Here is a 57,671-nt window from a genome sequence, read left to right on the forward strand (position 1 = left end):
CCGATGACAAATCTCGGAGGTCATGGATTATTTGTGACGATGATTGTTTCTATTTTATCCGTAGAGATTTTAAGGTTTTGTAAGAAGAAAAATGTGATGATTAAAATGCCAGAACAAGTACCGCCATCTGTATCGCGTTCATTTGAAGCACTTATACCTGCAGCATTCGTTATTATTATAATGAGTCTAGTAACTGTCGTTTTTAGCATTGATTTACACCATGTTGTTGATAAATTAGCAGCACCATTAGTAAAAGCTGGGGATAGTTACTTCGGTGTAATGATTCCAGTGTTTTTAATTACGTTTTTTTGGTCATTCGGAATCCATGGTGTGTCGGTTGTTGGAACTGTTGCTCGGCCATTATGGGAAGTATACCTAGGGAAAAATGGTGAAGCAGTTGCTAGTGGAGCAGATCAGTTGCCATTTATTTCACCAGAGCCGTTATATCAATGGTTTATATGGATTGGCGGTTCTGGTGCGACGTTAGGGCTTGTATTAGCTATGATTGTATTTGGTCGATCGAAATATTCGAAAGCATTATCAAGAACTTGTATTGTTCCGGGTATTTTTAATATTAATGAACCAGTCATATTCGGATTACCGATTGTACTAAATCCAATTTTAATTATCCCATTTATCATTACACCACTTGTAACAGCAACTGTTGCATATTCAGCAACTGCGATGGGATTTGTAACACCAACGCATATTATGCCGCCATGGACACTACCTGCTCCAATTGGTGCATATTTAGCAACAGGTGGAGATTGGCGTGCGATTGTATTAGTTTTTATAAATATAGCAATATCGTTCCTTATTTATTTACCATTCTTTAAAATGTACGACAAAAATATGCTTGAAATTGAAAAAAATGGTGACGGGGAATCTGTTAATCCTTAATCTGCACGCTGTTATTTTGAGTGATAGACTTTTTGTCTATCACTTCTTTCACATTAAAACTAGAAAGGGGGAAATAGAATGAATATAAAATTTAGTTATAAAGGCGTATTTTTATTATTATTTGGAGTGATTTGTGCAAATTTACTTTTTGTCCCTTTATTAGGCATGCTAAATCTATCACAAATGCATAGTATCTGGCTTGTTACAAGTATTGCGGCAAGCGTTTTGCTTACGGTAGTTGTTTCTTTCATTGATGGATCGTTTGCATCGAAAGCTCAGTTGTTTTTTAGATTTATATTGTTTTCGATTGGTTGTACGTTCGTTACTTACATGATTGTTTTTTAGTAAATAGGAGGTCATGCACGTTATGTATATTGCAGGGATAATGTCTGGTACTTCATTAGATGGAATAGATGTAGCGCTCGTTCATATAGAAGGAAGTGGTGTAGATTCTAAAATCGAACTCATCCATTTTACTACTGTTCTATTTTGTAATGATATGAAAAATGAGATCCAACAAGCGTTATCAATTGAAACTTCGAATGTCCAACTTATATGTAGTTTAAATTTTAAACTTGGTTTATGCTTCGCCAATGCTGTAAAGGAAGTTTGTAAAGAGGCCAATTTTCCTTTGAGACAATTAGATTTAATAGGCTCTCACGGACAAACGATTTATCATCATCCAAAGCAAGAAGGGAATATTATTTCTTCAACATTGCAAATTGGGGAACCAGCAGTAATAGCATATGAAACGAACACGACGGTTATCTCGAATTTCCGAACGATGGACATGGCGGCAGGGGGACAAGGTGCACCACTTGTACCATATTCAGAGATTATTTTATATCGGCATCAAACTAAAAATAGACTACTACAAAATATTGGTGGGATTGGTAATGTTACAGTGGTTCCAAGTAAACGAAGTAAAGAGAGTGTTATTGCTTTCGATACTGGACCAGGCAACATGGTAATCGATGAAGTATGTCAAAGATTATTTCATGTACCATATGATCAAAATGGTTGGATTGCAAAGCAGGGGGTAGTTGTAGATGAAATTTTAACATACTGTATGAACCATCCATTTTTGAACATGAAACCACCAAAAACAACAGGTAGAGAACAGTTTGGAGAAGCGTTTGTGACTGAATTATTGAATCGATTTAAAAAGCATAGTAAAGAAAATATATTGGCAACTGTCACGATGTTTACAGCATGTTCAATTGTTCATCATTATAAGGCGTTTATTTTGCCGTATTATGAAATTGATGAGGTGATTTTAGGTGGTGGTGGAAGTTATAATAATACACTTGTTGAAATGTTACGGAATGGATTAAGAGAAGAGAAATGTAGCATATGTATACAAGAAGATATTGGTCATTCTTCAGCAGCGAAAGAAGCAATTGCATTTGCTATTTTAGCAAACGAAACGTATCATCGTAATCCGAGTAATGTGCCGAGCGCAACAGGTGCTAAGAATTCCGTAATTTTAGGGAATATAACATTCCCTCCATACGCAGATGAAAATGAGGCGAACATATGAAGTATATGATTGGAGTAGATGGCGGGGGAACGAAGACCGAGGCAATTGCATTTGATAAAGACGGAAATGAACTTGTAAGAGCTACCAGTGGTTTTGGAAACATATTAATAGATTTTGAAGAAGCTCTTGTGCATATTATGGAAGCAATTAATCAATGCCAGAAGAGTTTAATAAATGGGCATTGCGTTTGTGTTTGTTTAGGATTAGCTGGTATAAGCGGAGCGAATACAAATGAATTAACATTACATTTAAAAAAGAAATACGGAACAAAAATTGAAATTTTTAATGATGCAATGATCGCACATGCAGCTGCTTTAAAAGGTAAGGATGGAATATTAACTATAGGTGGTACAGGTGCAATTTGTATAGGAATGAAAGGAGAAGTATATCAGTATAGCGGTGGATGGGGACATATTTTAGGAGATGAGGGGAGCGGATATTGGATTGCATTACAAGCTTTAAAGAAAATGGCAATTCAGTTCGATCAAGGAATCAGTCTTTGTCCATTGAGTTTGAATATTCAAAGGCAGTTTCAACTTTTGACACCGTCTCATATAAAAAGCTTAGTATATACTTCTTCTAAAGATAAAATTGCAGCAATCGCCCCATTAGTTATTCAGGAAGCGAGAGATGGCAATGATGATGCGCATGAAATTATGATGCAAGCTGGAAAGGAATTAGCAAGGATTACAGTAAATGTTTATAACAAGTTGAACTTTAAGCACTCAACGCCAATTGCAGCAAGTGGCAGTATATTGCGTTTAGTTCCTGAAATATTTGCTGTATTTAAGAAATGCTGTGAAGAAAGTATGAAAGAAATTACATTCGTATCACAAGCAGAAATGGCAGTGAAAGGAACATATTATTTAATGAGGGATATATATTTTTAAAAATAGGTATGAGAATTTTTGTATGATTTGTAAAAATATGATGTTAAAATGTATAAAGGGATGTATGTTAAAAACGTACAATATACGTAGTAATTGAATATTGTATATGTATTCCCATGTAGAAAGTGAATGATTACATGATTAATAGTATGCAGTTTTTATATTTGGTGGCTTCTTATTTAATTGGAAACATATTGACCGCTTATATAGTAACAAAATTGAGACATAACGTTGATATTAGGGATGAAGGAAGCGGAAATCCTGGCGCAAGAAATATGGGGCGCGTATATGGAAAAGGGTATTTCATCGCTACATTTTTAGGTGATGCAATTAAAGGGGCAATCGTTGTTGCTGTAGCAAAATATCTTTTTGAAGATCCTACATTCGTAATGTTAACATTATTGGCCGTTATTATTGGACATATTTATCCAGTTTTATTTAAAGGCAAGGGCGGTAAAGGTATTTCAACATTTATAGGAGGACTAATCGCATTTGATTATTTGATAGCGCTTACCCTCTTAGGCATTTTTATTGTATTTTATTTAATATTTAAAGGGTTTACGAAGCCAGGACTAATTACGATTGCTTGTTTACCAATTTGTATGATTCTTTATTCTTATTCTATTGTTACCACTATATTAAGTGGAATAATTATTGTACTTATTCTATATGTAAATCGAGAATAAAATGAGTGTTTAATAAGTGGGGATAATCTCCACTTATCATTTTTTATTAAATAGATAAAGGAGATAAGGCATGGGGTTAATTTATAAAGTTGCTGATCAAGATTGGGAATTTGAAAGTATACATAAATTGAATTATAAAACTTTTGTAGAAGAGATACCACAACATGAAGAAACGAAAGAACGGTTTCGTATAGATCGGTTTCATAAAGAAAATACATATTTAATTTGTTTAGATGAGGATAGATTAGTAGGTATGGTCGCAGTGCGGGGAAAACGACCATTTTCGTTAGATTATAAAATTTCAAATTTAGATATTTATTTGCAAGAGCATGGAGAAAAAGTGTATGAAATTCGTTTACTTTCAGTAGAACGTGAATATAGAAATGGAAGAGCGTTGTTAGGATTAATTCGTTTTCTACATCGTTATTTGCTTCTAAATGGATATGAATTAGCACTCATTTCTGCAACAACACGTGAACTAGCTTTATATGAGCAAATGGGATTCAAATTTTTCCATACGTTAGTTGGTACAGAAGAAGCAGCCTTCCAGCCAATGTATGTTACCCCTGCTATGTTTGAAGAGTCGAGTGTTGGGGGGATTATGACGAAAGAATATACGTTTTTACCTGGTCCAGTAGATATTGAAGAGAACGTTCGAAAGGCATTTTCTACGCGACCTATTTCCCATCGCTCTAAGTCATTTCAAGTGATGATGGACAATGTGAAAAAACGGTTACTTCACATGACAAAAGCAAAACATGTACAGCTTATGTTAGGAACAGGGACGTTAGCAAATGATGCGATTGCTTTACAGTTACGTTCTTTAAAAGGGAAAGGACTAGTATTAACAAATGGGGAATTTGGTAATAGATTAGTTGGACATGCAAAACGAGCACGGTTACATTTTGATACTTATAAAAAGGAAATGGGAGATCCATTTATTTATACCGAATTAGAAGAAATTATGACAACTGGAAATTATGAATGGATTTGGTTTGTTCATCATGAAACATCTACTGGAATGTTAAACGATTTAAACGAGCTAAATACTCTTTGTAACGAGAATCAAATGAAACTGTGTGTAGATTGCATAAGCTCAATTGGAGCAATACCATTAGACTTGAAGGATGTGTATTTTGCAAGTGGTGTTAGCGGTAAAGCGATTAAATCATATACAGGAATTTCTTTCGTTTTTCATAACCACATTGTAAAAATAAACGAGGCTGTGCCGGCCTATATGGACATTGGCATGTATGAAGAAAATGAAAGTATTCCATACTCACAATCATGGAATTTAATTTATGCATTGCAAGAAGCGTTGAAGAGATTTGAAGATGAAAAGGTATTTGTAAAAATTAAAGAGACATACGAGTATATTGAAGAAGTTATTACTGATATGGGGTTAAAGCTTGTTTCACCTAAAGAACATGCCGCGAAAATTATATTTACAATTCAAATAAGCGAAGGTCAGTCTTCTAAAACGGTAGGTGATGCGTTAGCTTTACAAGGATATATTGTCCATTATGAATCAGCGTATTTACAAAAGAATAACTGGATCCAAATTGCATGCCTGAATCATTATAAAGAACGTGATATGAAGAGGATGTTAAATTGTTTGCAAATGTGTTTATTTCAGAGTGGGGTACATATATAAAGACTTTTTCTTTTCGTATAAAGGAGCTACGACTTACGAAAACTTAGGAATAGAACATTGGAAGAGGTGTAAGTATGATAACTAGAAAACTCCCATTACATATAGACGATATTAAAAAAGCTCACAAGATTCTAGATAGAAATGCTCGTAAAACGCCATTAGTAAAATCTTTTTACTTGACTAGTAAAACGGGCGGAGAAATTCATTTGAAATTAGAAAATATGCAGTTAACGGGTTCTTTTAAATTCCGTGGCGCATTTAATAAAATGTCGCGGCTCACGGATCAAGAAAAAGAAAAAGGTGTAATTGCATGTTCAGCAGGTAATCATGCGCAAGGAGTTGCATTATCAGCGCATTTACTTGGTATTAAGAGTAAAATTGTTATGCCAATTTCTGCACCTCAGGCGAAAGTGGAAGCAACTAAAGGATATGGATCTGAAGTGATTTTACATGGTGAAACCTTTGATGATGCAAAGGCAAAATGTGAAGAAATTATAAGGGAAACAGGTGAGACATACTTACATCCATATGATGATGTAGAGGTAATGGCTGGGCAAGGTACAATTGGATTAGACATTCTGGATGATATGTGGGATGTTGATACTGTCATTGTACCAATCGGTGGAGGCGGAATTATTTCTGGTATTTCTGTAGCATTGAAATCTTTTAATCCATCCATTAATATAATTGGTGTCCAAGCAGATAATGTTCATGGAATGAAGGCATCTTACGATAAAGGAGCAATCGTAGAACACTATGAGGCGCCTACTATTGCAGATGGTTGCGCAGTTAAAATACCAGGTGAATTAACATTTGAAATTGTAAAAGAATTAGTAGATGATATTGTAACTGTATCAGAAAAAGAGCTGGAAGTAGCGATGAAAGATTTATTACAACGTGGGAAAGCTGTTGTAGAAGGTGCAGGTGCATTAGCAACTGCTGCACTTCTTGCAGGAAAAGTTGATAGTTATATAAAAGGGAAAAAAGTAGTGGCTGTTATATCTGGTGGGAACGTGGACTTACAGCGCATATCAAGTGTATGTGAGCACTTTTTTGTCGCTAATGAAGTGAAATAGTTTTATGAAAGAAGAGCTAAGAGAAATGATCTTAGCTCTTACTTTTTGTCTACCGTTTACTGTAAGTAGAAATAAACTTGCAAAATTTGCTGTTTAAAAATTATTTTATTTAAGCGCCTATTTTTACACATATCTTTAATGTTATAATAATTATTTCAATATTGTCGAAACGTAAGCAGAAATTTAATATAATAGTTTTAATGTGCTAATGAGCGGTGAGGAGGGTAGGGCATGAATAAAGAAGAACAGGTCATGAACGGTTTCAGGGAATTATATAATAAGCTGGTTTGGCTTAATAAAGATAAGATGGAAGAGGGTCTTAAAGGTTTTAAGTCTTCTGAAGTCCACTGCATTGAATATATTGAAAACAATGCAGATTCTAACGTGACACAACTCGCAGAGGCTTTTTATGTGACTCGCGGTGCTATAAGTAGAATGACTAAGAAGCTCATACAAAAAGGCCTTGTTGAAAGCTACCAAAAGTCAGAAAATAAGAAAGAAATTTATTTTAGGCTTACCGAACAAGGGAAAGAAATTTATAAAATCCATGAAAATCTGCACAAAGAGTTTCAAGAGCGAGATAAAGCTGTATTTGAACAAGTAACTGAAGAAGAATTCAACAGTATAATTAGCTTTGTGGAAAAGTATAGTAGACATTTGGATGCGGAAATAAAGAAACAAGGTATACATATTAAATCGTAATATATTTTAATAATAAAGTGAAACTTTAATCAGTGGGGGGGCTTCATCTCCACTGATTATCAGCCCTCACCAATCGGGCTTTTACGGGCAGCCTTACTCTAATGAGAATAGGCTGCTTTTTTATTATTTTATTTTTGTTGACTAATCAACAAAATAGAGTTATTATTTTGTTGACAAAGCAACAATTTTTTTAGGAGAGAAGTTAAATGTCTATATTTAGATTGAAAAATGAAAGGGGAACTGAAAAAAGCATAGATAAACATGCTTTACTATTCGGACTTATTTCTGTATTTCTTTGTGGTATAGGTTTCAGTATCATCATGCCTGTAGTCCCATTCTTAGTACAGCCATATACAAGTAATCCGGAAGAACAAGCATTGGTTGTTACACTACTAACTTCCGTATATGCGGCCTGCGTGTTTTTAACTGCACCAGTACTCGGAGCTTTAAGCGATAAGTATGGCCGTCGTCCATTACTTTTAATATGCTTATTTGGTTCTGCAATTGGGTACTTAGTTTTGGGAATAGGAGGAGCTTTATGGGTACTATTTGCTGGACGCATAATAGAAGGTATAACAGGTGGGAGCATAAGTACTATCTTCGCATATTTTGCAGACATTATTCCAAAAGAGCAGAGAACGAAATACTTTGGATGGGTGAGTGCAGTTGTAGGTGCGGGAACTATCATTGGCCCAACCATTGGGGGGGTACTTGCCAAGTTTGGTGATACTGTACCTATGTATTTTGGTGCAATCATAACGTTAATAAATGTTGTATATGGGATCAAATATATGCCAGAGAGCCTTGACAAAAATAATAGATTGAAAGAGATTACTTTTGTAAGGTTGAATCCTTTTGCACAGCTAGCAAACATACTTTCCATGAAAAATTTAAAATGGTTACTTGTCTCGGCGTTTTTACTTTGGATACCTAACGGATCTTTACAAGCAATTTTTACACAATTTACAATGGATACTTTCAGTTGGAAACCTGCATCAATCGGACTTATGTTTTCAATTTTGGGCTTTCAAGACATTGTTTCACAAAGTTTTATCATGCCAAAGCTTTTAATCAAGCTTAGTGATAAACAAATAGCAATTCTTGGGATGGTTTCGGAGATTATAGGCTACAGTTTTATTGCAGCATCAGCTTTGTTTTCGGTGTATCCACTACTTATCGTCGGAATGTTAATGTTCGGCTTTGGTGATTCAATTTTCGGGCCTTCATTCAACGGGATGCTTTCAAAGTCTGTTAGTTCTAGTGAACAAGGAAGGATTCAAGGTGGAAGCCAATCTATTCAAGCTTTAGCAAGAATGATTGGTCCTATTATTGGAGGGCAAATCTATGTATCGCTTGGTCATGCTGCACCTGCTTTTATGGGTGTGATCCTTATAGTCGCGGCAATAGCAGTTTTGTATAGGGGGACACGTGCAACTGTATAACAGATAGATATAAGAACAAATAATAGGGTGACAGAACTTAGGAATAAGTGCTGACACCCTATTTGTTTACAGTTTGAGGACTAAGAGAAATTCTTTTACTGTTTAGGAATTTATTCTGCAATGCTCTCATGGTAAATGACTAGATAGTTTAATTATGCTTGTGCTGAAGTAAATAATGACTCCATTTTCAATTTGCTCTTCTCTCGAATTTCAGCATCTGCGTGTCTCATAACGTATTTATGCGCTACAGCGATTGCTAAAACATCATCTAATAAGCCAATCCCAATAATAGCAGCTATATCTGGAATGAAATCAATTGCTAATACGTAATAAGATAAAGCGGCTAATATTATGAATTTCGCTTTAGTAGGTAATTCTTTCTTTTTCATTGTGTAGAATAAAATAATACTTTCATATACGCTGGATTTACCGAGGTTTACAGAGCTTTTTTTGAACTTTTTCCAAAGTGTCTGTTTCTCCATATAAACACTCCTTTTACAAAAACATAGATTTTTTAAAAGGATGGACAAAGAAGTGAGAGATTAATCAATTTTATTGTTTTTCTTAATTATATATTTCCATAAAAATAGGGGAATACCTGTTCAAAATAATATAATGTGGATTATGCAACGATTCACAGTGTTCCGTTACATAGTATATATATTGTAAGATGTATGTGGGTGATTTAGTTATTATTATGCATTTTATAAGCGGTATGGGGGAAGGAAAATGAAAATAATAGAACTACCAATTGAATTCGAATTTAATGGGCAAAAACAATGTATTTATCCAAGTTTAATTATAGTACATAATGAATTAACGTTAGTCGATACAGGATATCCAAGCTTTTTACCTTTAATTGAAAATGCAATGTTAAAACATGGATATGAGATGAAAAACTTAAAGAATATAATTATTACCCATTATGATGATGATCATCTAGGGGCTTTATATGATTTCAAATTGAAATATCCTCAAATTAATATTATTGCTAGTGAAATTGAATCTAACTATATTAGTGGTGATATAAAATCAGAGAGGTTGGCTCAAGCTGAAAAAATGCTAGAACGTATGCCAAATGAAGAAAAAGAATTTGGTAAATGGTTTATACAACAGTTAAAAAATATAAAACATATTTCCGTCGATGAAAAAGTACATGATGGTCAAATGATTTTGAATAATGAATGTCAAATAGTAGCGACGCCAGGACATACTTCGGGGCATATTTCATTATATTTTCCGAATTTAGACTGTGTAATTACAGGAGACGCAGCGGTTCAAGAGAATCGAGAGTTAGTTATAGCTAATCCGAATTTTTGTTTGGATATAGAAAAAGCAAAAGAGTCATTAAATAAGATTAAAAGTCTTAAAGCAGCGCAGTATTATTGCTATCATGGAGGAAAGCTTACTGTATAAACTAATGAAAACCGGTCTTTCCTAAATCGAAAAGATCGGGTTTTTAGTTCATATATTTTGCGATTTCAACCAAATCAGTAACATTATATTTCGGTAAAATTGAAATATATATGCAAAGAAGAATATATATAATTTGAGCAAGGGTATAGGGGGAAAAGATGGGTTCGTGATTTGATGTAATAGCAAATGTTATTTTATTTTATCCTCGAAATGACATGAAATTGAAACACCATATCGCAAAATTAAGTGAATTTGAGTGGTTTCGAAGGCTACACGAAGATACAAAGTATACAAGATTAATTTGGAGTAATAGAAAAATTAAAAAGTTCATTCTATCTTCTACTAATATGCAAGCATTAATAAAATCTGAGAAAAAACAAAAAGAATTTGTCCATCTAGTACAGGATGAATATAAAAAAAGAAGATAAGAATTTTTTTATTTTTCATATTTAGCGAAACAAATGGTACAATGAAAGCTAATGTGAAAAATAAGGAAAAGAAGTGGTCTATTTGAAAAACTTTTTAGAATTAGGAATTAGTGAAACTTTTAATCATACATTACGTGAAAATGGAATTACAGAAGCAACACCAATTCAAGAGAAGGCAATTCCAGTTATTATGTCAGGTAAAGATATTATTGGGCAGGCGAAAACAGGAACGGGTAAAACGTTAGCATTCGTGTTACCGATTTTAGAAAAAATCGATCCAGAGTGTAGTGATGTTCAGGCTTTAATCGTTGCGCCAACAAGGGAACTAGCCCTGCAAATTACAACTGAAATTAAAAAAATGCTTGTTCAAAGAGAAGATATTAATGTACTAGCGATATATGGCGGGCAAGATGTCGCACAACAGTTGAGAAAATTAAAAGGTAATACACATATTGTTGTAGCGACACCGGGACGATTATTAGATCATATACGCCGTGAAACAATTGATTTAAGTAATCTTTCAACGATTGTATTAGATGAAGCGGATCAAATGCTTTATTTTGGTTTCTTATATGATATTGAAGATATTTTAGATGAGACACCTGGTAGTAAACAAACGATGTTATTCTCAGCAACGATGCCAAAAGATATTAAAAAATTAGCGAAGCGTTATATGGATGAGCCGCAAATGATTCAAGTACAAAGTGAAGAAGTAACGGTAGATACAATTGAACAGTGTGTCATTGAGACGACAGATCGTGCAAAGCCAGATGCACTTCGTTTTGTTATGGATCGTGATCAGCCGTTTTTAGCAGTTATTTTCTGTCGTACAAAGGTTAGAGCAAGTAAGCTTTATGATAATTTAAAAGGACTAGGTTATAATTGTGCTGAACTTCATGGTGATATACCTCAAGCGAAACGTGAAAGAGTTATGAAGAGTTTCCGCGAAGCTAAAATTCAGTACTTAATTGCAACGGATGTAGCAGCTCGTGGACTTGATGTAGATGGTGTAACGCACGTATTTAATTTTGATATCCCTGAAGATGTAGAAAGTTACATTCACCGCATTGGCCGAACAGGACGTGCAGGTGGATCAGGCCTTGCAATTACGTTCGTTGCAGCGAAAGATGAAAAACATTTAGAAGAAATTGAAAAAACGCTTGGTGCACCAATACAAAGAGAAATAATCGAACAACCGAAGATAAAACGTGTAGATGAAAATGGAAAACCGGTACCAAAGCCGGTTCCAAAGAAATCAGGTCAAAATCGTCAAAGAGATAGCCGCGAAGGTTCAAGAAGTGAATCAACACGTGATTCGAGAAATAGCTCGAGAAGTGATTCAAGAAATAGTTCGAGAAATAGTTCTAGAAATGAAAATAACCGATCATTTAATAAGCCAAGTAATAAAAAAGGTAGTACAAAGCAAGGTCAGCAAAGACGTGGCCGTTAAATAGTTATAATTGTAAAAGAGTCGCAAAATATTGTGGCTCTTTTTTTGTTTGTATACAACAAGGATGATGGCAAGAAAAAACAAAAATTTCATTCACCGTATTTGAAATTTATAAAGGAAATTTTATAGTCCAAAACCAGTAGAGCAAGGGTATTACTACCATGTCGCAATTCAAGAACAAGTGCAACTTATGCATGAAAAATATTTAAGCGGAAAAATCGAGAGAAAGCAATTTGTAACATATTCAAACGGTACGGGAATGTTATGCAGTAGCAAAAGAGAACGGAACTTATTATGTCTATTATTTCGGCAGAACACTTTGGTTGAAAGAAAAGGTATTAAAGTGAGCGAGTATTTTCATTACACGCTCCGCAATTATCGAAAGGGGACAAGAGAAGTTTATGAAGAATTTAACTCGTATTGGGGTACGATCGTTGGAAACTGGAAAAATAATTTGTTCTTTTTGTTCGATGGGGAACTCAAGAGGCACAACTGCCATCCTTATTAGTAAATTGCTTACTATGATGATGAAGGTAATGAAGAATGAAGTTACCAGAAGGGACAGCATGCGAAATAAGAAAAAAGGACTAGCAGTCGTACCTGCCGTCCTTTAATAGGAGAAAAAGTAATCTTGTTTAGAACTACGCATAAACAGAAAATCTGCTTGTAATTAGTTTTACCCTAAATATACGTGTCTATACAAAAAAGGGATAAGTAAAAAATACTTATCCCCGGAAGGGAAATCCCAAGCACCAAAATGGCTCGTATTGGTCTGCAGGTTCAAAAGTAGTATATGTAAAACGAAAAATCTCATACAAAAAGCAGACAACGATTTTGGTTGTCTGCCAGTGAGTTCAATGAGTTAGCTAATTGTGATAATTTGCATCCCCATTGCGAGAAGAGTGAAGCTGCTAGTTCAAACAGCTTGTTGGTATTATTTTCGATTTCTTAAAAAATATACAGAGAAAGCAGATAAGTGAAGAACCTACCTGCTTTTGCTGTAACAAAAGAAAGAGGTATTAGCCGTGGAAACGGCGGCTTGAAAATAGTATGTATTTTTGTTTGAAAAATATTCAAGAGGTGAAGAAACATGGAATGTTTAAAAGGTGTTTGTGAAATTAATCAGCTAATTAGTAAAACAAAATAGTTATTTGGGAGAAAGGGAAAATGAATATGAGATGAATTGAAGCTGTTGAAGAATTATTTGAAGTGATGAAAGAATACTTTTGGAAGGGAACATCTTTAAAGGGTGAAGCTAATGATTTTAATATTGTATCTTGGCTAATTGAAGAAGCGATCCGTAAAACAAAATAAAGATTTCATTTTGTAGCAATGGGGAATAGATATGTGTACTTATTGGGGGAAAGTAGATAGGGCAAGAACCGGAACAAAATAAAAGAGCGGCTAGCAAAAGCTAACTGCTCAATACAAGGAGATACAGAGAAGACTACTTTAAATGAATGTTGGCATACAGCCTACATACAGTATTGACCGAATATTTATTTTAAATTCAATTTATTTAAAGTAAACATCCCAACAGATAAAATGGTTGCGCCTGCTACAGAACCTAGCCAGTCTCTCCAGCCTAATGTATTTAAAGATGCATCTGTTAAATCCGTAATTAAGAAGATAGCAAACATTAATACACCAAATGCTAAGCATCCCCAAAATGTTTGCAAATATTTAATCATCTTCTTTCGGAACTTGCTCATATAAATCACCCTTATTAATAATTTATATTTTTATAAATAAATTATCGCATGTGCGAAAATTAAAAGTGCGAAATATGCAATATTACATATTGGAACTCAACAAAATACTCCATTGATAAATACATAGATTGAACGGAGGGGGAACCGTATCGTATGAATCAAATGTCATTTTTTGAAGTCATCGATGTAAAGGAGATGCGCTGACTTGTGGTGAAGGAGCTGAAAAACTACAAAGTATTGTGCGTCTGGATGAAGAATCGAGAAAAATAGGATCAAGCGGAGGGCATCGTTCTTTTAAGTGAAATTGCAATTCAAGAATTAGGTGAGTTTTGCGATAGATTCGGTAATGAATTAGTTATTCACGCTGTTAATAAAGCAATTGATGAAAATGTACCAAAGTGGAGATATATTCGCAGTATTTTAAGTAGTTGGGAAAAGGAAAAAGTAAAAACATTAAATGATGTCGCTGCTTTAGATACTCGATTTGAAATGAGTAAGAAAAATAACAAACGTACTGGTAAAGGTTATTCCAAACGAACGGAAGTTGTACCGGATTGGTTACGCAAACAAGAAGAACAAGAGCCAATACAGCAGCCACAGCAAACTCAAAGCGATGATCTTGAAGATAATAAGAAACGTTTGGATGAGATTCTAAATAAATATAAAAATACTAAAGGAGAGTAAGGTATGAAAAACACAGGCGTTGCAAGAAAAGTGGACGAGCTAGGTGTGTAGTAATTCCAGTAGAGTTACGCAGAACTTTAGGGATTGTCGAAGGAACGACAATAGATTTTCATGTCGAGGGTGAAAACATTGTTCTAAGAAAATATGAAAACTCATGCTTTGTGACGGGTGAAGTTTCTGAAACCAACATAGAGTTGCTAGGTGGCCGAATGTTTTTAAGCAAGGAAGGGGCAATTGAATTACTGGATCTTATTCAGAAGAGTGGGATGGCACATGCCTAAGCAACTAAATATTTTCGATGTAGAGCCAGCAATTTGTGAATTCGATGTAATGAAAGCCAATATTAAGAAAGGAACTGGGCGCAATACATACGCTGATGTACGAGTCCAAGTCCCAAAGAATGCAAAGAGTACGGATGAGTTACCACGCACAACTAAGCAAGATGATCGTTATGACATCTTTGAACAATATGTAATGGCAATTTGGAGATTTCAACGGGCTGTAGATAAGTTTTTTAATTGGGATACAGCTGAAGAATTGTGTAAGGAAGCAAGGGATAAAAAAGAAATAATTCCGATAAGGGTTTATTTAGGAAGTGGCTTTAAACCTGATGTTGTTGAGTACATGAGGTAGTAAAAGGGAGATGGACATATGAAAAAAGTAGAAATTGATGTTAGTAATAACAAGCTTTTAATAGTAAAGGATGGAAATGTTACAGCATTCAATCCACCGGAGAGTGGTTTTGGTGAGCAAGTTGCTGTTTGGATAAACGGTAAAGTTGATCGTGTAGATACTAAGTTTACTGAAAAGATAAAATAATCATTTTAAGAAAGTAGGTTCGCTTATGAGTGTAGCGAGAAATCATGAAGCGATGAAGGAATCACGGTTGAAGGTATACATCGCTTTAGAAGAAGCTAACTTCATTTGGGATGAAAGAGATGTAATTCGTTTTCGTGAAATGTGGAGTCAAGGCATGAGTTTACCAAAGATGGCAAAAGCGTTAAGGAGACATCAAGCTGAGGTTGCTATCCTTGTAATAGATCAGGCTGATAAGTATTTAATTAAAAATCGTCCGATAGGATTAGGGATTTGCTAAATAGGAAGGGGAAAGCAAAATGAATTTAACTAAAATATTCAGAATGCAAAAGGTGTTAGATACAAGAATCATTGAGGAGCATGGATTAGAAGGGCAAAATTTATTTTACAATATGATTCTTGCATTACAGGTTGAAATTGGAGAACTTGCAAATGAAACAAGATGCTTTAAGCATTGGAACAATAAAGGACCTAGTGAAAAAGAAGTTATTTTAATGGAGTATGTAGATGGATTTCATTTTATATCTTCATTAGGGAATGGCATCGGATTTAATCCTAATGAATATAGCCTGAAGTTATTAGAACATAATGCAAACGTCTATACCGCAAGTACGCTAGTAAATCAATTTAACAATGTATATGAAGCTTGTATCGGAATTTCGTGCAACTCAAGACATTGAGCTTTATGAGGAATTATTGTACTCGTTCTTAGGTTTAGGTAAGAAATTAGGAATCACATTTGAAGAGATTGAGCAAGGTTATTACAAAAAGAATGAAGTGAACCACCAGCGCCAAGATAACGGATATTAAGACCAAATTTGAATTTTATAAAAATAAATATTGAGGATAATCCTTATAAATAAAGGCTCCACTCTCAAAAGGGTGAGAGTGGAGCCTGTGGATGATATTACTGAGTTCTTGGGATGGTGAACATCAGCACATAAATAATAGTATGAGTATTCAGAAAAATCATTGAGTAAATGTTTCCGATTTTTCAAATTATAGTTAATTGATTTTCATTAAACAAATGCGTTATTTGAATAGAAAATGGCAGGTAATTGACTAAGTTACCTGCCGTGTGCCTAAAAAGTCCGGAGGGGTAAAGCTCCATTTTTAAAGAGTGTAGTCATGGGAAGTTGACTTGAGGATAGTTTGTGTAATGTAAAAAAGATTATTCGTATAGGAGAATGAAAAAAGAGCACATATCAAATATGTACTCTTGAAAAAAGGAGGCTCCTATAAGCGATGAAACATAATACTACAACATATGATTGCCTCATTTAAAGGTGCAAGGAATGTACAAAATAGTTATTGTGTTGAACAAAAAAACATGCACAAAAATTGTGCATGTATAGTAAAAGCTATGTCTTGTCTATGTAAATATATGCTTAGTTTATATAAATCGTGTGTATGTTTGAACGAAATGGTTATTTGCAAATATAAAGAGCGCTTTTTAAGGCGCTCCATGACCAAAACTAAAATTGAAAAAGAATACCACATGATATTTTATGTATGTTCTTAATACATGTGCAGATCTTTCTTTTGCACAACAAAGCAGCTAGTTAATAAAACTAACTGCTTGTTGTACAAAAGAAACGCTCCGCTTACAGAAATAGTTTGTAACTTTAAGTTACAAAAATAGTATGAACAGGGTTGAAAATGTTATGCAGAGATGAAAAAAATAAAATAAAAAAGAGCACCATGCATAAGTGCTCTTTAAGATAGGAGGTAACACTTTGAGCTGAACGGTTAGGTTAAAAGTATATGTTATAGAAAAGGAATAAGACCTAAAACTTATTTTTAACTAAATGCAAAAGAGAGCAGCTAGCATAGCTAGCATAGGCTAACTGCTATAAGAACATTACATTCACGAATTTAAGGAGTATAAATATTTCGTGAGTTTTGTATAGTATGGACAAAAATATCAAGTTTATGTAATGAAAATTAAAATAGAGCAGTCATTTGCATTAACTGCTCCATTTAATTAAAAAAACTTTTTACATAACAATTTAATCCTTTGTAGAAAACTACGAGGGGTTAAATTGTTCAAAGAGTATTCCATTTGAGGTCTAATTAATTTAAGTTCTTAAATGAAATTTTGAGGAAAACATTCACGAACACCAGAATTTCTTAATGAATTAAATAATGCTGCACTGATTCTTAATAGGACGTTGTTATCAGTTCCATCTTCTAAATCGTATATTACAAAGTATGAATTGTCGACTGTGAAAATACATTTTCGTTCTAATTTAAATCCAGGTGGTACAGTTGGAAGTGTATCAACTGGTTCAATTACAGGTGTATCTCCTTCATCTCTGATAAAATTGAAAGTTTGCTGATCAATTTCGTAGATATTAACTGGATCAATTTCTACACCTTTATCTGGAATTGTAATTTCATCTTCAACTAATAAGAAAAAGCGTTCGTTTCGAAAATTGAAAAGAGATCTTGCTCCAATTTCAAATGATGCCATTTTATATTAACCTCCTTAGCAACTTTTTTATAGGTTTAAAGTCACTTTTATACAATATGTTAGATTAATAGATTTGGTTACGGCATGTACTACGTAAATTACTAAATTAGGGGTCTTGCCCTATGCCTATCAAGCTAAGGTTATGAAGTATTCCAAAAACGATAACAGAGCTTCGTTGTTACAAGAAAGTTAAAATTTTCGTTCTGGGAATCTATTAGATTTTAATTTGATGGTGATGGGGTAGTGCATGTTTTTTGGGAAAAGCGTATTAAAAAATAAATAAAAGCGTTATTTTATAGTGATATAAAAAGAGTACATATCGAATATGTACTCTTGAAAAAAGGAAGTGTAAATAAGTGATGAAACATTATACTACAACATATGCTTGTCTCATTTAAAAGTGCAAGGAATATAACAAAATAGTTATTTTAATAAAAAACGGGGAAATGAGGGGAGTGAAAAGAAAAGAACCCTTTATATAAAGAGTTCTTCTGGCAATTTAATCTATTAATTGCACTCGTGGTAATATTCATTACATGAATCGTTATTATCGTTACAGCAGATACAAAATGTTTTTTGAATAAATAAACTAACTACACTAGCAGGACCTTCCTGCTTTGTAAAAGTAAGACTTTGAAAATCTTCAACTTGAAATATTTTTGTTTGAACGGGTTGTAATGTAGTAGTAATTGGTAGGCTAGATCTTCTTGTTAGAATAGTTACTTGAACGGGGGCACTCATGCCGACAACAAATAACTGAATTAATGTTTTATTGTGATTGTTGGTGAAATCTTCAAATACTGTTTGTGGAGTGGTATCTAGGAGGTCGATAGATATAGGTATATTTCCATTTAAATTTACTCCTGAACCACCAATTGTATGAGTCTCAACAAAACAGTTATTTTTTTGAGGGTCCGAATGCGCTTGGTTTTTATAATACTTTTTACCATCTTTATAAAAGTAATCAGCCATATGAATTTAAAGCTCCCTTCTTTTAGATGTCTATATAGTCTATTTAATAAAGCGAAGTAGTGCTTGTACAACATAATAAAATCCGCTCTCGTAATTATTTGAAAATTAAAGAGCGCCATTCAAGGCGCTCTCGGATAAACAATAATATTGAAAAAGAATACCACATTATATTTTATGCATGTTCTTAATAAATGTGCAGTTTTTTAACAAAATCCTTATTTGAAAACAAGAAGCCCTAGAGTTAGGGCTCTAGGGCTTCTTGTTTTGGTATTCTCACATGGTTTTTCAAAAAGAATAGAACATATTGAAGATAACATGTGAATGTTTCATAAATGTATCAAAAAAGTGAACAAAATTGCTATTGCAGAAGAAGCAGAAATGAAGTTTCTAATACGTAAGTACGTGAAAGGTATTATTTCCAGTGGATAAAATGCGCATGGGACACTTAATCATTATTTTATCGGGGGAAAAGAATATGTTATGAACTTGGTTGAATGAAAAAATGAAAATTTTACTTTTAGAGTGAAACTAAACAAAAACGCTATTCAGTAGAGCTTTAATTCCATGGGAAAAGAGCACTTCGTAAAAGTGCTCTTCTGACCCAAATCCATTTTGTAAAAGAGAGGAATACGTAATATCATATGAATTTATTTTTAAATGTGTTTAAAATCGTATAAAAACTTCATTTTATACAATAAAACAGCTAGCGTGATTAGCTAGCTGTTCTGGTAAAAAAAGAAAACGGTGCTTATTAAATGTTAATTGTGTAATTGCAAATTACAACCATAGTATTCGCAGAAGCGAAAATGCTATGCAAGAAAGTTAAATAAAAATTTCATTTTGTGTAAAAAAACCCTAGTTCCCTAGGGTAATGATATAACAGCCAAATATATTTTATCCTTTTATATCGTAACGTAATATTACGTTGAAAACATCAGGTAAATGAAACCAATTACAGAAAATAAGAGCAGCTAGCAAAAGCTAACTGCTCTCCAGAAAAACGTTAAGAAGGAAGTTCAGAACTCAAGTGCATTTATAGTATGGACGGAATATTGAATTTTATTCAGGGGATAGAGCGAAATGGGTAATGCATGTACATGCCATATAGATAAAGATAAATGCTTTTGGTGCAGAGTTCGGATTGGGACATTTGGAACTAACTCATCGCAAGGAGTGTTTATGTAACTTTCTAATGGTAAAGAATTTAGATTTCATACACATGATATGAATAGTGCTCATGAATTAGCTGATGCATTAAGTGATAATGTGGTCAAATTGGATATACCAAACGATAACAACTTAGACAAGCCTAATAGAATTAAAGAAATCATCAATTCTTAACAAAATAATCCTTTTGTTTATAGAAAAACAAGCTACCACGTTTCATTGATTGGGAATCTTTTCTAAGGTATTCTTAAGAGGATGGGAATAAAAAGAATATCTTCGAGAGGAAAGGGATTAATTTATGTTAGGAAATTGGTTTGATAAATTAAAAGAACCTAAATGTATACATAGATATAAACTTATTAAAAGTCATGACAATGAAAATTTTAAAACTGGTAAGATGGGGATAGTTATTAGTTATTAGTTATTAGTTATTAGTTATTAGTTATTAGTTATTAGTTATTAGTTATTATAAATGTGAAAAGTGTGGGAAAGAGAAGGAAATCAGCAAATATACTAATGATGTTAATAATGACTATTGGGATATATAAAATAACATTCGAATATAGTCCGGCTAGAAAACTAGAGGACGCCAATTCATTAAAGCAGCAATGAAAGCTGTTTTAGGAATTGGTGTCCTTTTTATTTTGAAAAGGGAGATGGGGAAATGAGGGTGTTAAAGGATTAGTTACATGAATGGAAAAGTCAATCCAAGCAAGGAAAGAAGAAAAATAAGACAAAACCAAAAGAGAAATTAAGTACTCGTGAAATTGAGGATTTAATGGGGATGCATAGACCTTGTTATGAACGAAGACGTGGAGCAATAAGACAAAAGTAATCTAAAAATAAAAGGAGTGGTCTTACATGACTAAACAATTATCTTTTTTACCAAAAATTGACAGAAAAGCGACACACGAAGAATTAGAAGGTGTTTTGGAAAGTGTACGTATACATAGACAATTTGGGATGATGCGTAAAGAAATGAAAGGCACTCCTTCTTATGAAATACGTGAGCACGGTCCTACACATGCTGTTGGTAAACCGTTAGAAGATGTTGCTATAGTAAATATTCAACAAAGCAAACGAGAAGAGTGGCTTGAAATAATGTCGGTACGTATTGATCAGTTTTTAAATCGATTAGGAAACGAACGTGCAGGAAGTATTCAGAGAGATATTATTTATAAACGTTATTTAGAAGATGAGGACGTGTGTGATTATATGGTTTATAACGAAATAGGGATGTCAGAGCGTACTTATCGACGTTGGAAATCTAAAGCTTTTTATAAACTTGCTTTTGCGCTCGGATTAGAAGTTTACGAGACAGAAGAAACGGGAGGTAATGAATAATGAATTTCGTTCAACCAATACGTGATCCAGAGCAAATACAGCAGCTTAAAGAGTATTTTAAGGAAAAGAGCTTACGTAATTACATTCTCTTCATTATGGGCATTAATACAGGTCTTAGAATCTCGGATATTTTGAAACTGAAGGTAGGAGATGTCAAGGGCAGTCATATATCTATGAGAGAAAAGAAAACAGGGAAACAGAAACGAATACAAATTACTGCAGCACTGAAAAGAGAACTGAAATGGTTTATTGAAGAAAGGGAAGACAATGAGTATTTATTGCAAAGCAGACAAGGTAAGAATCGTCCTATTGGTCGTAGCATGGCATATAAGATATTAAGCGGAGCAGCGTCAGAGTTCGGGTTGGATGAAATAGGAACACATACGTTAAGAAAAACATACGGGTATCACATGTACATGCAAACAAAAAACATAGCATTACTCATGGAGATATTTAATCACTCGTCAGAGAAGGTCACGTTACGTTATATAGGTGTAAATCAAGATGCAATGGATAAAGCAATGACTAGGTTTAAAATCTAAGCATTGCTTATTTCTTTTAAATCTAGGGGTATCGTAGTATTTTTGAAAAAACACGTTAAAAGTATGCAAGGTTTTATACAGTTTTTTGGCTAATCCAGTAACAAACAATAACCCTAAAATCGCGCTAGGATAGGAATGTATAAAAAATGCATAGATCCATAGAACAAAATAGAAGGTTCCTTTCTGTCGATAATGAGACGTTATGTTAATTAGGTTTGGATATTGTATACATCGTCTTTTCTTCAACTAAGAGTGCAGATTCATACAATAGGAATTATTTTTAAAATTATAAAATAAGAAAAAGTGAACCTATATTAATACTGATAGAGCTATGTTATAATCAAAATAAGGGTTTTACCCTTATTCCCTTTTTATAGGAGAGTGTTTAACATGATTATCAAGTTCATTCGTTTACGTTAATTTTAAACACAATTCGTTATGCCTAACTATTTTTTTAAAAAAATATGTGGGTTTATTTGATTGTGTCTTTTTTATTAACTAAATACGAATGAAATGAGGAGTTAATCATGACTGAAAAGATTATTAAAATTAATGAAATTGATATATGTACAGAGAGCTTTGGCGATTCAGCAGATCCAGCAGTCTTACTGATTATGGGAGCCATGTGTTCAATGGTTTATTGGGATGAGGAATTTTGTCAACAATTAGCTGATACCGGCCGATATGTTATTCGTTATGATAATAGAGATGTCGGACGGTCAACTACTTATAAACCGGGGAGTTTCCACTATACTGTGGTAGATATGGCTGATGATGCGATTGGAGTACTCGATGCATATCATATTGACGAAGCACATATTGTTGGAATGTCATTGGGTGGAATGATTGCTCAAATTGTAGCCTTAAGGAACCCTCAGAGAGTTCTAAGTATAACTTTGATTGCATCAGGTATTTTTGGTTCTGAAGACAACAACAGGAATTTACCTCCGATCGATGAGAAGATACTCGCTTACCATGCTAATGCGGCCAAACTAAATTGGTCAGATGAAGAATCTGTTGCAAATTACTTGGTTGCAGGATCAGCTTTACTCTGTGGTTCAAATCATAAATTCGATGAGAAGAGGGTTTATAAGCAGGTAGAAAAAGAAATAAAACGAGCAAATAACCTACTCAGTATGTTTAATCACTCCCTTCTTAAAGGTGATGATTCTTATGAAGGGAAGTTAAAAGGAATCAATATACCTACTTTGGTTATCCATGGTACAGAGGATATAGTGCTTCCATACGAGCACGGTCTTGCTCTTGTTGATGAAATTCCCCATGCTTTGTTACTAACCCTAGAAGGGTCGGGTCACGAGATTCACTGTGACGATTGGAATCATATAATCAACGCTATTTCGAATCATACTTCAGTCCTATAATCATTATAGGAGCCGTATAAAACAAAAAAGATTTGGAAAAAGGGTTACAATCGAATCTGTAACCCTTTTTTTCTATTAAAAATCATTTTTGGAACTGTTACTCAGTTAAAAAATATTAATGCTCAGTGATTGATATTTCCTTCCTATAAGAGGAAAGTATGAAAGAATAGAATTTAATTGAATATGTTTTCTATTACCCGTTTCAAGCTTTTCCCCATACCTTTTACTGCCCATACTAGTTTAAGGAACACTTTAAAGATAGCATCCCATACGTGTTCATTAATAAAAAATTCGTATACTTTCTTTAACCACTCTTTCGGGGATTTACTCTTACGTTTAAACCTTTGCCAATGCGTTTCTTCACTAGTTTTCATAACTACCCCTTCTTTCTTAATCGAATATGCTTTCTATTAGAAGTTTTAACACCTCGCTATAATGATGAAAAGAACGAGGTTTATCATATCTGGCAATTTAATCACTCCTAATTTTAAATTAAATTCATTATATAACGATTTCTAAATTTTAAGTTAATTATCGGTGAGAATTAAGCAAAATTTAAACAAAAACACTTATATTAGGCTTTAGTTACAGGTTTTCCCCCTATAAAATCAACTATTTGCGCCACCAACTATGGGGTACGCGAATTACTTTGATATTATCTTTGAACGAACAAAATAACTCCTTTCGAAAAACAAATGAACTGATATTAATCAACTTCCAATAACGAGAATTATGTAAATAAGCTGTCCACATGGGCAGCTTATTTTATTTTTGTCTTAGCTTGTTTTTCAAAATATTAGTGGTATCTCAATACGGTTACTCATAATTTTCGTACTGTGTAACTCAAAAGAGAAAGTGAAATGAAATCAATGATACCAAGGGATTAAACAAAGGGTTCAGTTACACACAATATAAGATATGGGTAAGTTAATTGGATTTATGATGACATGCACATCAATATATTATAAACTTAAATTATTAGCAAGATATATTAACCCGTAATGATTTGCATTTTGATGTGGATTTAATTCATAAATGTGTAACTTTCATAGAAAAGTGGCATTTTAAATTAAACTCTTTTCAAAAATTTTTAATAGCATTTGTGTTTTTGTTTGATGAATATGAGGGTGTTTATTTTGATCAGCATTTTTGGATGATGGCAAGGGGTGCTGGTAAAAACGGATTGATTAGTGCATTGACACACTTCTTTATTAGCGAATTACACGGCGTTGAGCATTATAATGTATCAGTAGTTGCTAATACAGAAAGGCAGGCTAAAACTTCTTTTATAGATGTTTATGAAAAGAATAAAAAGCATGAAATATTAGACGAGCTATTTGTATCAACTAAACAATTGATAACGAATAAAGCGACTCGTTCGACTTTTGAATTTCATACATCAAATGCAGGAAGTAAAGACTCATTAAGAGATGGATGTGTCATTTATGATGAGATACACAGATATGAAAATAGCGATGTTGTAGAAGTATTCTCTAGTGGTTTAGGTAAAGTTCCTAACTCTAGGGAATTTTTTATTACCACAGATGGGTTTGTCCGTGAAGGTTACCTTGACAAAATGAAAGAGCGAGCAATGAACATCTTAAAAGGGAAAGAAAAAGAAGATAGGTTGTTCCCTTTTATTTGCAAGCTTGATAACGCTGAAGAAGTAGACAATCCAGATGTATGGGAAAAAGCAAATCCAATGTTTAGTAAGCCTATGAGTCAATATGCTAGAGGGTTGTTCAAAAAGGTTATGCGTCAGTATAAAAACCTTGAGAATGATCCATCTAACAGAGAAAACTTCATGACTAAAAGAATGAATTTACCAGAAGTAGATTTAACAAAGTCTGTTGCTACTTGGGAAGAAATAATGCGTACTGGTTTTGAAGAAGATGGAGAAACTCTCAGAAAGATTCCTGATTTAAAACATAAAGTTGCTGTGGGTGGACTCGATTTTGTTAGTATTAAAGATTTTGCAGCGGTCGGATTACTGTTTAAATATGGTGAAGATTATATTTGGAAAAGTCATTCGTTTGTCCGCAAAGGATTCTTAGATAAGGTGAAATTAAAAGCACCTATTCCGTCTTCAGTTAACTGAAAAGGGTGTTAGTATATCCGTAAAAGAAAATGATGTAATCGCAGCATTCAATATGAGTAAAGAGAACATTACTTTGAATGCTAATAGGATTAACTTAGTAGGTTTTATTACAGCGAATCATATCAAAGGAAAAGTTTTAGAAGGAGTAACACTTAAAACGAGTGGAAACAGATTTGTTGAAATAAATAAGCAAGACATGAAGATTTTCGATTTAGATAAGCCACGTGGTTATATAGGATTTATGGAAACAAATGATGGAAGTATTCAACCCTCATTAGTCCTTGGTTCTGATAATAAAAAATACGCTGGTACAGGATCATTTTATATTTATCAAGTCATGCCGCGAATTAATGGAGTCGATCAACCTTCTAAAGCGTATGCAAAATTTGGGGTTTCTAAAGGAGAAAATGCAGAAGGTACTAATATTTGGTCAAATTATATTCAAATGCAGAATGACGGTGGACATCTGAGCGTATATTCAGATGGACAATTTCGTTTTCAAAACTTGAATGATATTATTTTTGAATCTGAAGGATGGGCTCCAGGATATGGTTACTTCTCTGTAACTACAACTGAACCGCATATTTTTAACAATAACAAGGGACAGTTTACTTTCAAAAGAAAAGGCAGTGACTATAAAATACATTTCATAAACGGCGCCACCGATCATGATTTAATCATGGGTAATGCAATGATAAAATCAAGTTTTGTACAAGGTTATAACAACGGATTACAGATTAAAGATATGATGGGCCAAGGATGGAAAGATATAGAATTAAGAACGCTACGAGCGCAAGAAAATGTAAGTGCTAATGGTCAAATGTGGGCGAAAGCATTTAATCCTACATCAGCTAGGAATATGAAAGAAAATATAAAAGATATTCCTTTCTCAGTTCTTGATAAAATCATGAGTTTAGCTATCAAACAGTACAACTTCAAGGACGACATGTATGATCTGTATCAAATGCGTGTGAACAAGCCGGAAGAACAAACAGAACCATATACAACAAAAGAAATTGAAACGTATTTCGGTATGATTGCAGATGATACGGAAGATATATTTACAGATAAAGAGAAACGGGCCATTAATTTATATAATACTGTTTCAATCTTTATTGCAGCTTTCCAACAGCAGTATCATCAATTTAACGAAGAGTTAACTACTGTTAAAGGTGAGAATAAACAACTAAAAGAGCAAGTTACAAAACTAACAAACGATGTGTCCACATTAACAGAATTAGTACAAAAATTAATAGACGAGAAACCAGAGCAGCCATAAGCTGGTCTTTTTTTATTATCTAAAAAAGGAGAGAAAAAGATGGATCGTATTGATGTGTTATTAAAGACCTTTATTGCCACTTTCGGTGGCTTCTGTGGGTATTTCTTGGGAGGATGGGATGCAACATTGAAAATCTTAGTGACGATGGCAGTTATTGATTATTTAACTGGCATGATTGCAGCAGGGTATAACGGAGAATTAAAAAGTAAAGTTGGTTTCAAAGGCATCGCCAAAAAGGTGGTGCTTTTTCTTTTGGTTGGAGTGGCGACCCAGCTAGATGTGGCACTTGGAAGCAATTGTGCTATTCGAGAAGCAACAATTTTCTTCTTCATGGGTAATGAATTACTTTCACTTTTAGAAAATGCTGGCCGCATGGGTATTCCGTTGCCGCAAGCTTTAACAAATGCATTTGAGATTTTGGGTGGTAAACAAAAACAAGAAGAGAAAAAGGGAGATGTTCAATAATGGAAATCAGAAAAAAATTAGTTGACCCAAGTAAATATGGTACAAAGTGTCCGTATACAATGAATCCAGAATTTATCACAGTTCATAATACGTATAATGATGCTACAGCAGAAAATGAAGTATCTTATATGATTCGCAATGATAACCAAGTCTCGTTTCATATTGCGGTAGATGATAAAGAAGCTGTACAAGGAATTCCTTTAGAACGTAACGCTTGGCATTGCGGTGATGGTGGTGGTAACGGAAATCGTAAATCTATTGGAGTTGAAATCTGTTACTCTTTAAATGGTGGAGATCGATATTATAAAGCAGAAGATAATGCAGCTATCGTTGTAGCTCAACTAATGAAACTGTACAATATTCCAATTAGTAAAGTTCGCACACACCAATCATGGAGTGGAAAGTATTGTCCTCATCGTATGTTGGCAGAAGGACGTTGGAATAGCTTTATTGAAAGAGTCCAAAATGCATATAACGGCGGAGGTAGTCCAGTAATGACAACTCCTATTCCACCTTCAAACGATAGTACAAAAGTTGCTTATATTAACGGCGATAACGTGAATTTACGAAAAGGACCTGGAACTGGATATGCAGTTATTCGTAAATTAGGTAAAGGAGAATGCTACCAAGTATGGGGTGAGTCAAATGGGTGGCTAAACTTAGGTGGCGATCAGTGGGTATATAATGATTCATCATATATTCGTTATACAGGAGAAAATGCACCAGCACCTTCTAAACCTTCAATTGATGGCATTGGTGTAGTGACTATTACAGCTGATGTATTACGCGTTCGTACTGGTCCAGGAACTAACTATGGTGTCGTAAAAAATGTGTACCAAAGTGAAAGATATCAGTCTTGGGGATATAGAGACGGTTGGTATAATGTTGGTGGCGACCAATGGGTTTCTGGTGAATATTTGAAGTTTGAAAAATAAAACATACTACTATACAAAAGAATAGTTTGATAAACAAAAATAAGAGCCGTCCTATGGGCGGCCTTTTTCTATTTCTATGTAATTAAAATTTGCTTTTAGATAATGCTTTGAGTATAGGTCTTACAATAAAACCTATTAAACGAAATCCCTTTAAACTCCATTTTGTACATTTTGTATTTCATTCAATGTTGAAGACATTATATCTACATAATCTATCATAGCACCTATGTTTAACTTGGCTGTTTCAGTATCATTTTCATTTAAAGCTATAAATGCTTGGTCTACCATTTGTTTAATTGCTCTTGCATCGTCTCTTAATTGAACTTTGAAGTAATCATACTCCTTAGGAGGTTCTATACTTGCTAGTCTATTAGCTCTCCCACTTACTCTACTTAATTCTCCCTTTAATCCTGTTTGAGTTGTTTTCCACGTTCCATCTTTTTCAGCTAAGGATTTAATAGATTGAACTGCCGTCTTTAAGTCATTAGAAGTATCCTTAATATCTTCTTGATACTTCTCTAAAGGAGAAGATGCACTAGAACCTTTAGTTAACTGCTTGTCTCTATACTCTCTTTCCTCAGCTAGTGTTCTACCTTCTCCAATTACAGCTTCTTTTACTGTTTTATCGTTTGAGACTTCATTTTTATCTGTATCTTCTTTCTTTTCCGTTACCTCTTTTTCTTCCTTGGCTTTCTTTTCAGCAAGCAATTTTTCCTTTTCGGCAAGCAATTTTTCCTTTTCATCAAGCAATTCTTCTTTTTCTTTGTATAGCTTATCTGCTTCTTTGTCTATTGACTCGTCTTTCTTCTTTTCCGACTCTGAAACCTTTAAGCTATCAGTCTTCTTCTCTTCTGTATTGTCCTTAGAACATCCTACTAACATAAGTGGTAATGCTAAAAAACATATTAGTTTCTTTGCTTTCATTATGTATACTCCTTTTTGAAGAACATTGTAATTAATTAACATATGAAACTATAACATAAAATATATAAATAGGATATATGAATTTATCGTCATTACCATTAAATTCTTTTATTCTATTAATGAAAAATATGATATACATACTTGGAAATGAAATAATAGAAGAAAGAAGATTTATATTGCCATTACCCTGTTGGCGTCAATCCGTACCGTCTATTTTTTCTGAAATATGGTAGGTAGACGGACCTACACATTAGTACACAATTGGAAATATAATCAGTAAAGTGAAAAGGAATGTATGAGTTATTTAAATAAAAAAGTGCTAACAAGTTTGCAAACGAACTTGCTAACACCTATACAGAATAGATATAAATTATCGCCGATATGTCGTCTTTGAAATAGCTTTAATCAGTTACATCATACTTATACGAAATGCTCATAAAAACAGTCTTAATATCAAGAATATAACATGTTAGGTCAAACAAACCTTGATATAACAATGTTTGTTTAACTTGCATTTATAAAATATTTACATTTTATAAATGCAAGTTATCCAAATCAACGTAATTATAAACATAAACATGATTAACACCAATCGTTTTGTGTGACATTCGTATATTTTAAGTCTTTGATAAATAATACAATTTAAATTTTGCAGATCAGTAGAATGAGGAAAGATGCTTAGAGTATTAGCGAAACCCAACCTTAATCAATTCTTCATCATTTACTTCAATTACGAATCTATATTCTTTGTCTAATAGCCAGTAATAAAAACTGACTGCATCAACGTCAACTAGTGATTGGAATACTTTATCAAGATTTGTACTTACTACAGGGATTTCATAGTTATCCCATATTATAAAAATCTGTTCATCAAAATCTAGTTGGTTTGCTCTAATAAGGGAAATTAGTTGTTCTTTGTTCGAAGCTATGAATTGATTATCTATCTGTTCCCAATCTATTCTTCCAGAGACAGTTATAGGAAATAAATTCATTAAAATAGTAGCAATCTGCTGGCTTTTTTCTTGGGGGAAAATGACAGTTTCGTTTCCTAGGGATTCAAGGCATTCATTAAACAAAGGGTTTGTATCATTTCTGTTTTTTGTTTTCAGTGCTCTTAACTTTTGTCGCAATTTCCATTGTCTTGACGATCTATCATCCATTTTTAACATTCCTTATACAATTATTTAAAAATGAGTATAGCATATAAGGGAAGTCTTTATGAAAAGGAACTTTTTAAATATAAATTAAACAAAAGCGTTATTTGAAAAAAAGCCTTTTAAGGAAAGATAAGAGGCCATCAAAAAATATAACAACATGAAAATTTTATATTATGTATATACAATTTAAAGAGTTAGTGGAAATAATAAAATGTATAAAATTCTTATAAAAAAGCCCTAGGATTAGGGGATCTAGGGCTTCCTCTGTTGGTATATCTCACACGACATTATAAAAAGAAAAGAACTTAATGAAGATAACACATGAATGTTTCGTAAATGTATCAAAAAAGTGAACAAAAACGTTATTTTATTAGAAAAGTATGATTGTATGAAATATCATGTATGAAAGAAGAGGCGTTAGCAAAAATATACCTTAACGAAATCGGCTTTATTTTTCAGCAAAGTATTCTTCTTAAGTGACTCATGTTGTAAAGGTAGCAGCGAAAACAGAAAGAGTTCTTTTTTTGGCAGACTGAGAAATTGTTAGTGAAATACGGATGGGAAAATAGGAACATGATTATTTGAAAGTACGGGAAGAGAAATTGCTAAAATGGCAAGATGTACTTGGATTTTAAAGAAAAAACTCCTATTGAATGTAGGAGTTTTTTCTTTGTTTGAAAGTTCAAAAAGATATATAATAATTTTCTGACTGTTAAAATATGGAGGGGTATTAATGAAAACTGAAATGTTACACACACAAGAAGACATTTTAAAAATGCTTGATTCATTATTAAGACCTGCTGAACCCTTTTGGAATGAGTTTTATGAGAATAGAGAAAAGGATGTTCCGTTTTTTGAAAATGTTCCAGATGAGAATCTAGTTTCGTATATACAAAAAGAGAGAGTTTTAAAAGGGAAGGTATTAGAACTTGGATGTGGTCCAGGTAGAAATGCCATTTATTTAGCGACTCAAGGATTTGATGTAACAGCAGTGGATTTATCTGTAGAAGGCATTAATTGGGCTAAAGAAAGGGCATTGGCAAAAGGGGTAGCAATTCATTTTATTTGTGATTCAATTTTTAATTTAGAGGTTCAAAACGAATTTGGTTTTGTATACGATTCGGGCTGTTTGCATCACATTCCACCGCATAGAAGAATAAATTATGTGGATTTAATTAAAAACTCATTAAAATCGGGTGGTTATTTCGGATTAACATGTTTTGCGGCAGGCGATTTAGATGAGCGAAATGGATCGGAAATAACAGATTGGGATGTATATAGAGGATGGAGTCTACAAGGTGGTCTTGCATACTCGGAAGAAAAGTTAAGAGAGATATTTAAAGAATTTGAGGTAATTGAGATTAGAAGGATGAAACAAATGAAACGACCGAAAGAAATGTTTGGAGAATCATTTCTTTGGACAGCATTATTTAAGAAGAAATAATAAAGTAGATAATTGACAAACTCATTGTTTTTATAGACAATACACTTATAGGAATATACGTTCGGTTTTTGGCCGACTTATGTTTTACATAAATATATAACAAGGGGCTGTCTCCATATGAGTAACACAAATCAAAAAATTACTACGTTTTTAATGTTTGAAGGCAAAGCTGAGGAAGCAATGAATTTTTATACGTCGCTATTTGATCAATCGGAAATTGTAAGTATTTCTCGCTACGATGAAAATGGACCTGGTAAAGAGGGAACTGTAATTCATGCAACTTTTACGTTAAATGGCCAAGAGTTTATGTGTATTGATAGTTATGTAAATCATAATTTTACATTCACTCCAGCTATGTCTCTTTATGTAACTTGTGAGACAGAAGAAGAAATTGATACGGTCTTTCATAAACTAGCGCAGGATGGAGCAATTCTTATGCCTTTAGGTTCTTATCCGTTTAGTAAAAAGTTTGGCTGGTTAAATGATAAGTATGGTGTATCTTGGCAGTTAACTCTTGCTGAATAAAAAAGAAAAAGCGTAACTTATTTGTTTAATCGATTTAGTTAAAAGCTTGAAAAATTAAATAACATAAAAAAGCGTTCCAACTGTCAACAGGTTTGGAATGCTTTTTTTATGTGGAAGTGAGTTGTTTAAAAGTTAACAATTCTATGATTAGTTTAAATGAATGGAATAGATGTGTAATTTTTTGTCTTTTTAGAATTTTTTAGTAATTTTTGCATTTATCTGTTAATGTAAATATAGACAACTATGTATGAACTATTAGGCAGGTTAATAGAAAAAGGAAAGCATTAAGCTTACACATTGAATGCAACTAGATCGTTAGGAGGACTAATCGCAATGGATACTACACAACAAAACAGTAATGCATGGGATAAGAAGGTTCTAGATACACGCAGCCTGTAAGTAGCGAGGTTATTGAGAAAAGCAAATCAGGTGAATGGGAGATTACAGTCACTACGGAAAAATCAGTTCCTAGAAAGTGGTTTCCAAAGTCATTAGATGGATTAAAGATACTTTGCTTAGCATCAGGTGGCGGACAACAAGCACCTGTTCTAGCTGCTGCTGGAGCAGATGTAACAGTTACTGATATATCTAAGAAGCAATTGGAACAAGATGAAAAGGTAGCAAAACGGGATGGTTTGACTTTAAAAACCGTACAAGGAGATATGTCAGACCTTGGTGACTTTGAGGATGAATATTTTGATATTATTGTAAATCCTGTCTCTAATTTGTTTGTAAAAGATGTTCATCTTGTATGGAATGAAGTTTCTAGGGTTTTAAAGAATAAAGGTATTCTTATTGCTGGATTTACAAATCCGTTACTATGGATCTTTGATGATAACCAAGAACAAAAAGGTATTCTTGATGTTAAACATTCAATTCCTTCATCAACATTGGATTATTTACCAGAGGATGAAGTTCAAGATTACATCGATTCAAATCAAACAATAGAATATGCGCATACTTTAGAAGACCAAGTCCAAGGCCAAGTTGAAGCTGGTTTTGTTATAACAGGTTTTTTTGAGGATGATTTTGGTGGAACAAGGATATTAGATAAGCATATTAAAACATTTATTGCGACAAAAGCTATAAAGTTAAAGATGGATTAAGAATTTTTGCTTGTCATACGGGGCGTTAGTCGAAGAATGCTCTTAAAATAGAAAAGGATGGTGCTTTCCATCCTTTTCCTTATGTATTTTGAGTGTCGAAACTATTCTCAAAACAAGTTTTACACTACCAATTGTATAATTAGGTTATGCTTTTATATTAAGAATTTTGCTGACCGAATCTTTTCCCGAGTTTAGCTAACAATTCAGGTTGATCGCTTTGGCTCATTATAACTTCAATAAAGATAAGTTGATTCTTATTAAAAGTTATATTTGTTAAGACTTCTGCTAATTCTGCTTCATTTTCTACTTTAAATGTTAGACTTTTTTCTTCTGACCCAAATACCATTGATAGTTTATTGTAATCCCACATTTGTATATCATTATAAGGTTGGCTTTGGCCGTGAATGGCACGTTCAACAGTGTATCCGTTGTTATTGATTAAAAATATAATCGGTTTTAAATTTTGACGTAGTATAGTTGATAACTCTTGGGCAGTTACTTGGAAAGAACCATCACCAATAATTAAAATGTTGCGCCGTGATAAATTGGCGAGCTGTGTACCAAGTAGAGCGGGCAGTGTATATCCGATAGATCCCCATAACGGTTGTCCTAAATATGCAGTGTTAATAGGTAGAGGGATAGCAGCACTACCAAAGAAAGGTGTTCCTTGCTCTACAATTAAGACGTCGTTTTCTTGTAAGAAATGGTACATTTGCTGCCAAAAACGTTTTTGTGTGACCATTTGTGCTTTTGGATTGAACTCTTCAGTAAAAGGTGATGATTCTAAAATAAATGGCTTAACGTCAAGGGTATCTTTATTACGATGCTCAATTGAATCACTTAAATGTTGTAAAACATCCTGCATTACAACTGGACCGTATTTTTTATCTATAATTTTCACAGTGTAGGGATGGATTTCTATAACTTGTTCTTTTGTAAAACCTTGTGTGAAGCCGCCTGTAATAGTATCAGTTAACTTCACACCAATACTAATAATACAATCAGATTCATCAATTCTTTTTCGCAAGTACGGAGAACTTACATCACCAGTATAAACCCCTATAAATTGAGGCTGTTTTTCTGGGAATATTCCTTTTCCCATACTTAACGTCGCGATGGGAAACCCAGTTTTTTCTACGAATTGATGTAAATTTTCTTTAGCGTGAAATCGATCTACTTCAAAATCAGCTAAAATAACAGGTTTTTTGGCACTATTTATTTTTGAAATGGCATGTAGAAGCATTTTATTTAATGCTTCTTTATTACTTAAAATAGGTTTATTTATAATAGGTTCTGTCGGTTTATTAATTGGTTTATTATACACATCAATTGGCAAATTAATATGAACCGGGCGTTTTTCATTCCAACATGCACGTAAAACACGGTCAATTTCCTCAGCAGCATGCTCAGGTGTTACATTTGTTTGTGCTATAGTGATTTCTCGATACATATTGGAAAAATGATCGAACTTTCCATCTCCTAACGTATGATGGACGATTGCTCCATTTTCCATTACTTTTGTTGGTAGCGTACCCGTAATTTTTATAACTGGCACGTTTTCCGCATATGAGCCAGCAATACCGTTAATAGCACTTAATTCTCCAACACCGAAAGTAGTAATAAGAGCTGCGATTCCTTTTATGCGAGCGTACCCATCTGCTGCATATGCAGCATTTAATTCATTACAATTTCCAATCCACTTTAAATTTTCATGTGCTACTACATCATCTAAAAAGGCAAGATTATAATCACCAGGAACGCCAAATATATGTTCAATTCCTAATTCGTGTAGTCTATCCAATAAATATGCACTTATAGTATATTGTTTTTTCAAATGAATCATCTCCTAATTATGCAATGAATGTTTCAATAGACTAAATAAGTTCTAATGCGTTGATTAAAATATTCATTACTAGATTGTGGTATAATTTACATACAGGGGGAAAGTAGATGACACAACATAAAGAAGAACAGATGAATGAGGCATTAGCATTATTTTATTTTGCATATAAAACATTTACTGAAAAGCCAGATGAAATTATAAAAGAATATGGCATTCAACGAGTACATCATCGAATTTTATTTTTTATTGCACGTTTTCCAGGGATAAGTGTAAATGAGTTACTATCACTATTAGAAATAAGTAAACAAGCTCTCCACGGACCGCTACGTCAACTGGTGGAAAAGGGCTTAATTGAGAGTAATGAAGCTATGCATGATCGACGTGTAAAACAGTTGTCTTTAACAGAAAAAGGTGCAGATTTAGAGAAAAAACTGAGTGATGTACAAAGACAACAAATGGGTGCTATTTTTTCAAAATTTGGTGAATCATGTGAGGACAATTGGCACCAAGTTATGAATGAAATGGCAAATAGCCGATCAGGTTTTGATGCTTGGATATCGAAACGTGAAATACCAGTCGATCAAAAATAATGAAAAAACTTCTGTTTTTATCGTTTGAAAAAGAACAAATTTTATCCATACATTTGGCAACTATGATTTGGTCATAGAGTGAATGGATAAAAAGATACATTACTAGATACTTTATACGTGTACGCAATGGAACAATAAAATTCACATTTCCGAAAGGGGAATTATAATGATAAAACTTGTACTTATTCGTCACGGACAAAGCTTATGGAATCTTGAAAATCGCTTTACTGGATGGACAGATGTTGATCTATCAGAGAATGGATTAAGTGAAGCGAGAGAAGCAGGAGCAATATTAAAGAAAAACGGATATACTTTTGATGTGGCTTATACATCAGTATTAAAACGCGCAATTCGGACGTTATGGATTGTACTTCATGAGATGGATCTTACTTGGGTTCCAATACATAAATCTTGGAAGCTAAATGAAAGACATTATGGTGCATTGCAAGGGCTGAATAAAGATGAAACTGCACAAAAATATGGTGAGGAGCAAGTTCATATTTGGAGAAGAAGTGTTGATGTAAGACCACCGGCTCTTACTGAAGACGATCCTCGATATGAAGCGACCGATCCAAGATATAAAACACTCAAAAAAGGTGAATTTCCATTAACTGAATGTTTAGAGGATACGGAGAAGAGAGTACTTGCTTATTGGCATTCAGAAATTGCGCCGACATTAAAAAGTGGTAATAAAGTAATTATTTCATCACACGGTAACACAATTCGCTCGCTGGTAAAATATTTAGACAACCTTTCAAGTGATGGTGTAGTTTCATTAAATATTCCCACTAGCATTCCGCTTGTTTATGAATTAGACGAAAACTTACGTCCGATTCGTCATTATTATTTAAGTATGGATGGAGAAGTACCTGAAGGGGAAATTCCGAAACATATTTCTTTTTAATACGAAAATTTGAAATGAATGCTTGTCTACATATACAATATAGACTCATGGTAAAGTGAAATTTTAATCAGTGGGGGTCTTATTTCCCACAAATAACAGGATAAAAGACGTGGTACTTTCTAATATATATGCGATGTAGCTAATTTTAGAAGCTTGTCCACGTCTTTTGTCATAAAGAGAGCAGCTTGCGCATGTAATGATATCGTGAGTAGTTTTTGAATGGAGGGTGATGTGATTAATGATCTCTAACATTCAAATTGGCTTATTTGTTTTAGCGATTGTCTTTGTAGTCCTTGTTTTCTTTTATTGGAAAAATGAGGAGTTGTACGAGGAGAAAAAGCAACGTATTAGAAAGACTTGGTATGGTTTGTTTATCATATCTGTCACTGTGTATTTCATGATAAAAGGAATTGATTTAACCCTCTGGAAAAATCTTTTAATGTTTACTGCAATGGCTATTTTTGTTGATATTGCGTTCATTTTAACACCTAATATTTCTGAAATATGGGGTGCGAAATTTAGCGATATTGGCAAGACAGTTCAATCAATAAAACGATCATTAATTGCATCTAAAGCGAGAGGAGAAATATACACGACAATTATTCAAAATGTTAATCCAGCAGTATTCGGTACGATGGAATGGCATACGGAAGAGGAATATACAAAGAGCTTAAATGCATTTTTAGATTCATATGGGGAAAAGATTGGCGCGAAAATTGTTGTTTTTGAAGCCGCGAAGGAATTAAATACAAACTTTCGTGGTATTCGCTCGCAATTTAGTATTATCGTTCCGTTAGAACATATCGAGCAATTGAATGAGCAGAAAGCGGTGCAAGTAGAAAATGTCGGGATTATACCAGCAAAAATAGTAAGTGATGTTTTCATTGTTATTGATGGAAAGAAAAATAACCTGCAAGATCGGGATTTTGAAAATGTATATAATTTAACAATACATCATAGTTATTTTAGTAAATAAGGACAGAATCTTTTTCTGTCCTTTTCTTCTATACATAAATTAAAAACAAAATCCGACAAAGTTGAATAAAATTGGACAATCATTCCTACACTAGCAGGTAGAGGTGATTGTAGTGGTAAAAGATTATGACAATGATTTTTTTAAAGAAGATAATGAAGATACAACAGATTTCTCTTTAATAAAAGGGGATACGTTGCAGCAAGTAGAAGAATTAGAAGAAGAATTAAAAAGAAAGTCATAAGTGTACACTCTTTCTACATTTGCTATATAATATAAATAAAAGGTTGTATCTTTTTGAAAAGGGGGAGAAGAGATGGCTGAAGTCAATGCACAAAAGTCTTCGTTTTTTAAAGAAAAAAAAGAAGAATCAAATACAGATTTCTCTCTTGTGAAAGGTGCATTAACGGAGAATATAAATCGGTTAGAGAAACTGATGAATAATAGTAGTTCAAAATATATACAGGTGAAAAGAACAAAAGAAAATGCATAGAGCATTTTCTTTTGTTTTTTTATTTAATAGTAAACTTTTCTCTTATTTTTTCAGGCAAATCTGCTTTCTGAATCTCTTAATAGGACTTTACTTCAATTGATGATATTTCATTTTTATTATTATCATCTTGATCTACATATAGGCGTAAAAACGCGTCTTCATTTAATTTATGATCGTTTTCTTTTTTTGTACTTCTAAATGTAATTTGTTTTTTGACGCCATCTTCATCATATGCGGGCAGCGTATAGTTTCGTAAGTTTCTACCATCAACCTTTTCGATAGTTCCTTCGCCTTTTATCTGCATGTAATATACATCTTTACCAATTCTATTTAGTGACGCTCTCTCACAGCCAATAGTAAAACTAGAAAATAATAAACATAGTGTAATAATTGCTAAAAACTTTTTCATTTTCTTTATCTCCTTTAATGTGTTTCTTTAAAAAGTATACGGCTATTATTAAATGAGAAAAATCGATATAGATTACAATGCCCTTACAATGTTGTAAGAGTGTTGTACATAAAATGAACAATAAAAGTTAAAAGAAAGGTAAAATAATGAATCATGGTATAATGATAAAAGACTTACATACTATTTTTTCATTTTGAAAGGAGCTTGAAAAATGTATTCTACTTTAGAACAATTAACAAAGCACCCTGTATTTTATCATTTTGCAGAAATTTCAAAGATTCCTAGAGGATCAGGTAATGAAAAGGAAATTAGTGATTATTTAGTGGGCTTTGCAAAAGAGCGTAACTTAGAAGTCATTCAAGATGAAGCATTAAATGTCATTATTAAAAAAGAAGCAACAGCTGGTTATGAAAATGTACCAGCTATTATTATTCAAGGTCATATGGATATGGTTTGCGAAAAAAATCAAGCAACAGTACATGATTTTGAAAAAGATCCAATTGAATTACGAATCATTGGGGATATGTTATATGCAAATCAAACAACTTTAGGTGCTGATAATGGTATTGCAGTAGCGTATGCATTAGCTTTATTAGATTCAAAAGAAATTCCGCATCCAGCACTTGAAGTCGTTATCACTACTGAAGAAGAAACGACAATGGGTGGGGCTTTTGCTATTGATCCAAATCATTTTGAAGGAAAGATATTTATAAATATTGATTCTGAAGAAGATCATAAATTACTTGTAAGTAGTGCAGGTGGTGCGAAAGCTGTTGAAACAATTCCCGTAATTTGGGATGAAACGCCAGCGAATATGGATGCATACCGTCTATATGTTGGTGGTCTAAAAGGCGGACATTCTGGTATGGAAATTGATAAACAACGCGGTAATGCGAACAAAGTATTAGGACGAGTATTACGTGATTTATCAGCACATACGGAGTTTAACATAAGTGAAGTTCACGGCGGATTAAAAACGAATGCAATTCCGCGTGAAAGTGTAGCTACAATTTTAATTCGTACAGAAGATGTAGGACAAGTAGAAGAAAAACTAGAATCATGGACACGTGTATTACAAGAAGAAATGCGTGCTGTTGATCCAGATGTTCATGTTACACTGACAAAATTGGATGAAACAGTTGAAAAAGTATTTGCTAAAGAGACACAAAAGCAGCTTATTTCATCATTATTCTTAATTCCAAATGGCATTCAAAGTATGAGCATGGATATTAAAGGTCTTGTAGAAAGCTCAACAAATTTAGGCGTTATTGAAACGTTGCAAGATGAAATTAAATTACGTAACGAAGTGCGAAGTTCTGTAAGTAGTTTAAAACAACATGTTGCAGAAGAAATCAAATATATTGCTGAATTAGTTGGTGCTACATTTGAAATAGAGTCAGAGTATCCAGAATGGCCATACAATCCAAACTCACAAATTCGTAATTTATTTGAAAAAGTGCATCAAGAAAAATACAATAAAGAAATTGAAATCTTCGCTGTGCATGCGGGGATTGAGTGTAGCGCATTCGTTCAAAAAATGCCTGAATTAGATGCAATTTCATTCGGACCAGACATTTTTAACGTCCACACTCCAGATGAACATATCAGTATCTCTTCTGTAGTGAATAACTGGGGATTCTTCATTGATGTAATGAAGGGTACAAAAGAATTAGCTAAGTAATAACGACGAAATAAAAAGGAGTCTATAAAAATTTATAGGCTCCTTTTTTGTATTGGAATTTATCCCGCAATTTGCCGGGCAGTCCGATTGGTTTAACTAATAATCAGTGGGGGATGAATAAAACCACTACTGATTAAAGTTTCACTTTATGAGAAGTCATTTTTCGTTAGTATGTAATATTAAGCTTGAACAATTAATAAGGATGAATTGTTGATGTTTTTTAGTACTGATGAAGGGGTGGAGAAATGAAGGAAAGAAAGCATTTTATTGTTTGTATGTTTTTATTGTTTTTCACATTTAGTTTTATTGGTGTTCAGAAAATAATAGCAGAAGAAGTTGAATTTTCAGGAACAACAGCTCCATTGAATGTAAATGTTAGAGAGGCAAAAAGTTTAAATGCAAATATTGTAGATGTGATTCCCGGAAATACAAAAGTATCTTTTAAAGGATGGGAGTATGGTGAAACGGTTAAAGATTATTGGACAGGAAATTTAGATAATCGTTGGTTTTATTATTTTAAAGATGGAAAAAAAGTATATGTAACGTCAGCGTATATTAATGGAAATCCTCCAAATACATCAATAGATCGTAAATTATTTGTACCTAACATATTACAAGAAAGATCAAATTGGTGTTGGGCAGGCACTTCGGTTTCAGTTTTAAATTATTTTGGGAAAACTCCTTCACAAGATCAGTACGTTAGGTATGTTAAGGGTGGATCATATAATAATCCTGCAACTTCACGTGAAATACAATATGGATTATCAGGATATGGTGTTAGCTCAGCTATAAGTTCTGGAGCAAAATCTTATGATTGGTTCAAAAGTCAAATTAATAGTAATCAGCCGATGATTGCACTCATTATGTGGCAAAATGGAGCTAACATCGGACACTTTCTAGTACTTGATGGGTTTTATAAAGGGACAAATGGAACAGATTATATAACGTACATGGACCCTTGGTATGGTGATCATTATAATCATAATTTCAGTACGTTCCATAACAATAATAATTTTTGGTGGAGTGAAACTGTTTATAATATCCATGCAAACTAATAATATTAAAAGCGGGGGTTCATAAATGGGAAAACTACTTAAGCTTGTGATATTGTGCATGTGCTTAATGACCGTTATTATTTTCGCTAGTAAAATTAGTTATGCATCAAAAAATAAAAGTGAATCAGTACAATCGATCGCATTAAAAGATTATCAATATAGTAAGGGAAGTTCTTCTGAAAATTTAAGTTTTGAAAAAATAACAACATCTCCATTTTCGTTACCAATCTATGCAACAATTCCAGCACAGCAAATTTTAAATAGCTCTGAATTTAAGAATTTACTATTACCAACAAATGAAAAGCTGTGGTTTATTATGAAGGGTGAGCAGCCAGAAGGACTAATTGTTGCGGATGATACTGAACCGATTCGAACGGGCGGAGAAAATAGAAGTAAAGATTTATATGGATTATATACAGCAATAAAGAATAATACAAATGAAACAAAAGATATTAGTTATTTCGAATTTGAAGGGCAAGGAATATTGGTAGTAAATCAAAATAATGATCAAGAAATATACCTTAGTAAAGGTGCCGCTGCCATATTAAAACTTCCTGCTGGTCAAAAAGTATTGAGCAGTGAAGTATTACAGAAAATGAAAGAGAGAATTGTAACTGGTTTTGAATAGTGGTAATGTCTGATTCTTTTTTGTGTTTATACAAGGTTGAATAGGGAACAGGATCAATGGTAGCATTAGGGCATCTTTACTGTTTGAAACCTAATAGTGTATATAAAAAGGTTAGAGAAGTTAATTCTCTAACCTTTTTATATTAATGTATGAAATTTAAAAAGTGATGGAGTAAACCAAATAATAAAAATTTGTCTGCTCTTCTATTTTTATTTGCAATTTAAACTCGTTATATTCCGCTATCTATTGTACAACCTTTTTACATAGCTGAATTTTTTTATTTGAAAATAAGGGTGCATCTATAAAACCATAATGATACACTAAAATACCTAATTCCACTCTAGAATTAATATGCCATTTTTCTTTAATATGATTAATTATCTTTGAAATTCTTCGAGGGGTAACATATATTTTTTTTGAAATTTCTACATCTGTAAATCCTTTTGCTACATAAATAGCCACTTCTAACTCTCTTTCGGTCAACATTCTTTTCATAAAATACGCTCCTTCGAAATTATTTATATAAAAATCAAAAGAAACTATTAAAAGAAATAAAGGTGAAAAATCATATTTATTTTAATCAGGCTATTTGCAGATAGTAAGACTCCCACCTCAAAATTTAGATGTGGCAAAGAAGTCGAACTCCCTGTAAAAGCCTGTCTGGAGTGGACTAATAATCAGTGGGGGGGAATAAAACTCCCATTAATTATTAGTGAACCATATTTTAATAATTTCTCGTATTGTGATACAAGTTTGTAAAAGAAACTATAAATCCATATAATTAGTAATTGTAACTATATTAATTTTACATTACATTAAAAGTTGGGAAATATTCTTATACTCATAAAGTGTTACATTTGAGGGAGGAAAGATGGAATTCTACAATCTTGGTATTATTATTAAAGAACTTAGAAAGAAAAAAACATGTCACAATCTGAATTATGTCATGGAATATGTTCACAAAGTCAAATTAGTAAGATAGAAAAAGGTATTATTTATCCATCTAGCATATTGTTGTATCAATTATCTGAAAGACTTGTTATTGATCCAAATTATATATTCGCACTAACCAAAAATAAAAAAATAAAATATATTGAAAATGTAAAATGTATAATGAGAGATTGTGTGAAACAAAAACAATATAATGAGCTTTACGAAATAGTAAAAAAAGAGAAAGATGAGAATAATTTTCAATCAAAAGAAGATAAACAATTTCTATTATGGCATGAAGCGATTGCTATATATTATGTAAATGGAGCAACAAGTAATGCCTTTGACATTTTAAATAGAGCACTAAAACAAACCTTAAGTAGTAGTAACTTTTTATCAGAAAAAGAAATAAGCATAATGAATTCAATTGCTATAATACATGCAGAAAATAAAGAGTATGAGAAAAGTATAAATATATTAAAACAAAGTTTAATTAATTTTAATAAGATAGAATTTCCTAGAGAAAAAGAAATCAAATTAAGACTCATTCATACGTTAACAAAATGTTTACACCTTGCAAATCAATATGAAGAAGCAATAAAGTATAGTGAAATAGGTATAAAATTAGCCATAAATATGAATACTTTATACTTATTAGGTGAATTGTTTTTTGAAAAAGGTGCAATTTTATTGAAAGTTCAGCACTCTAATGAAGTTGGTTTAAGAGACATAAAAAAAGCATTATTTATATTTGAACTAACTGAAAGAAAACAATATATAAAAATAATCAAGGAAAAATATATTAAAAATCAAGAATAAACAAGAAAGAATTCTAACATAAACTATTCCTAATTGTTATTTATTTCTAAAAAAAGTACTGTAATACGAACTATTCCTAATTGTTGTTTATTGCTAAAATAAATACCGTAATATTAGATAAATATAAAGGGTGGCATTTTATGAAATCAAGAGGAATTACTCGTAAAGCAGATAGCATGGGGCGTATTGTTATTCCAATGGAAATAAGACGGAGTTTAGGAATTGTAGAAAAAGATTCTCTTGAAATGTTTATAGAAGAGGACCAGATTATTTTACGAAAATATCAATCTCCAAGAGCTTGTGCACTTACAGGGGATATTTCAGACAGCAATATTTCGTTAGCGAATGGGAAGATTATTGTAAGTCCAAACGGGATGGAACTGTTAATAAAGAAGTTACAGCAATATCTTTTAAAGTAAAAGGTAAGTAAGAACTTTAAAATAGAATATACTTGGAAAAAGTCCTCTATCATTTAGGGGGCTTTTTTATTGTTATCAATAAAATTGAGGGGCCGTAGTTGGTTCAATGGAATACGGATTATCTTATAAATAGTCTGACTATTTTTTATAAAAAAACTATTCATTTACATTTTTTGGTTTCGTGTTATATTTTTAGTGTTAACATAGTTGTATTGAAAATTCTGATTTTAAAATTAGGAAAACTTTAGAAAATGAAATACTCTTACTTGAATTGAAAATCATATAAACATAATTTGAAAGTAAAGTATGAAAATGAATCAGATTTTTAAATTAAATTTGTCAATTCAATAGAGGTTTGTGGGGGAAATGTAACTAAGAAGAAATCTCTTATACTCCATGTTTTTTATTTGTAAATCGGTAATTCTAATAGCTCTGACGAAAAGTAAAGGAGTAAAAAAGAAGTGGATAGTTTGTTTAACAGAAGATAGGGTGTAAAAAATAAAACAACGGAGGTTTTATAATGAATAAAGGAATACTGCAGATTACAGAAATTGAAGAAATTAGCATTCCTAATGTATTGAAGGATAAAATGAAGAATCTGATAGAAAATGAATTGAAAACTCATAATCCTTATACTTGTAATCAAGAAATAGCAGCATATTTTTCAAAAGAGTGGCTTAATTGTTTGATTGACTATTCAAAGAAAAATCCGAATTCAGATATGAAAAACCTACTACATATGATAAAAATAGCGAATTGTGGCGGGAACGTACCACCTACTCTTATTAAAAATACTCCATGTGATCCTATGGAAACATTATTACCTGGGGAAAATCGCAGAGGTTTTAATTATGGCGAAGACGAACACGATAGAATGAAAAAATATTTTTATGCAGAATGGGTCACATGGCTTTTTGCTACACTTTTTAATTATGATGCTTTAATTCACCCATCCGAACATGCAGGGAAAAATAGATTTCATCTCATTTCACCTTTAAACAACGATGAAGTTTTGCGAAATGTCGGTGCAAGCACCGGTGGCGGGAACTTTTATCAACATAACGATGCCACAGTGTATACAGATATGAAAGACCAATCAGATATTGAAGCAAGATTGAAAACATTCAATACGAATTTAGAAATTGTATCAAATAGACTTAATAAATCCGTGGAACGAATAGTGTCTGAAATTACTTGTGGCAAATTTACTAGAGTTGATGCTCTTTTATTAAAAGGAGTGTTAAATTTAAAAACTCAAACTCATATTGGAACCCCAAAATTACTTCAAAAGCATCTTGAAGAAAATTTCTTCAGTAAAGATGACATATTGGCGGTAAGTAAAATGCCTATTGCTCATATCGCAGGAATGGCTGATGGTGAAATATCGGGATTTGTAGGAGAAATAAACCAAATTATATTTTTAGATGATAATGGTGATATTATTGCAACTTGTTTGAATGGAGCAGAAAATAGATTGATTTATGTGGGAGAAAGTGAAGAAGAAAAATTGAAATTTGACATGTTTTTAGAACTCTTACGAACAACGCCTACTTATAAGGTTCCACTTACATCTGAAGATTTATTACTTATACCAAATTCATACTATGGTAAACAAACAAATGTAACTCATGGTAGGGAAAGGTTATCTGAGGAAGAATATAAAATCCCGATTGGAAACAATAAATATGGAAGAAGAATTGTTTGCAGACAATACGTTTCCAGTCGATTACGTGATCAAAAAGAAAGTTACTTTACAGATTTAATTAACTAGTTTAAAGAGAGGAGGGACGATGGGGAGGTTTGGGTTATAATAGCTCAAGCCTTCCCATATTCTTTGTATGGATTTTACTATTGAATTACTTATACTACTATTTTTAGTAGCTGTATTAGCAGGATGGATAGATACGATTGCTGGGGGCGGTGGTATGATAACTATCCCGATAATGTTATTAGTAGGTATGTCTCCTTCTGTAGCGATAGCGACTAATAAACTACAAGGGAGTAGCGGAACTCTCATGGCAACAGTGTTTTTTATTAAGAAGAAAGAAATTAATCTTAAAGAAATGCGTTTGTCCATCTTAATGACCTTTTTGGGATCAGTTTTGGGTGGATGGCTTGTTTTACAGATACGAGCAGAATATTTAATCATGATATTACCTTTTTTACTTATTATTATTGGTCTTTATTTTCTATTATCTCCAAATATAGCAAACGAAGATCGACCGAGAAAAATAAGTATGTTGTTGTTTGCGTTAACAGTGGCTCCATTCCTTGGATTTTATGATGGTTTCTTCGGCCCAGGAACAGGTAGTTTAATTGCTTTAGCATTCATTCATTTATGTGGATATAGTGCTACAAGAGCAACTGCAAATGCTAAGATCTTGAATTTTACAAGTAATTTCGCTGCTTTGTTATATTTTATTATTTTTGGCCAAATCGATTGGACAATTGGGTTGATTATGATGCTTGGTCAAATTATAGGATCGTATATTGGAGCGAAGATGGTGCTTACAAAAGGGACGTCATTAATACGACCAATAGTGGTTATTGTTTGCTTTGTCATGGCAATTAAAATTTTTTTACAAAATATAAACTAAATGTAATCAATATATTATTTGGATCAAAGTTAGAGTGTTTTCATGTTCTTATTGCAGTATTACGCTGTTTAAGATGTGTTCAAAATTACACAATTTGACTAGTGTAATATATTGCGTTATGCTTTTTTATAGTATAAAAGAAAGGCTTGAAGATAATGATTCGTCGTTTGAGAAAGTTAAAAAATGTAGCAGTCGTAGTAAGCTTCTAAGTAAATAGCAAAATATATAATACTTAGAAGCGAGGAATAAAGTTATGAAGTATCCATTATTTAATCATTGGTCAGAAACAAAGTATATAAAAGATATAGTAACAAATCCACTCATTGAAGTAGGAGAGTACTCCTATTATTCAGGCTATTATAGTCATCAAAATTTTGAAGATGGATGTATAAGGTATTTGTGGGGAGATGCTAAGTCCCAAGCACTGTTCAATCCAATTGAACAGATGGGGTGGCACCTTGACAAACTCATTATTGGGAATTATGTTTGCGTTGCAAGTGGGGTAGTCATTTTAATGGGTGGTAATCATAATCATCACTCAGAATGGATTACAGTATATCCATTCGCTGAGCAAATTGAACAATCATATGAACCTAAGGGTGATACAGTCATAAAAAGTGATGCTTGGATTGGAATGAATGCTATAATAATGCCTGGCGTTACTATTGGTGAAGGGGCAATTGTTGCTGCAGGATCTGTCGTAAGTAAAGATGTTCCGCCGTATACAATAGTTGGTGGAAATCCTGCTAAGGAAATAAAGAAACGATTCACTGATACAGAAATAAACATGTTAATGGAAATGCGTTGGTTTGATTGGGATAGGAAATTGATTGAGAAGGCAATTCCGCTGTTGTCTAGTCCATCCATCGAACCATTATTTGCTTTTTATAAAAATGAAGTGAAAAATAAATAAATCAGTTAGGAAAACTACATCCAGTATAGGGTGTAGTTTTTTTATTACAAAAAACTAATAGTTTAGACTAAAGGAAATTCATCTCTAATATAAGTCTAGCAAATAGCTGAATTGAATAATTAAAATCCTTGATAGCTAATAAAAGAATGTTTTGTTACCAGTGTGTCTTGATATTTAATGGGGACACATTGGTTTTATCCCGTAAAAGTATTTTTAAATAAGAGTGTATTTGTATATTTAGGAGAAATTTCATACAGTATCTATTTATGTCATTTTCCAATCATGATGGTACTATTTAAACTTTTGTATACAAAAATACCTATCTTTTTTCTTCTTACTTTGTGCATTGCAATGACACTACTTTTTTCTATAGTTTCATATCATTTAATCGAAAAGAAATGTATCAACTGGGCGAAACAAAGAACAACAAATTTTTTGAAAAAAGTATAATTCCTAGATAGATTTTATTTCTTTAGTAAATATATGAATATGACCGATTCTGAATGTAAATATAGTAAAGTGGAATATAATTGAAATCGAAAACCACTTAGAAATAACAATTACGGTGTGAGCTATTGTATAGTATAGATATGGTTAATAATAAAGGGGGAATACATATGTGGAAGCGATTTGTAGCAATTGGCGATAGTTTTACAGAGGGGATAGGGGATGAAGTTGAGGGAATTGCATTAAAAAGCTGGGTAGATCATTTTGTTCAACTGTGTGAAAACGATATAGAATATGCCAATTTTGCAAAGCGTGGGTTAGTAACTGAAGAAATTCGCTTGCAGCAATTGGAAAAGGCGTTAACTTTTAATCCAGATTTGGTTAGTCTCATTGCAGGGGCAAACGATGTTTTAAAAGGACGTTGGAATCATGATGCATATAAGAACGATATGGAATTTATGATAGATACATTAAGTAAAGCAGGGGCTGATATTATTATAGCAAACCTTCCAGATTTTACAGTTAGGCTCCCTTTTGCTTCTGAAAAAAAACAAGTAATAAAAGAACAATTATTAGAGGCAAATGAAGTTATACATTCACTGAGCAGAGAGTATAAGCTTCATCATGTTGATTTTTGGAATCATCATTTAGTTAATGACAATACGCTTTGGTCTAAGGATTTAATTCATCCAAACTCAAAAGGATATGTAAAAGTTGCTGAATTAATTTTTAGTAGTTTGCCTGTACAGAAGACAAAATAATAGTTTGCAATGTAGCGAATATGATATTAATTGTATGAAGCTATATTTTTTAGTAAATGGAGAGAACTAAAAATTTAGCAAACAAAGCGTATCTACGATATATTTCTACAGTAGTGCACAAATGCAGAATCACAAAGAAAGATCACTTATGGAAATAGGTGGGCTTTAAATGTTTTTATAACTAAATTAGTATATACTGTATTACTAACAGTTTCGTACTACATAAAAATTAAGTTCTCTTATAGAAAAACTGATTTTATATTATCTTAAAATATAATAACATGTTCAAATCATATTTTGGGTATGTATCCTAATTGTGAATGATGTGTAATTTTTTGAAGTATAAATATCCAATAAATAAAATAGGTAGTAGGTGCAGAAGTATTAATACTATATTATTCAATTCTTGTTATGAGTACATTAGTGATTGGCAGTATTATATTTTCATTATCAACTTTAGTTATTGGAATTAATTTGCATAGAAAATATGTAGGATAAGAAAAAAATATACTTTATTGTATATTTTTTTTGTTTAGTAGGATTTACGGTCTCTTTAAACTATTATGTTAATAAAATTAAAAAACTTAATTCTTGATACCCTTATGGTTAAAGCTATCTATAAAATGAAAATATAAATAAATAATAGTTTGTTATGATTTGTGGATTTGGTTTTTTTATCCGAATTTTCTGATTCAAATATTTCAACTTTATGAATATAGTAGGTGAAATATTTGTGTGATAGTATTTGAGATAGAAAAAAGCCAACTTTAAAAAGGATGTGAATTGAATGTGCAAACGACTGTAAAGGGTTATATTAAGGCAACGTTTAGCTGTTATTAGTGTAAGGTAAAGATATATTTTGTAACAGTTGATATAAAAATGAAGAAATAGGTACGTTTTTGTTTGTCTGACTATTTTAAATATACGAAAAACAAGACTGGTTTGAGTTTTGACGAAGTTAAATTCTAGGTGAGATGTCAATAATGATTAATTAGGTTTAATAAAGAGGTACCTTATACGCAAAAGCGTTTATATTAGTAACCTAAGGAGCTTGCTTTTATGAAAACTACTGATTCAAAAGGCCTATTAGGAAATAGGGTTTATTTACAAGTTTTCTCTGCCTATTCATTGCTTATGCTTGGTGTTTTTATTGATATGTTAGCGATTATGACTATAGTTGGGTTTGAATGGGAAGTAGATCCTACTATGATTGGATTGATTCCTGTTGCATATGCACTTCCTGGAATTATTTTTGGCTCATGGGCAGGCGTTATTGCAGATCGTTTTAGAAAAATTCCAATTATGATGTTCTGTAATCTAATGGTTGGTCTAATAACAATTGCTCTTTTATTTGTACAAGATATCCACTGGCTCTTAGTGGCATTAATGATTCGTTCCATTTTTATTGTTTTCTATTATCCTGCACAGCAAACACTAACAAGACAGATTGTATCCCCGGACTTGCTTACTAAAGCAGTAAGTATCAACGGAATAGTAGAGCAGGGTACCAAGATAGTAGGCCCACTTATAGGGGGCATGTTGTTGAGCTGGTTTCAACCAGAGTTCTGCCTCATTATAAGAGCTATAAGTTGTTTATTAGCTACCTTAGTTCTCATACCCACAATAAAATTTAAAGAAACTATATCGAAAGAATTTGTTGAACAGCAAAAACAAAGTACTTGGACCGCTTGGGTACAAGGGTGGGGTTATGTGTTATCTAATCGGATAATATTATCAACCATGATTTTCGTTACAATAGCCATGGCAGTATTACAATTAGTAGACTCACAATTCCCAACTTTATTTAAGAGCTTATTCCCACATGATAAAAGTAAAATGGGATATATCATTTCTATTATTGGTCTTGGCGGAATACTTGGTGCATTACTAACTCAGAAATTAAAACAGTTTCAGTATGGCTGGGTAGTATGTGGAGGTATGGTTTTAATGGGAATTGGTTTTGGGGGGATTGGTTTGATAACGCCCGGTACGGTCTTCGTTTTAGCCTATTTAATTAGTTTTATCGCTGGTATTGGAAGTGGGCTGATGCTTGTATCTAATCAAGTCATATTACAAATAGAATCCGATCAAGATCAAGTAGGAAGAGTATTTGGTATTCAAAGCAGTTTAACAAACGCAGTTTTAATTATTTCTCCTGCTATGAGTGGCCCATTAGTACATTTGTTTGGAGTAACTCAACTCTATGTTTATGGAGGGATTGGGCTTGTTATTATTGGAGTAATTGGAGTTTCACTGCAGAAATATTTATGGGGTAAATATAAACACGAACCTATAAGAGCAAATAATTTTTGAAGGGAAGATTTTTATGACCAATGAGGAATGTTATCCATTAAGCCATCCGCAGCGAAGAATATGGTATACAGAAGTTATTCATTCTGATAAAGGAATATGTAATTTAAGATTTTTATTTAAACTTCATCGGAAAATGAATTATTCAAAATTAAACCAAGTTGTGAATCGCGTTATCAGTGAAAATGACGGTCTGTGCATTAGGTTAAAAGAAAATGGGCATCAGGAACCGAAACAATATTTTATTAAACATGAAGAACAAGAATTTGAGTTTTTTGATTTCAGTAATGTGGAGAATACAAATTTGCTTGAGGAATGGATTGAGCAGAAAACAAAAGAAATGTTTACATTATTTAATTCGAATTTATACTATTTCGCTTTAATAAAATTAAACGATAATGAATGTGCAGTCTTTGGAAATGTTCATCATATTATTATGGATGGTTTATCAATTCAAATATTTACTGAGCAGATTGCAAAATATTATTATGACATGCATAACGAGAATGAGGAAGGCGAAATTAAAAATTCATATGTTCAATTTCTGACTAATGAACAAACATACTTGAATAGTAGTCGCTTTCAAAAAGATCAAAAATTTTGGTTAGAGGAATTTAAAACACTGCCATCTGTGACTGGATTGAAGCCTTATAATACGTACCAAGTTAGTACCAAAGCATCACGCGAGACGTTTATATTAACGGAGCATTTGAAGAGAAAGATAGAGAGGTTTTCTGAAGATTACAAAATTAGTTTATACACCCTTTTTGTTGCTGCTTTCTCGTTGTCCATGTATCGGTGGACCTCATCGCTTGATATTGGTTTAGGAATGGCTTACGGCAACCGTATGACTAAAATGGAACGAAAATTGATTGGAATGATGGTGAGTACAGTTCCTTTAAGAATGGATATTGATCCAGAAGAAGAAGTACTTTCATTTATTAGTAGGGTGTCCAGAAAACAAAGTAAATCATTAAGACACCAGAAATATCCATTTGATTTGTTATTAAAGCAGATTAATAAAGAGAATAACAGTAATGTGAGACTTTTCGGAACTACGATTGATTATAGGGATCGTGATGAAAGTGGTGACTCACTATGGATTCCAAACCGTGAAGAGGTACAAGATTTTGCAGTGCATATTGAAAATCTAATTGATATAGACTCTATACATGTACATATTGATTATCGTGAGGAGCTATTTTCTAAGGAAGAGATAGAACGATTCTTTAACGTTATGTTAGTGATACTGGAAAATACTTTTGAAAACCCAAAGCAGAAGGTGGCTGAAATAGAAATCATTTCTGAGGAAGATAAAAGAATAAGTTTAGTTGAGTTCAACAATCCTAAACTGGATGTCCCACCTCAAGTAACTATTCATGAAATGTTCGAACGGCAAGCGATGATTTATCCAAATACTATTGCAGTTACGTATGAAAAAGAAAAAATTACTTATAAGGAGCTTAATGAACGTGCAAACCAGTTAGCTCATTATTTGCAGAAAAAGGGAGTAGGACCTGATACTTTAGTTGGAATATGCTTTGAACGTTCCCTCGAAATGATTGTAGGTATTTTAGGGGTTTTGAAGGCTGGTGGGGCTTATGTTCCACTGGATCCAACATATCCAGAGCAGCGACTTCAATATATTTTAGAAGATGCTAGCATTCAGTTATTCGTAACGCAAGAAAGTTTAAAAGAATTGAAATGGTTACCAGAAAATGTTGAGTCGATTTGCCTGGATTGTGATCAAGATGAGATTGGGAAAGAAAGTAAGACTTTGCCGGTTTCTAATGTTGGTCCCAAAAATCTGGCATATGTAATCTATACTTCGGGTTCAACGGGAAATCCAAAGGGCGTTATGATAGAGCATCACAATGTCATTCGGTTATTTAAATCAACGGATTGTTGGTATCAGTTTAATGAAAAAGATACTTGGACGCTTTTTCATTCGTATGCATTTGATTTCTCAGTATGGGAAATTTGGGGAGCATTATTATATGGTGGAAAATTAGTTGTTGTTCCGTACTGGATTAGTCGATCACCTAAGGATTTTTATCAATTATTGGTGGAGGAAGGAGTCACAGTTCTAAATCAGACACCTTCCGCATTTAGACAATTAATACGAGTGTGTGAACAGGAAGATAAGAATAAAAATTTGCAGCTGCGTTACGTAATATTTGGCGGAGAAGCGTTAGAACCTATTAGCTTGTTACCGTGGTTTAAAAGGTATGGGGAGAAAAAACCACAGTTAATTAATATGTATGGAATTACAGAAACTACAGTTCATGTTACATATTATCCAATTACTTTAGATGATGTGCAGCATGCTTCAAGAAGTAATATTGGAAAGCGGATTCCCGATTTAGAAGTGTATATACTAGACGCTTATCAACAACCTGTTCCTATAGGTGTTGATGGTGAACTTTATATTGGTGGAGCAGGATTGGCACGTGGGTATTTAAATAGACCTGAATTAACAGCAGAGCGTTTTATATCTCATCCATTTAGTAGTGATCTGAAAGCAAGATTATACCGGACAGGAGACTTAGCGAGGTATTTGCCAGATGGGAATCTAGATTATCGTGGAAGAATTGATCATCAGGTTAAAATACGTGGTTTCCGAATTGAGATTGGGGAAATTGAGTCTACTTTAAATACATATGCATATGTAAAAGAGGCAGTTGTAATTGTAAGAGAAGATCAGCCGGGCGATAAACGATTAGTAGCATATGTTGTAGGAGATGGAAATGTAGATGCGTGGAGAGAGTATCTTAAAGCGAAACTACCAAGTTATATGGTTCCTTCGGGATTTGTGGCGATGGAAGCTATTCCACTTACAGCTAACGGTAAAGTTGATCGTGAGGCCTTACCTATGCCGGAGGAAAAGCAGATTAATAGTGAATGTGTTGGCCCTCGGAATAGTAACGAACAGATACTAACTACCATTTGGAAGAGAGTATTAGGTGTTAAAAAGGTGGGAATCTATGATAATTTCTTTGAAATTGGTGGCGACTCAATTCTCAGTATTCAAATTATATCTCAAGCAAGTCAAGTGGGGTTAAAACTTACTCCAAAGCAAATGTTTGAATGCCCAACTATCGCTGAGCTGGCACAAGTGGCTATAGAAACGCAGGGAGTACAAGCGGAGCAGGGAATTGTGATAGGTGATGTGCCTCTTACTCCAATTCAGTGCTGGTTCTTCGAGCAAGAACATCCACATACAGAGCATTGGAATCAATCAATGCTTTTAAGAGTAAAAGAAAGATTGGATGTGAAATTACTAGAGGGAGCGATATTAAATTTACTGAAACATCATGATGCTTTACGTTTCCGGTACGAACAGTTACCAAACGGAACGTGGAGGCAGAGAAATGAAGGGACTGATGAGCTGTCAGTACTCCATGTTGTAAAACGGAATCAAGTTAATGAAAAAGAGTGGAATAAAATAATACAAGAAGAGATGAATATTCATCAAGCTAGTTTCAATTTAATTACTGGTCCGTTAATGAAAGTAGTGTACTTTGAAGATAACTTGACTGAAAATGATCGAATATTCTGGGTGATACATCATTTAGTAGTAGATGGAGTGTCATGGAGGATTCTATTGGAAGATTTACAGGTGGTATATAACCAGATGAAACAAGGTCAAGAAATTCGCTTACCTGCGAAAAGTACATCTTTTAAAGAATGGTCTGAACGACTTCAGACATACAGTGATTCGGGTATTTCAAAAGAAGTAAAGGATTATTGGAATGAACAAGTAGAAAAAGAAACGATGAAAATTCCAATGGACTATCCAATACAAGAAACGACAGAAGAATCGATTGATCAAGTGACGAGGACTTTAGGAATAGAAGAAACACAAGCATTGTTACACGAAGTTCTAGTCACTCATAAGACAAGGATTGATGAGGTACTATTAACGGCATTAGGACAAGCTATCGTCGATTGTACAAATCAGCAAACCGTTTCTATTCATATAGAAGGACACGGAAGAGAAGAGATGATTGAAGGTATTGATTTATCAAGGACAGTGGGCTGGTTCACGAGTATTTATCCCGTTCATCTCAATTTTCAAGGAACTCAGACACCTATTGAAGGGTTAAAGGCAGTCAAAGAACAATTGCGTCGAATCCCAAATCGCGGAGTAGACTATGGTATTTTACGTTACTTGAATAAAGGATTACTTCCGTTTTATCAGCAAAAGCCTTCAATAAGCTTTAACTATTTGGGCCAATTTGATCAGGTGTTTTCAAGGGACTCTTTGTTTATGCAAGAGACAGGATTTACATTTTTAGATCATGCTCCAGATTCCAAACCATCTCATCTAATTGATGTTATCGGAATGTTGAAGGATGAAAAGTTACATTTTATTTGGCTGTATAGTAGGGAACAGTTTTCTAAATTAAAAATTCAAGTGATAGCAGATGGTATGTTGAGGCATCTTCGTCAACTTATAAATAAACCAACAACAGAGTCTGCTTTTACGGTATCAGATTTTGCTGATGCAGAGGATCTTACGGAAGAAAGCTTGAGCAAAGTATTACTTAAATTAACAAAGAAGAGGGTGTAAAAATGGGAGACATTATTGATATATATGGTTTATCACCTTTGCAAAAAGGAATACTGTTTCATACTTTATACGATCAAGATGATGAATATTCTTTTTCCTATATTGTACAAGTAGGTTTCTTGCTCGGGGGGCAATTGGATGTTGCTACTTTTGAAAAAGCTTGGGAATATGTTATTCAACGACATGAGGTTCTGCGCTCAGTATTTGTTTGGGAGGAAGTAGAAAAACCTCTACAAGCAGTTTACGAACGTCTTCCTTTTACTATTCATCAAGAGGATTGGAGTACCCATTCGCATGAGGAGAAGGAGAAGAAATTACACCAGTTTTTGACTGCAGATCGTAGCAAAGGGTTTTTATTGGATGAAGCACCATTGATGAGAGTCACTGCGATTAAAGAAGCAGAAGGGGAAACGAGAATTATTTGGACACATCATCATATTTTGCTAGATGGATGGAGTGTGTCATTGGTCTTTAGTGAAGTGATGGAAGTTTATCTCAAGATGATAAAGGGAGAATTGTTGAATCTTCCTAAATCTCTTCCTTATAAAAAATATATCCAATGGATAAATAAACAAGATCAAAGTCAAGCAGAGGAATTTTGGAAAGAAGAATTAAAAGGGTTCTATGCACCTACTCCATTAGCAATGGAAAGAAAGGATCAAGGACAAGAGAAGGGTTATGGGGAGTTTGCTTATCAAGTATCTGAGGAACTTACTGAGAATTTACAAGAGTGGGTACGAAATAGTCGATTAACGTTGAATACGTTAGTACAAGGTGCATGGGCTTATTTGATGAGTAGGTATAGCGGTGACAGTGACGTCGTATTTGGCGTAACTAGCGCTGGACGTCCTACTGATTTAATAGGAGCAGAGAATATGGTGGGGCTATTTATTAACACATTACCTACCAGAATTCGATTAACGGATAATACATCAGTAGTAGATTGGCTTCGTAAAATACAAATGAAAGAAATGGAACGAAGACAGTATGAGTATAATTCGTTGATAGATATTCAAGGCTGGAGTGAGGTTCCGCGAAATAGCTCCTTATTTCATACCTTGTATGTGTTTGAAAATTATCCAATTCAAGGTGAGAGAAATGATGATTTAAGATTACTAGATGTTACAAGCACGGAACAAACAAATTATCCTTTAACACTCATTGTAATGCCCGGTAAGAAAATTACTTTAAAGTTGATGTATGATCGAAGCTATTTTAATGAAGAAACAATAAATCGGATTCAGAATCACTTATTGCAAATATTAATTCAGATGACGAAGAGCCTAGATTCAAAACTATTTGAAATTACTCATTTAACAGAAGAAGAACAGATACAGTTACTAGAGGAATGGAATCATACTCAAGTTAATTATTCGGCTGAAGGCATGATTCATACGATGTTTGAGGAGCAAGTTAAAAAAACACCGGAAGCAATCGCGGCTAGTTACGAAAATGAACAAATTACCTATAAAGAGTTGGAGAAGCGTGCAAATCAGCTAGCTCATTATTTACAAAAGCATGGTGTAGGCCCAGAGTCTCTAGTTGGGGTATATATGGAACGTTCATTACAAATGATGATAGCGTTATTAGGTATTCTAAAATCAGGAGCAGCGTATGTTCCACTTGACCCTACTTATCCAGAGAGTCGACTTCGATATATATTAGAGGATGCTGGAATCGAAGTACTAGTGACGGAAGAGAATTCTAAAAATTTGTTTGTATCTGAAAATATTGAAACGATTTGTATGAATAAAGATTATACTGCAATTGAAAAAGAAGAAACAACCCCATGTATAAGTGGTGTAACAGGAGAAAATTTAGCGTATGTTATGTATACTTCAGGATCTACAGGGAATCCAAAGGGAGTAATGATTGAGCATCATTCAGTAATTAATTATCTAGAATGGATGCAACATAAATATCCGCTCTCTGAAAAGGATGTGGTCTTGCAGAAAACGCCATTCTCATTTGATGTCTCTGTTTGGGAATTGTTTTGGGGCATTCACGTTGGTGCAAGTGTATCTTTCCTACCTCCAGGTGGAGAAAAAGATCCTTCTATTATAGCTGAAGTGATTAAACAACATCAGGTTACTATAGTTCAATTTGTACCTTCGATG

Annotated in this window: 48 protein-coding genes and 10 pseudogenes (2 of these 58 running past the window's edge); 48 read left to right on the plus strand and 10 right to left on the minus strand. The window is 33.2% G+C overall.

Annotated elements, in window-relative coordinates:
* The 9 genes from DN399_RS11555 to DN399_RS11595 form a co-directional block, all read left to right on the plus strand.
* On the plus strand, positions 1-900 hold the 3' portion of the coding sequence (locus DN399_RS11555; RefSeq protein WP_001032280.1) for a PTS sugar transporter subunit IIC. It extends 384 nt beyond the left edge of the window; 900 of the gene's 1,284 nt are visible here — the last part of the coding sequence; the start codon falls outside the window, past its left edge; the stop codon is at positions 898-900.
* A gap of 78 nt (positions 901-978) precedes the next feature.
* Positions 979-1,245 (plus strand): hypothetical protein, encoded by a 267-nt coding sequence (locus tag DN399_RS11560; protein WP_001021963.1) that lies wholly within the window; start codon positions 979-981, stop codon positions 1,243-1,245.
* 22 nt (positions 1,246-1,267) lie between these two features.
* A complete protein-coding gene (gene anmK, locus DN399_RS11565; protein ID WP_149149573.1) occupies positions 1,268-2,440 on the plus strand; it encodes an anhydro-N-acetylmuramic acid kinase AnmK in 1,173 nt (390 codons plus the stop codon).
* A complete protein-coding gene (locus DN399_RS11570) occupies positions 2,437-3,330 on the plus strand; it encodes a BadF/BadG/BcrA/BcrD ATPase family protein (protein WP_000876585.1) in 894 nt (297 codons plus the stop codon). The genes anmK and DN399_RS11570 overlap by 4 nt, the downstream gene beginning before the upstream one ends.
* A gap of 137 nt (positions 3,331-3,467) precedes the next feature.
* Positions 3,468-4,016 (plus strand): glycerol-3-phosphate 1-O-acyltransferase PlsY, encoded by a 549-nt coding sequence (plsY, locus tag DN399_RS11575; protein ID WP_000610870.1) that lies wholly within the window; start codon positions 3,468-3,470, stop codon positions 4,014-4,016.
* 70 nt (positions 4,017-4,086) lie between these two features.
* Complete coding sequence (locus tag DN399_RS11580) at positions 4,087-5,670, plus strand: aminotransferase class V-fold PLP-dependent enzyme (RefSeq protein ID WP_000523059.1); 1,584 nt, start codon at positions 4,087-4,089, stop codon at positions 5,668-5,670.
* Between the two features lie 74 nt (positions 5,671-5,744).
* A complete protein-coding gene (gene tdcB, locus DN399_RS11585; protein ID WP_000632953.1) occupies positions 5,745-6,746 on the plus strand; it encodes a bifunctional threonine ammonia-lyase/L-serine ammonia-lyase TdcB in 1,002 nt (333 codons plus the stop codon).
* Positions 6,747-6,977: 231 nt separating this feature from the next.
* Entirely contained in the window at positions 6,978-7,448 is a 471-nt protein-coding gene (locus DN399_RS11590; protein ID WP_001030904.1) for a MarR family transcriptional regulator, read from the plus strand.
* Positions 7,449-7,654: 206 nt separating this feature from the next.
* Entirely contained in the window at positions 7,655-8,890 is a 1,236-nt protein-coding gene (locus tag DN399_RS11595) for an MFS transporter (protein WP_149149574.1), read from the plus strand.
* Between the two features lie 152 nt (positions 8,891-9,042).
* Here DN399_RS11595 and DN399_RS11600 read toward each other — a convergent pair whose 3' ends face one another.
* Positions 9,043-9,372 carry a YkvA family protein gene (locus DN399_RS11600; RefSeq protein WP_000415083.1) on the minus strand — a complete coding sequence of 110 codons (330 nt, stop codon included), beginning with the start codon at positions 9,370-9,372 and terminating at the stop codon, positions 9,043-9,045.
* Positions 9,373-9,619: 247 nt separating this feature from the next.
* On the opposite strand from DN399_RS11600, the gene DN399_RS11605 reads away from it, so the two are divergent.
* The 3 genes from DN399_RS11605 (at position 9,620) to DN399_RS11615 (ending at position 12,184) form a co-directional block, all read left to right on the plus strand.
* A complete protein-coding gene (locus DN399_RS11605; RefSeq protein ID WP_000691166.1) occupies positions 9,620-10,306 on the plus strand; it encodes an MBL fold metallo-hydrolase in 687 nt (228 codons plus the stop codon).
* A gap of 215 nt (positions 10,307-10,521) precedes the next feature.
* Positions 10,522-10,734: a hypothetical protein gene (locus DN399_RS11610; protein WP_003270560.1), complete on the plus strand. Its 213-nt coding sequence runs from the start codon at positions 10,522-10,524 to the stop codon at positions 10,732-10,734.
* A 73-nt stretch (positions 10,735-10,807) separates the two neighbouring features.
* On the plus strand, positions 10,808-12,184 hold the full coding sequence (locus DN399_RS11615; RefSeq protein WP_149149575.1) for a DEAD/DEAH box helicase: 1,377 nt from the start codon (positions 10,808-10,810) through the stop codon (positions 12,182-12,184).
* Positions 12,185-13,683: 1,499 nt separating this feature from the next.
* Here DN399_RS11615 and DN399_RS11620 read toward each other — a convergent pair.
* Positions 13,684-13,896: a hypothetical protein gene (locus DN399_RS11620; protein ID WP_000033159.1), complete on the minus strand. Its 213-nt coding sequence runs from the start codon at positions 13,894-13,896 to the stop codon at positions 13,684-13,686.
* A gap of 294 nt (positions 13,897-14,190) precedes the next feature.
* On the opposite strand from DN399_RS11620, the pseudogene DN399_RS11625 reads away from it, so the two are divergent.
* The 6 genes and pseudogenes from DN399_RS11625 to DN399_RS11650 all read left to right on the plus strand — a co-directional run.
* Positions 14,191-14,580: pseudogene (locus tag DN399_RS11625) on the plus strand (DnaD domain-containing protein); the annotation flags it as partial.
* A gap of 3 nt (positions 14,581-14,583) precedes the next feature.
* Positions 14,584-14,861 (plus strand): annotated as a pseudogene (locus DN399_RS11630) (AbrB/MazE/SpoVT family DNA-binding domain-containing protein).
* Positions 14,854-15,213, plus strand: a complete 360-nt coding sequence (locus DN399_RS11635) for a hypothetical protein (RefSeq protein ID WP_016122507.1) — start codon at positions 14,854-14,856, stop codon at positions 15,211-15,213. Before DN399_RS11630 ends, DN399_RS11635 begins: the two are co-directional and overlap by 8 nt.
* An 18-nt stretch (positions 15,214-15,231) precedes the next feature.
* Positions 15,232-15,399: a DUF3954 domain-containing protein gene (locus DN399_RS11640; protein ID WP_006923988.1), complete on the plus strand. Its 168-nt coding sequence runs from the start codon at positions 15,232-15,234 to the stop codon at positions 15,397-15,399.
* 25 nt (positions 15,400-15,424) lie between these two features.
* Entirely contained in the window at positions 15,425-15,676 is a 252-nt protein-coding gene (locus DN399_RS11645; protein WP_006923989.1) for a hypothetical protein, read from the plus strand.
* A 19-nt stretch (positions 15,677-15,695) separates the two neighbouring features.
* Positions 15,696-16,206 (plus strand): annotated as a pseudogene (locus tag DN399_RS11650) (dUTP diphosphatase).
* 1,276 nt (positions 16,207-17,482) lie between these two features.
* On the opposite strand, the gene DN399_RS11655 reads toward DN399_RS11650, so the two are convergent.
* Positions 17,483-17,869, minus strand: coding sequence for a hypothetical protein (locus DN399_RS11655; protein ID WP_006923995.1), 387 nt, complete (start codon positions 17,867-17,869; stop codon positions 17,483-17,485).
* A 507-nt stretch (positions 17,870-18,376) separates the two neighbouring features.
* Complete coding sequence (locus DN399_RS11660) at positions 18,377-18,841, minus strand: hypothetical protein (RefSeq protein ID WP_016122509.1); 465 nt, start codon at positions 18,839-18,841, stop codon at positions 18,377-18,379.
* 1,465 nt (positions 18,842-20,306) lie between these two features.
* Here DN399_RS11660 and DN399_RS28625 point away from each other — a divergent pair.
* The 4 genes and pseudogenes from DN399_RS28625 to mle all read left to right on the plus strand — a co-directional run bounded on the left by DN399_RS28625 (position 20,307) and on the right by mle (position 23,276).
* Positions 20,307-20,556 (plus strand): annotated as a pseudogene (locus DN399_RS28625) (hypothetical protein).
* Between the two features lie 313 nt (positions 20,557-20,869).
* Positions 20,870-21,352, plus strand: a complete 483-nt coding sequence (locus DN399_RS11675; RefSeq protein ID WP_049107806.1) for an ArpU family phage packaging/lysis transcriptional regulator — start codon at positions 20,870-20,872, stop codon at positions 21,350-21,352.
* Positions 21,352-21,894: a site-specific integrase gene (locus tag DN399_RS11680; RefSeq protein WP_006924002.1), complete on the plus strand. Its 543-nt coding sequence runs from the start codon at positions 21,352-21,354 to the stop codon at positions 21,892-21,894. Before DN399_RS11675 ends, DN399_RS11680 begins: the two co-directional genes overlap by 1 nt.
* A gap of 527 nt (positions 21,895-22,421) precedes the next feature.
* Positions 22,422-23,276 carry an alpha/beta fold macrolide esterase gene (gene mle, locus DN399_RS11685; RefSeq protein WP_006924004.1) on the plus strand — a complete coding sequence of 285 codons (855 nt, stop codon included), beginning with the start codon at positions 22,422-22,424 and terminating at the stop codon, positions 23,274-23,276.
* Positions 23,277-23,449: 173 nt separating this feature from the next.
* Here the strand turns inward: mle and DN399_RS11690 are convergent, their stop codons facing one another.
* A complete protein-coding gene (locus DN399_RS11690; protein WP_000858032.1) occupies positions 23,450-23,650 on the minus strand; it encodes a hypothetical protein in 201 nt (66 codons plus the stop codon).
* 614 nt (positions 23,651-24,264) lie between these two features.
* Between DN399_RS11690 and DN399_RS11695 the strand changes: the two are divergent.
* The 4 genes and pseudogenes from DN399_RS11695 to DN399_RS11710 all read left to right on the plus strand — a co-directional run.
* Positions 24,265-25,356: pseudogene (locus tag DN399_RS11695) on the plus strand (terminase large subunit domain-containing protein); the annotation flags it as partial.
* Position 25,357: 1 nt separating this feature from the next.
* A pseudogene (locus DN399_RS11700) lies at positions 25,358-26,653 on the plus strand (tail fiber domain-containing protein); the annotation flags it as partial.
* Positions 26,654-26,692: 39 nt separating this feature from the next.
* A complete protein-coding gene (locus DN399_RS11705) occupies positions 26,693-27,118 on the plus strand; it encodes a phage holin family protein (protein WP_149149576.1) in 426 nt (141 codons plus the stop codon).
* Positions 27,118-28,053 carry an N-acetylmuramoyl-L-alanine amidase gene (locus DN399_RS11710; RefSeq protein WP_149149577.1) on the plus strand — a complete coding sequence of 312 codons (936 nt, stop codon included), beginning with the start codon at positions 27,118-27,120 and terminating at the stop codon, positions 28,051-28,053. The genes DN399_RS11705 and DN399_RS11710 overlap by 1 nt, the downstream gene beginning before the upstream one ends.
* A gap of 150 nt (positions 28,054-28,203) precedes the next feature.
* On the opposite strand, the gene DN399_RS11715 is transcribed toward DN399_RS11710, so the two are convergent.
* Both DN399_RS11715 and DN399_RS11720 read right to left on the minus strand, forming a co-directional pair.
* Entirely contained in the window at positions 28,204-28,977 is a 774-nt protein-coding gene (locus DN399_RS11715; RefSeq protein WP_071772649.1) for a DUF6376 family protein, read from the minus strand.
* A gap of 686 nt (positions 28,978-29,663) precedes the next feature.
* Positions 29,664-30,137 (minus strand): CDI toxin immunity protein, encoded by a 474-nt coding sequence (locus DN399_RS11720; RefSeq protein WP_149149578.1) that lies wholly within the window; start codon positions 30,135-30,137, stop codon positions 29,664-29,666.
* Positions 30,138-30,610: 473 nt separating this feature from the next.
* Between DN399_RS11720 and DN399_RS28360 the strand changes: the two are divergent.
* The 4 genes and pseudogenes from DN399_RS28360 to DN399_RS11735 form a co-directional block, all read left to right on the plus strand.
* Positions 30,611-30,769 (plus strand): annotated as a pseudogene (locus DN399_RS28360) (ABC transporter ATP-binding protein); the annotation flags it as partial.
* Between the two features lie 98 nt (positions 30,770-30,867).
* Positions 30,868-31,578, plus strand: coding sequence for a class I SAM-dependent methyltransferase (locus DN399_RS11725; RefSeq protein WP_139849942.1), 711 nt, complete (start codon positions 30,868-30,870; stop codon positions 31,576-31,578).
* Between the two features lie 117 nt (positions 31,579-31,695).
* Positions 31,696-32,103: a VOC family protein gene (locus DN399_RS11730; RefSeq protein WP_000072493.1), complete on the plus strand. Its 408-nt coding sequence runs from the start codon at positions 31,696-31,698 to the stop codon at positions 32,101-32,103.
* 333 nt (positions 32,104-32,436) lie between these two features.
* Positions 32,437-33,209, plus strand: a pseudogene (locus tag DN399_RS11735) (class I SAM-dependent methyltransferase).
* Positions 33,210-33,366: 157 nt separating this feature from the next.
* Here the strand turns inward: DN399_RS11735 and DN399_RS11740 are convergent.
* Positions 33,367-35,052 (minus strand): alpha-keto acid decarboxylase family protein, encoded by a 1,686-nt coding sequence (locus tag DN399_RS11740; RefSeq protein WP_149149579.1) that lies wholly within the window; start codon positions 35,050-35,052, stop codon positions 33,367-33,369.
* Between the two features lie 107 nt (positions 35,053-35,159).
* Between DN399_RS11740 and DN399_RS11745 the strand changes: the two genes are divergently transcribed.
* From DN399_RS11745 to spoIISB, 5 genes are all read left to right on the plus strand, one after another.
* The gene (locus DN399_RS11745; protein ID WP_000191886.1) at positions 35,160-35,642 is read left to right on the plus strand and encodes a MarR family winged helix-turn-helix transcriptional regulator; all 483 of its coding nucleotides are present in this window, start codon (positions 35,160-35,162) and stop codon (positions 35,640-35,642) included.
* Between the two features lie 166 nt (positions 35,643-35,808).
* The gene (gene gpmA / locus DN399_RS11750; RefSeq protein ID WP_000594152.1) at positions 35,809-36,546 is read left to right on the plus strand and encodes a 2,3-diphosphoglycerate-dependent phosphoglycerate mutase; all 738 of its coding nucleotides are present in this window, start codon (positions 35,809-35,811) and stop codon (positions 36,544-36,546) included.
* Between the two features lie 238 nt (positions 36,547-36,784).
* Positions 36,785-37,522, plus strand: a complete 738-nt coding sequence (locus DN399_RS11755; RefSeq protein ID WP_149149580.1) for a type II toxin-antitoxin system SpoIISA family toxin — start codon at positions 36,785-36,787, stop codon at positions 37,520-37,522.
* Positions 37,523-37,634: 112 nt separating this feature from the next.
* Entirely contained in the window at positions 37,635-37,763 is a 129-nt protein-coding gene (locus DN399_RS11760) for a hypothetical protein (RefSeq protein WP_000237818.1), read from the plus strand.
* A 72-nt stretch (positions 37,764-37,835) separates the two neighbouring features.
* Positions 37,836-38,012: a stage II sporulation protein SB gene (gene spoIISB / locus DN399_RS11765; RefSeq protein ID WP_065382523.1), complete on the plus strand. Its 177-nt coding sequence runs from the start codon at positions 37,836-37,838 to the stop codon at positions 38,010-38,012.
* Between the two features lie 76 nt (positions 38,013-38,088).
* Here the strand turns inward: spoIISB and DN399_RS11770 are convergent, their stop codons facing one another.
* Positions 38,089-38,421, minus strand: coding sequence for a YxeA family protein (locus DN399_RS11770; RefSeq protein WP_149149581.1), 333 nt, complete (start codon positions 38,419-38,421; stop codon positions 38,089-38,091).
* Positions 38,422-38,632: 211 nt separating this feature from the next.
* Here DN399_RS11770 and pepD point away from each other — a divergent pair, with 211 nt between their 5' ends.
* The 3 genes from pepD (at position 38,633) to DN399_RS11785 (ending at position 41,785) form a co-directional block, all read left to right on the plus strand.
* Positions 38,633-40,102: a beta-Ala-His dipeptidase gene (pepD, locus tag DN399_RS11775; protein ID WP_000287539.1), complete on the plus strand. Its 1,470-nt coding sequence runs from the start codon at positions 38,633-38,635 to the stop codon at positions 40,100-40,102.
* 245 nt (positions 40,103-40,347) lie between these two features.
* Positions 40,348-41,157 (plus strand): C39 family peptidase, encoded by an 810-nt coding sequence (locus tag DN399_RS11780; protein WP_000664544.1) that lies wholly within the window; start codon positions 40,348-40,350, stop codon positions 41,155-41,157.
* 25 nt (positions 41,158-41,182) lie between these two features.
* The gene (locus DN399_RS11785) at positions 41,183-41,785 is read left to right on the plus strand and encodes a hypothetical protein (RefSeq protein WP_149149582.1); all 603 of its coding nucleotides are present in this window, start codon (positions 41,183-41,185) and stop codon (positions 41,783-41,785) included.
* A gap of 243 nt (positions 41,786-42,028) precedes the next feature.
* Here DN399_RS11785 and DN399_RS11790 read toward each other — a convergent pair whose 3' ends face one another.
* A complete protein-coding gene (locus DN399_RS11790) occupies positions 42,029-42,280 on the minus strand; it encodes a response regulator transcription factor (protein ID WP_149149583.1) in 252 nt (83 codons plus the stop codon).
* 376 nt (positions 42,281-42,656) lie between these two features.
* Between DN399_RS11790 and DN399_RS11795 the strand changes: the two are divergent.
* The 10 genes and pseudogenes from DN399_RS11795 to DN399_RS11840 all read left to right on the plus strand — a co-directional run.
* Positions 42,657-43,534, plus strand: a pseudogene (locus DN399_RS11795) (helix-turn-helix domain-containing protein).
* 140 nt (positions 43,535-43,674) lie between these two features.
* Complete coding sequence (locus tag DN399_RS11800; protein WP_000842216.1) at positions 43,675-43,953, plus strand: AbrB/MazE/SpoVT family DNA-binding domain-containing protein; 279 nt, start codon at positions 43,675-43,677, stop codon at positions 43,951-43,953.
* Positions 43,954-44,473: 520 nt separating this feature from the next.
* Complete coding sequence (locus DN399_RS11805) at positions 44,474-45,724, plus strand: hypothetical protein (protein ID WP_149149584.1); 1,251 nt, start codon at positions 44,474-44,476, stop codon at positions 45,722-45,724.
* A 67-nt stretch (positions 45,725-45,791) separates the two neighbouring features.
* Positions 45,792-46,550, plus strand: coding sequence for a TSUP family transporter (locus DN399_RS11810; RefSeq protein WP_149149585.1), 759 nt, complete (start codon positions 45,792-45,794; stop codon positions 46,548-46,550).
* 253 nt (positions 46,551-46,803) lie between these two features.
* On the plus strand, positions 46,804-47,463 hold the full coding sequence (locus DN399_RS11815; protein WP_149149586.1) for a CatB-related O-acetyltransferase: 660 nt from the start codon (positions 46,804-46,806) through the stop codon (positions 47,461-47,463).
* 201 nt (positions 47,464-47,664) lie between these two features.
* Positions 47,665-47,913 (plus strand): annotated as a pseudogene (locus DN399_RS11820) (acyltransferase family protein); the annotation flags it as partial.
* Positions 47,914-48,080: 167 nt separating this feature from the next.
* Positions 48,081-48,671 carry an SGNH/GDSL hydrolase family protein gene (locus DN399_RS11825; protein WP_000265875.1) on the plus strand — a complete coding sequence of 197 codons (591 nt, stop codon included), beginning with the start codon at positions 48,081-48,083 and terminating at the stop codon, positions 48,669-48,671.
* A gap of 1,059 nt (positions 48,672-49,730) precedes the next feature.
* A complete protein-coding gene (locus DN399_RS11830; protein ID WP_006918049.1) occupies positions 49,731-50,984 on the plus strand; it encodes an MFS transporter in 1,254 nt (417 codons plus the stop codon).
* Between the two features lie 13 nt (positions 50,985-50,997).
* Positions 50,998-55,554 (plus strand): non-ribosomal peptide synthetase, encoded by a 4,557-nt coding sequence (locus DN399_RS11835; protein ID WP_149149587.1) that lies wholly within the window; start codon positions 50,998-51,000, stop codon positions 55,552-55,554.
* A 2-nt stretch (positions 55,555-55,556) separates the two neighbouring features.
* Positions 55,557-57,671: the start of a non-ribosomal peptide synthetase gene (locus tag DN399_RS11840; protein ID WP_149149588.1), read on the plus strand. Its footprint extends 4,356 nt past the window's final position; 2,115 of the gene's 6,471 nt are visible here — the first part of the coding sequence; the start codon lies at positions 55,557-55,559; its stop codon lies off the right edge, out of view.

The organism is Bacillus sp. AR4-2 (assembly GCF_008274865.1).
GTDB lineage: Bacteria > Bacillota > Bacilli > Bacillales > Bacillaceae_G > Bacillus_A > Bacillus_A cereus.

Coding starts and splice junctions, on each gene's coding strand:
- DN399_RS11620 (WP_000033159.1), bottom strand. CDS start 13,896: ATGAGCAAGTTCCGAAAGAAGATGATTAAATATTTGCAAACATTTTGG.
- DN399_RS11835 (WP_149149587.1), top strand. CDS start 50,998: ATGACCAATGAGGAATGTTATCCATTAAGCCATCCGCAGCGAAGAATA.
- DN399_RS11605 (WP_000691166.1), top strand. CDS start 9,620: ATGAAAATAATAGAACTACCAATTGAATTCGAATTTAATGGGCAAAAA.
- DN399_RS11830 (WP_006918049.1), top strand. CDS start 49,731: ATGAAAACTACTGATTCAAAAGGCCTATTAGGAAATAGGGTTTATTTA.
- DN399_RS11635 (WP_016122507.1), top strand. CDS start 14,854: ATGCCTAAGCAACTAAATATTTTCGATGTAGAGCCAGCAATTTGTGAA.
- DN399_RS11745 (WP_000191886.1), top strand. CDS start 35,160: ATGACACAACATAAAGAAGAACAGATGAATGAGGCATTAGCATTATTT.
- DN399_RS11690 (WP_000858032.1), bottom strand. CDS start 23,650: ATGAAAACTAGTGAAGAAACGCATTGGCAAAGGTTTAAACGTAAGAGT.
- DN399_RS11645 (WP_006923989.1), top strand. CDS start 15,425: ATGAGTGTAGCGAGAAATCATGAAGCGATGAAGGAATCACGGTTGAAG.
- DN399_RS11720 (WP_149149578.1), bottom strand. CDS start 30,137: ATGGATGATAGATCGTCAAGACAATGGAAATTGCGACAAAAGTTAAGA.
- tdcB (WP_000632953.1), top strand. CDS start 5,745: ATGATAACTAGAAAACTCCCATTACATATAGACGATATTAAAAAAGCT.
- DN399_RS11610 (WP_003270560.1), top strand. CDS start 10,522: ATGAAATTGAAACACCATATCGCAAAATTAAGTGAATTTGAGTGGTTT.
- DN399_RS11770 (WP_149149581.1), bottom strand. CDS start 38,421: ATGAAAAAGTTTTTAGCAATTATTACACTATGTTTATTATTTTCTAGT.
- DN399_RS11595 (WP_149149574.1), top strand. CDS start 7,655: ATGTCTATATTTAGATTGAAAAATGAAAGGGGAACTGAAAAAAGCATA.
- DN399_RS11655 (WP_006923995.1), bottom strand. CDS start 17,869: ATGGCATCATTTGAAATTGGAGCAAGATCTCTTTTCAATTTTCGAAAC.
- DN399_RS11730 (WP_000072493.1), top strand. CDS start 31,696: ATGAGTAACACAAATCAAAAAATTACTACGTTTTTAATGTTTGAAGGC.
- DN399_RS11600 (WP_000415083.1), bottom strand. CDS start 9,372: ATGGAGAAACAGACACTTTGGAAAAAGTTCAAAAAAAGCTCTGTAAAC.
- plsY (WP_000610870.1), top strand. CDS start 3,468: ATGATTAATAGTATGCAGTTTTTATATTTGGTGGCTTCTTATTTAATT.
- DN399_RS11815 (WP_149149586.1), top strand. CDS start 46,804: ATGAAGTATCCATTATTTAATCATTGGTCAGAAACAAAGTATATAAAA.
- DN399_RS11660 (WP_016122509.1), bottom strand. CDS start 18,841: ATGGCTGATTACTTTTATAAAGATGGTAAAAAGTATTATAAAAACCAA.
- DN399_RS11590 (WP_001030904.1), top strand. CDS start 6,978: ATGAATAAAGAAGAACAGGTCATGAACGGTTTCAGGGAATTATATAAT.
- DN399_RS11560 (WP_001021963.1), top strand. CDS start 979: ATGAATATAAAATTTAGTTATAAAGGCGTATTTTTATTATTATTTGGA.
- DN399_RS11715 (WP_071772649.1), bottom strand. CDS start 28,977: ATGAAAGCAAAGAAACTAATATGTTTTTTAGCATTACCACTTATGTTA.
- anmK (WP_149149573.1), top strand. CDS start 1,268: ATGTATATTGCAGGGATAATGTCTGGTACTTCATTAGATGGAATAGAT.
- DN399_RS11570 (WP_000876585.1), top strand. CDS start 2,437: ATGAAGTATATGATTGGAGTAGATGGCGGGGGAACGAAGACCGAGGCA.
- gpmA (WP_000594152.1), top strand. CDS start 35,809: ATGATAAAACTTGTACTTATTCGTCACGGACAAAGCTTATGGAATCTT.
- pepD (WP_000287539.1), top strand. CDS start 38,633: ATGTATTCTACTTTAGAACAATTAACAAAGCACCCTGTATTTTATCAT.
- DN399_RS11755 (WP_149149580.1), top strand. CDS start 36,785: ATGATCTCTAACATTCAAATTGGCTTATTTGTTTTAGCGATTGTCTTT.
- DN399_RS11810 (WP_149149585.1), top strand. CDS start 45,792: ATGGATTTTACTATTGAATTACTTATACTACTATTTTTAGTAGCTGTA.
- DN399_RS11710 (WP_149149577.1), top strand. CDS start 27,118: ATGGAAATCAGAAAAAAATTAGTTGACCCAAGTAAATATGGTACAAAG.
- spoIISB (WP_065382523.1), top strand. CDS start 37,836: ATGGCTGAAGTCAATGCACAAAAGTCTTCGTTTTTTAAAGAAAAAAAA.
- DN399_RS11800 (WP_000842216.1), top strand. CDS start 43,675: ATGAAATCAAGAGGAATTACTCGTAAAGCAGATAGCATGGGGCGTATT.
- DN399_RS11680 (WP_006924002.1), top strand. CDS start 21,352: ATGAATTTCGTTCAACCAATACGTGATCCAGAGCAAATACAGCAGCTT.
- DN399_RS11825 (WP_000265875.1), top strand. CDS start 48,081: ATGTGGAAGCGATTTGTAGCAATTGGCGATAGTTTTACAGAGGGGATA.
- DN399_RS11725 (WP_139849942.1), top strand. CDS start 30,868: ATGAAAACTGAAATGTTACACACACAAGAAGACATTTTAAAAATGCTT.
- DN399_RS11805 (WP_149149584.1), top strand. CDS start 44,474: ATGAATAAAGGAATACTGCAGATTACAGAAATTGAAGAAATTAGCATT.
- DN399_RS11640 (WP_006923988.1), top strand. CDS start 15,232: ATGAAAAAAGTAGAAATTGATGTTAGTAATAACAAGCTTTTAATAGTA.
- DN399_RS11785 (WP_149149582.1), top strand. CDS start 41,183: ATGGGAAAACTACTTAAGCTTGTGATATTGTGCATGTGCTTAATGACC.
- DN399_RS11675 (WP_049107806.1), top strand. CDS start 20,870: ATGACTAAACAATTATCTTTTTTACCAAAAATTGACAGAAAAGCGACA.
- DN399_RS11780 (WP_000664544.1), top strand. CDS start 40,348: ATGAAGGAAAGAAAGCATTTTATTGTTTGTATGTTTTTATTGTTTTTC.
- DN399_RS11740 (WP_149149579.1), bottom strand. CDS start 35,052: ATGATTCATTTGAAAAAACAATATACTATAAGTGCATATTTATTGGAT.
- DN399_RS11705 (WP_149149576.1), top strand. CDS start 26,693: ATGGATCGTATTGATGTGTTATTAAAGACCTTTATTGCCACTTTCGGT.
- DN399_RS11580 (WP_000523059.1), top strand. CDS start 4,087: ATGGGGTTAATTTATAAAGTTGCTGATCAAGATTGGGAATTTGAAAGT.
- mle (WP_006924004.1), top strand. CDS start 22,422: ATGACTGAAAAGATTATTAAAATTAATGAAATTGATATATGTACAGAG.
- DN399_RS11790 (WP_149149583.1), bottom strand. CDS start 42,280: ATGAAAAGAATGTTGACCGAAAGAGAGTTAGAAGTGGCTATTTATGTA.